54 protein-coding genes (2 of these 54 only partly in view) are annotated in these 56,003 nt (G+C 70.0%); 33 read left to right on the top strand and 21 right to left on the bottom strand.

All coding sequences use genetic code 11. The annotated features are described in order from the left end of the window. A protein-coding gene (locus tag ACIRRY_RS08565) for an MFS transporter (protein ID WP_403969315.1) crosses the window boundary here: on the bottom strand, positions 1–1,196 show its 5' portion. It extends 424 nt beyond the left edge of the window; only the first 1,196 of its 1,620 coding nucleotides appear in the window; it begins with the start codon at positions 1,194–1,196; the stop codon falls past the left edge of the window. Between the two features lie 83 nt (positions 1,197–1,279). On the opposite strand from ACIRRY_RS08565, the gene ACIRRY_RS08560 reads away from it, so the two are divergent. From ACIRRY_RS08560 to ACIRRY_RS08550, 3 genes are all read left to right on the top strand, one after another. Then, entirely contained in the window at positions 1,280–1,915 is a 636-nt protein-coding gene (locus ACIRRY_RS08560) for a TetR family transcriptional regulator (protein ID WP_403969313.1), read from the top strand. An 83-nt stretch (positions 1,916–1,998) separates the two neighbouring features. Beyond that, entirely contained in the window at positions 1,999–3,231 is a 1,233-nt protein-coding gene (locus tag ACIRRY_RS08555; RefSeq protein ID WP_403969310.1) for an alpha/beta hydrolase, read from the top strand. 57 nt (positions 3,232–3,288) lie between these two features. Continuing rightward, complete coding sequence (locus tag ACIRRY_RS08550; protein WP_403969307.1) at positions 3,289–4,137, top strand: DUF4429 domain-containing protein; 849 nt, start codon at positions 3,289–3,291, stop codon at positions 4,135–4,137. A gap of 82 nt (positions 4,138–4,219) precedes the next feature. Here ACIRRY_RS08550 and ACIRRY_RS08545 read toward each other — a convergent pair whose 3' ends face one another. Both ACIRRY_RS08545 and ACIRRY_RS08540 read right to left on the bottom strand, forming a co-directional pair. Next, the gene (locus ACIRRY_RS08545) at positions 4,220–5,236 is read right to left on the bottom strand and encodes an aldo/keto reductase (protein ID WP_403969305.1); all 1,017 of its coding nucleotides are present in this window, start codon (positions 5,234–5,236) and stop codon (positions 4,220–4,222) included. Further along, entirely contained in the window at positions 5,233–5,694 is a 462-nt protein-coding gene (locus tag ACIRRY_RS08540; protein WP_200690160.1) for a MerR family transcriptional regulator, read from the bottom strand. The genes ACIRRY_RS08545 and ACIRRY_RS08540 overlap by 4 nt, the downstream gene beginning before the upstream one ends. A 97-nt stretch (positions 5,695–5,791) precedes the next feature. Between ACIRRY_RS08540 and ACIRRY_RS08535 the strand changes: the two genes are divergently transcribed. Continuing rightward, complete coding sequence (locus tag ACIRRY_RS08535) at positions 5,792–6,259, top strand: GNAT family N-acetyltransferase (RefSeq protein WP_403969302.1); 468 nt, start codon at positions 5,792–5,794, stop codon at positions 6,257–6,259. 19 nt (positions 6,260–6,278) lie between these two features. After that, positions 6,279–7,103 carry a serine hydrolase domain-containing protein gene (locus ACIRRY_RS08530; RefSeq protein WP_403969299.1) on the top strand — a complete coding sequence of 275 codons (825 nt, stop codon included), beginning with the start codon at positions 6,279–6,281 and terminating at the stop codon, positions 7,101–7,103. Here the strand turns inward: ACIRRY_RS08530 and ACIRRY_RS08525 are convergent. Beyond that, positions 7,100–7,753 carry a pirin family protein gene (locus tag ACIRRY_RS08525; protein ID WP_403970859.1) on the bottom strand — a complete coding sequence of 218 codons (654 nt, stop codon included), beginning with the start codon at positions 7,751–7,753 and terminating at the stop codon, positions 7,100–7,102. The genes ACIRRY_RS08530 and ACIRRY_RS08525 overlap by 4 nt on opposite strands. A gap of 373 nt (positions 7,754–8,126) precedes the next feature. Here ACIRRY_RS08525 and fasR point away from each other — a divergent pair, with 373 nt between their 5' ends. The 5 genes from fasR to ACIRRY_RS08500 all read left to right on the top strand — a co-directional run bounded on the left by fasR (position 8,127) and on the right by ACIRRY_RS08500 (position 13,071). Beyond that, positions 8,127–9,332: a fatty acid biosynthesis transcriptional regulator FasR gene (gene fasR / locus ACIRRY_RS08520; protein ID WP_329248842.1), complete on the top strand. Its 1,206-nt coding sequence runs from the start codon at positions 8,127–8,129 to the stop codon at positions 9,330–9,332. An 89-nt stretch (positions 9,333–9,421) separates the two neighbouring features. Continuing rightward, positions 9,422–10,339: an ACP S-malonyltransferase gene (locus ACIRRY_RS08515; RefSeq protein WP_403969296.1), complete on the top strand. Its 918-nt coding sequence runs from the start codon at positions 9,422–9,424 to the stop codon at positions 10,337–10,339. Between the two features lie 17 nt (positions 10,340–10,356). Beyond that, positions 10,357–11,355 carry a ketoacyl-ACP synthase III gene (locus tag ACIRRY_RS08510; protein WP_403969293.1) on the top strand — a complete coding sequence of 333 codons (999 nt, stop codon included), beginning with the start codon at positions 10,357–10,359 and terminating at the stop codon, positions 11,353–11,355. An 80-nt stretch (positions 11,356–11,435) separates the two neighbouring features. Next, on the top strand, positions 11,436–11,684 hold the full coding sequence (locus ACIRRY_RS08505; protein ID WP_019067091.1) for an acyl carrier protein: 249 nt from the start codon (positions 11,436–11,438) through the stop codon (positions 11,682–11,684). Positions 11,685–11,799: 115 nt separating this feature from the next. Continuing rightward, positions 11,800–13,071, top strand: a complete 1,272-nt coding sequence (locus ACIRRY_RS08500; protein WP_403969290.1) for a beta-ketoacyl-[acyl-carrier-protein] synthase family protein — start codon at positions 11,800–11,802, stop codon at positions 13,069–13,071. A 72-nt stretch (positions 13,072–13,143) separates the two neighbouring features. On the opposite strand, the gene ACIRRY_RS08495 is transcribed toward ACIRRY_RS08500, so the two are convergent. After that, positions 13,144–13,638, bottom strand: coding sequence for a DUF3145 domain-containing protein (locus ACIRRY_RS08495; RefSeq protein ID WP_401948723.1), 495 nt, complete (start codon positions 13,636–13,638; stop codon positions 13,144–13,146). Between the two features lie 248 nt (positions 13,639–13,886). On the opposite strand from ACIRRY_RS08495, the gene ACIRRY_RS08490 reads away from it, so the two are divergent. Both ACIRRY_RS08490 and ACIRRY_RS08485 read left to right on the top strand, forming a co-directional pair. Next, positions 13,887–14,786: an SGNH/GDSL hydrolase family protein gene (locus tag ACIRRY_RS08490; RefSeq protein WP_403969287.1), complete on the top strand. Its 900-nt coding sequence runs from the start codon at positions 13,887–13,889 to the stop codon at positions 14,784–14,786. A 10-nt stretch (positions 14,787–14,796) separates the two neighbouring features. Beyond that, complete coding sequence (locus tag ACIRRY_RS08485; protein ID WP_403969284.1) at positions 14,797–15,777, top strand: aldose epimerase family protein; 981 nt, start codon at positions 14,797–14,799, stop codon at positions 15,775–15,777. A gap of 83 nt (positions 15,778–15,860) precedes the next feature. On the opposite strand, the gene ACIRRY_RS08480 is transcribed toward ACIRRY_RS08485, so the two are convergent. Then, positions 15,861–18,302: a beta-glucosidase H gene (locus ACIRRY_RS08480; RefSeq protein WP_403969281.1), complete on the bottom strand. Its 2,442-nt coding sequence runs from the start codon at positions 18,300–18,302 to the stop codon at positions 15,861–15,863. Between the two features lie 119 nt (positions 18,303–18,421). On the opposite strand from ACIRRY_RS08480, the gene ACIRRY_RS08475 reads away from it, so the two are divergent. Further along, the gene (locus tag ACIRRY_RS08475) at positions 18,422–19,006 is read left to right on the top strand and encodes a TetR/AcrR family transcriptional regulator (RefSeq protein WP_403969279.1); all 585 of its coding nucleotides are present in this window, start codon (positions 18,422–18,424) and stop codon (positions 19,004–19,006) included. Between the two features lie 75 nt (positions 19,007–19,081). Here the strand turns inward: ACIRRY_RS08475 and ACIRRY_RS08470 are convergent, their stop codons facing one another. The 4 genes from ACIRRY_RS08470 to ACIRRY_RS08455 form a co-directional block, all read right to left on the bottom strand. Then, positions 19,082–20,071 (bottom strand): CU044_5270 family protein, encoded by a 990-nt coding sequence (locus tag ACIRRY_RS08470; RefSeq protein ID WP_403969276.1) that lies wholly within the window; start codon positions 20,069–20,071, stop codon positions 19,082–19,084. After that, the gene (locus ACIRRY_RS08465) at positions 20,068–20,718 is read right to left on the bottom strand and encodes an RNA polymerase sigma factor (RefSeq protein ID WP_403969273.1); all 651 of its coding nucleotides are present in this window, start codon (positions 20,716–20,718) and stop codon (positions 20,068–20,070) included. Before ACIRRY_RS08465 ends, ACIRRY_RS08470 begins: the two co-directional genes overlap by 4 nt. A 96-nt stretch (positions 20,719–20,814) precedes the next feature. Further along, complete coding sequence (locus ACIRRY_RS08460) at positions 20,815–21,162, bottom strand: YrdB family protein (protein WP_403969271.1); 348 nt, start codon at positions 21,160–21,162, stop codon at positions 20,815–20,817. A gap of 25 nt (positions 21,163–21,187) precedes the next feature. Then, a complete protein-coding gene (locus tag ACIRRY_RS08455) occupies positions 21,188–21,577 on the bottom strand; it encodes a RidA family protein (RefSeq protein ID WP_403969268.1) in 390 nt (129 codons plus the stop codon). 49 nt (positions 21,578–21,626) lie between these two features. Here ACIRRY_RS08455 and ACIRRY_RS08450 point away from each other — a divergent pair, with 49 nt between their 5' ends. Then, a complete protein-coding gene (locus ACIRRY_RS08450; protein ID WP_403969265.1) occupies positions 21,627–22,574 on the top strand; it encodes a LysR family transcriptional regulator in 948 nt (315 codons plus the stop codon). Between the two features lie 171 nt (positions 22,575–22,745). After that, positions 22,746–24,008, top strand: coding sequence for a pyroglutamyl peptidase (locus ACIRRY_RS08445; protein ID WP_403969263.1), 1,263 nt, complete (start codon positions 22,746–22,748; stop codon positions 24,006–24,008). Here the strand turns inward: ACIRRY_RS08445 and ACIRRY_RS08440 are convergent. Beyond that, positions 23,994–24,815: an EI24 domain-containing protein gene (locus tag ACIRRY_RS08440; RefSeq protein WP_403969260.1), complete on the bottom strand. Its 822-nt coding sequence runs from the start codon at positions 24,813–24,815 to the stop codon at positions 23,994–23,996. The two genes, ACIRRY_RS08445 and ACIRRY_RS08440, sit on opposite strands and share 15 nt — an antisense overlap. A gap of 68 nt (positions 24,816–24,883) precedes the next feature. Continuing rightward, positions 24,884–25,753 carry a hypothetical protein gene (locus ACIRRY_RS08435; protein ID WP_403969257.1) on the bottom strand — a complete coding sequence of 290 codons (870 nt, stop codon included), beginning with the start codon at positions 25,751–25,753 and terminating at the stop codon, positions 24,884–24,886. Between the two features lie 424 nt (positions 25,754–26,177). On the opposite strand from ACIRRY_RS08435, the gene ACIRRY_RS08430 reads away from it, so the two are divergent. Then, positions 26,178–27,332 (top strand): serine hydrolase domain-containing protein, encoded by a 1,155-nt coding sequence (locus ACIRRY_RS08430; protein ID WP_403969254.1) that lies wholly within the window; start codon positions 26,178–26,180, stop codon positions 27,330–27,332. A gap of 59 nt (positions 27,333–27,391) precedes the next feature. On the opposite strand, the gene ACIRRY_RS08425 is transcribed toward ACIRRY_RS08430, so the two are convergent. Beyond that, the gene (locus ACIRRY_RS08425) at positions 27,392–28,390 is read right to left on the bottom strand and encodes an NADP-dependent oxidoreductase (RefSeq protein ID WP_403970857.1); all 999 of its coding nucleotides are present in this window, start codon (positions 28,388–28,390) and stop codon (positions 27,392–27,394) included. Between the two features lie 131 nt (positions 28,391–28,521). Here ACIRRY_RS08425 and ACIRRY_RS08420 point away from each other — a divergent pair, with 131 nt between their 5' ends. From ACIRRY_RS08420 to ACIRRY_RS08375, 10 genes are all read left to right on the top strand, one after another. Continuing rightward, positions 28,522–28,959, top strand: coding sequence for a MarR family winged helix-turn-helix transcriptional regulator (locus ACIRRY_RS08420; protein ID WP_403969251.1), 438 nt, complete (start codon positions 28,522–28,524; stop codon positions 28,957–28,959). A gap of 73 nt (positions 28,960–29,032) precedes the next feature. Next, positions 29,033–29,620, top strand: a complete 588-nt coding sequence (locus ACIRRY_RS08415) for a hypothetical protein (protein ID WP_403969249.1) — start codon at positions 29,033–29,035, stop codon at positions 29,618–29,620. Positions 29,621–30,060: 440 nt separating this feature from the next. Further along, positions 30,061–31,218 (top strand): mandelate racemase/muconate lactonizing enzyme family protein, encoded by a 1,158-nt coding sequence (locus ACIRRY_RS08410; RefSeq protein ID WP_403969246.1) that lies wholly within the window; start codon positions 30,061–30,063, stop codon positions 31,216–31,218. After that, positions 31,215–32,219 (top strand): zinc-binding dehydrogenase, encoded by a 1,005-nt coding sequence (locus ACIRRY_RS08405; protein WP_403969243.1) that lies wholly within the window; start codon positions 31,215–31,217, stop codon positions 32,217–32,219. Before ACIRRY_RS08410 ends, ACIRRY_RS08405 begins: the two co-directional genes overlap by 4 nt. 121 nt (positions 32,220–32,340) lie before the next feature. Then, positions 32,341–33,315, top strand: a complete 975-nt coding sequence (locus ACIRRY_RS08400) for a hypothetical protein (RefSeq protein ID WP_403969240.1) — start codon at positions 32,341–32,343, stop codon at positions 33,313–33,315. A 250-nt stretch (positions 33,316–33,565) separates the two neighbouring features. Beyond that, positions 33,566–34,675 carry a multiple monosaccharide ABC transporter substrate-binding protein gene (chvE, locus tag ACIRRY_RS08395; RefSeq protein WP_403969237.1) on the top strand — a complete coding sequence of 370 codons (1,110 nt, stop codon included), beginning with the start codon at positions 33,566–33,568 and terminating at the stop codon, positions 34,673–34,675. A gap of 46 nt (positions 34,676–34,721) precedes the next feature. Beyond that, on the top strand, positions 34,722–36,272 hold the full coding sequence (gene mmsA / locus ACIRRY_RS08390; RefSeq protein ID WP_403969234.1) for a multiple monosaccharide ABC transporter ATP-binding protein: 1,551 nt from the start codon (positions 34,722–34,724) through the stop codon (positions 36,270–36,272). After that, a complete protein-coding gene (mmsB, locus tag ACIRRY_RS08385; protein ID WP_403969231.1) occupies positions 36,269–37,513 on the top strand; it encodes a multiple monosaccharide ABC transporter permease in 1,245 nt (414 codons plus the stop codon). The genes mmsA and mmsB overlap by 4 nt, the downstream gene beginning before the upstream one ends. A 148-nt stretch (positions 37,514–37,661) precedes the next feature. Then, positions 37,662–38,816, top strand: a complete 1,155-nt coding sequence (locus tag ACIRRY_RS08380; RefSeq protein ID WP_403969228.1) for an aldose epimerase family protein — start codon at positions 37,662–37,664, stop codon at positions 38,814–38,816. A gap of 180 nt (positions 38,817–38,996) precedes the next feature. Further along, entirely contained in the window at positions 38,997–40,709 is a 1,713-nt protein-coding gene (locus ACIRRY_RS08375) for a pyridoxal phosphate-dependent aminotransferase (RefSeq protein WP_403969227.1), read from the top strand. Between the two features lie 54 nt (positions 40,710–40,763). Here the strand turns inward: ACIRRY_RS08375 and ACIRRY_RS08370 are convergent, their stop codons facing one another. The 3 genes from ACIRRY_RS08370 to ACIRRY_RS08360 all read right to left on the bottom strand — a co-directional run bounded on the left by ACIRRY_RS08370 (position 40,764) and on the right by ACIRRY_RS08360 (position 45,087). Continuing rightward, positions 40,764–42,371 (bottom strand): methyltransferase, encoded by a 1,608-nt coding sequence (locus ACIRRY_RS08370; protein WP_403969225.1) that lies wholly within the window; start codon positions 42,369–42,371, stop codon positions 40,764–40,766. Between the two features lie 54 nt (positions 42,372–42,425). After that, entirely contained in the window at positions 42,426–43,634 is a 1,209-nt protein-coding gene (locus ACIRRY_RS08365; protein WP_403969223.1) for a 4-hydroxybenzoate 3-monooxygenase, read from the bottom strand. 109 nt (positions 43,635–43,743) lie between these two features. Then, positions 43,744–45,087, bottom strand: coding sequence for a DUF3500 domain-containing protein (locus ACIRRY_RS08360; RefSeq protein ID WP_403969221.1), 1,344 nt, complete (start codon positions 45,085–45,087; stop codon positions 43,744–43,746). 184 nt (positions 45,088–45,271) lie between these two features. On the opposite strand from ACIRRY_RS08360, the gene ACIRRY_RS08355 reads away from it, so the two are divergent. Then, positions 45,272–46,246 carry a catalase gene (locus ACIRRY_RS08355; RefSeq protein WP_403969219.1) on the top strand — a complete coding sequence of 325 codons (975 nt, stop codon included), beginning with the start codon at positions 45,272–45,274 and terminating at the stop codon, positions 46,244–46,246. A gap of 58 nt (positions 46,247–46,304) precedes the next feature. On the opposite strand, the gene ACIRRY_RS08350 is transcribed toward ACIRRY_RS08355, so the two are convergent. Continuing rightward, on the bottom strand, positions 46,305–47,648 hold the full coding sequence (locus ACIRRY_RS08350) for an MFS transporter (RefSeq protein WP_403969217.1): 1,344 nt from the start codon (positions 47,646–47,648) through the stop codon (positions 46,305–46,307). Between the two features lie 55 nt (positions 47,649–47,703). Here ACIRRY_RS08350 and ACIRRY_RS08345 point away from each other — a divergent pair, with 55 nt between their 5' ends. The 3 genes from ACIRRY_RS08345 (at position 47,704) to ACIRRY_RS08335 (ending at position 49,474) form a co-directional block, all read left to right on the top strand. Next, entirely contained in the window at positions 47,704–48,462 is a 759-nt protein-coding gene (locus tag ACIRRY_RS08345; protein ID WP_403969215.1) for an AraC family transcriptional regulator, read from the top strand. 83 nt (positions 48,463–48,545) lie between these two features. Continuing rightward, positions 48,546–48,869 (top strand): hypothetical protein, encoded by a 324-nt coding sequence (locus tag ACIRRY_RS08340; protein ID WP_403969213.1) that lies wholly within the window; start codon positions 48,546–48,548, stop codon positions 48,867–48,869. 134 nt (positions 48,870–49,003) lie between these two features. Next, on the top strand, positions 49,004–49,474 hold the full coding sequence (locus ACIRRY_RS08335) for a hypothetical protein (protein ID WP_403969212.1): 471 nt from the start codon (positions 49,004–49,006) through the stop codon (positions 49,472–49,474). A gap of 97 nt (positions 49,475–49,571) precedes the next feature. On the opposite strand, the gene ACIRRY_RS08330 is transcribed toward ACIRRY_RS08335, so the two are convergent. Then, positions 49,572–50,564, bottom strand: a complete 993-nt coding sequence (locus tag ACIRRY_RS08330; RefSeq protein WP_403969210.1) for an ArsR/SmtB family transcription factor — start codon at positions 50,562–50,564, stop codon at positions 49,572–49,574. Positions 50,565–50,824: 260 nt separating this feature from the next. Here ACIRRY_RS08330 and ACIRRY_RS08325 point away from each other — a divergent pair, with 260 nt between their 5' ends. Next, the gene (locus ACIRRY_RS08325) at positions 50,825–51,607 is read left to right on the top strand and encodes an intradiol ring-cleavage dioxygenase (RefSeq protein WP_403969209.1); all 783 of its coding nucleotides are present in this window, start codon (positions 50,825–50,827) and stop codon (positions 51,605–51,607) included. A gap of 84 nt (positions 51,608–51,691) precedes the next feature. On the opposite strand, the gene ACIRRY_RS08320 is transcribed toward ACIRRY_RS08325, so the two are convergent. Further along, complete coding sequence (locus ACIRRY_RS08320; RefSeq protein ID WP_403969207.1) at positions 51,692–52,348, bottom strand: DUF4360 domain-containing protein; 657 nt, start codon at positions 52,346–52,348, stop codon at positions 51,692–51,694. A 268-nt stretch (positions 52,349–52,616) separates the two neighbouring features. Here ACIRRY_RS08320 and ACIRRY_RS08315 point away from each other — a divergent pair, with 268 nt between their 5' ends. After that, the gene (locus ACIRRY_RS08315; RefSeq protein ID WP_403969205.1) at positions 52,617–53,456 is read left to right on the top strand and encodes an intradiol ring-cleavage dioxygenase; all 840 of its coding nucleotides are present in this window, start codon (positions 52,617–52,619) and stop codon (positions 53,454–53,456) included. Between the two features lie 168 nt (positions 53,457–53,624). Here the strand turns inward: ACIRRY_RS08315 and ACIRRY_RS08310 are convergent, their stop codons facing one another. Next, positions 53,625–54,182, bottom strand: a complete 558-nt coding sequence (locus tag ACIRRY_RS08310; protein WP_403969203.1) for a TlpA family protein disulfide reductase — start codon at positions 54,180–54,182, stop codon at positions 53,625–53,627. Next, the gene (locus tag ACIRRY_RS08305) at positions 54,179–54,652 is read right to left on the bottom strand and encodes an RrF2 family transcriptional regulator (protein WP_403969201.1); all 474 of its coding nucleotides are present in this window, start codon (positions 54,650–54,652) and stop codon (positions 54,179–54,181) included. Before ACIRRY_RS08305 ends, ACIRRY_RS08310 begins: the two co-directional genes overlap by 4 nt. A gap of 118 nt (positions 54,653–54,770) precedes the next feature. On the opposite strand from ACIRRY_RS08305, the gene ACIRRY_RS08300 reads away from it, so the two are divergent. Continuing rightward, positions 54,771–56,003, top strand: the beginning of a protein-coding gene (locus ACIRRY_RS08300; RefSeq protein ID WP_403969199.1) for a beta-galactosidase. 1,743 nt of this gene lie beyond the right edge of the window; 1,233 of the gene's 2,976 nt are visible here — the first part of the coding sequence; it begins with the start codon at positions 54,771–54,773; the stop codon falls past the right edge of the window.

Here is a 56,003-nt window from a genome sequence, read left to right as displayed (position 1 = left end):
ACCATCACCGGGGCGAGGCCGAAGCCGAGCAGGGCGAACCAGATCGACATGATGGCGCTGCCGGTGTCCGAGGTGAGGGTGGACATGCCGTACATGGCGATCGCGGTGGCCGCCATGCCGCCGGCCAGCGGGATGCGCGGGCCGAGCTTGGTGATCGCCGCGCCGGCGAGCGGGGAGCCGACGATCATCATCCCGGTCAGTGGGAGGAGGTGGAGACCGGCGTCGATGGGGCTCATACCGTGCACGTTCTGCAAGTAGAAGGTGACGAAGAACAGGCCGCCCATGAAGGCGATCGCCATCAGGACCATCAGGACCACACCCGCGGACAGCGGGACCGAGCGGAACAGGCCCAGCGGGATGAGGGGTTCCTTCACCCGCTGCTCCCAGAAGGCGAACAGGGCGAAGCCCAGCACGGACACGGCGAGGAACGTCCAGGTCGTGGCGGAGCCCCAGCCCCAGGTCGGCGCCTTGATGAGGGCCCAGACGAGGCAGAACATCGCGCCGGAGAGCAGCGCGATGCCGAGCACGTCGAAGGAGCGCGGCGCGTTCTCGGCGCGGTGGTCGCGCAGGATCAGCAGGCCGAGGACCAGCGCGATGGCGCCGACCGGCACGTTGATGAAGAACACCGACTGCCAGTTGACGTGCTCGACGAGCACACCGCCGAGGATCGGGCCGCCCGCGGTGGACGCGCCGATGACCATGCCCCACAGGCCGATGGCCATGTTGAGCTTCTCGGCCGGGAAGGTGGCCCGCAGCAGGCCGAGCGCGGCCGGCATCAGCAGCGCGCCGAACAGCCCCTGGAGCACGCGGAAGGTGACCACGAACGCGATGCTGTGCGAGAGGCCGATCGCACCGGACGCGAGGGCGAAGCCGCTCACGCCGATCAGGAAGGTCTGGCGGTGGCCGAAGCGGTCACCGAGCTTGCCGGCGGTGATGAGGGAGACCGCGAGGGCGAGGAAGTACCCGTTGGTGATCCACTGGACGTCGGCGAAGCTGGCGCCGAGGTCCTTCTGGATGGCCGGGTTGGCGATGGCGACGATGGTGCCGTCGAGGGCCACCATCATGACGCCGACGGCGACGGTTATGAGGGTGAACCACGGGTGGCCGCGCAGCCCCGCGGAGGGCGTCGGGTCGGACGGGGCGGCTGCTGCCTTGTCCCCCGGCCCCGTCGCGCTGATGGTGGTCTGACTAGTCATACGTGCGAGGCTAATGTCAGCCGCTGACAGTTGACAAACAGGGTCAGATGTCGGCGGCTGTCAACAATTGCGAGGAGAACGGCATGGAGACGTTGCGCGAGCGCAAGAAGGCCCGCACGCGGGACGCGCTGCTGCACGCCGCCCTGGAGCTGTTCACCACCAAGGGCTACGAGCGGACCACCGTCGACGAGATCGCCGATGCCGTCGACGTCTCGCAGCGCACCTTCTTCCGCTACTTCGCGAGCAAGGAGGAGGCCGCGTTCTTCGTGCCCCGGCTCACCGAGACGCACTTCGTCGAGGCCGTCCGCGCCCGCCCGCCGCACGAGGCCCCGCTGGAGGCGCTGCGCCGGGCCGTGCTGGAGAGCTGGGACACCATCAACGAGGCGATCCAGCAGGTCGTACCGCTGGATCTGCACATGCGCACGTACCGGGTGATCGAGTCGACGCCCGCGCTGCTCGCCGCGCATCTGCGGCGCTCGCAGGAACTGGAGGAGGAGCTGGCGCAGATCGTGGCCCGGCGCGAGGGCCTCGCCGTGGACACGGACCCCCGGCCGCGGCTGGTCGTGGCCGTGTTCGGCGGGGTGATGCGGGTGGTGGAGCGGATGTGGATCGCGGGGGACGACCTCAGCATCGAGGCGATGCGGGAGCTGACCGCCGACTACCTCGACGGGGTGGGACCGGCGCTCGCGGGGAACTGGCGCACGACCCGCTCGTACTGAGTTTCTCGTCACGTCCCGCTGAAACGTGATCCCCGTCACTCGGTTAACGCGAGACCCTCTCGTTCTCCTAGTGTGTCCTCCCAGTGACTTCCTTCGACTCCTCCCCGACGCTGAACGCCTGGCGCGCACTGGCCGCGCTGGCCGTGGTGTTCGTGATGCTGGCGACCACCGGCTGGACCGCGGTCCGCAGCCACCCGGGGAAAACGGCGCTCCAGGCCTCCCTCTCCGCATGGGAGCACGGCCACATAAACGGGCGTGAGCTGCCCGACCCGGACGCGTCCCCGACCCGGCTGGCCCGCTTCTTCGCCTCGCTCACCGCACAGCAGCGCACGCGCCTCGCGCACCGCTACCCGCTCGCGGTCGGCAACATGAACGGCGCCCCGGTCTCGCTGCGCTACCGCGCCAACCGCGTCGCCCTCGACCAGGAGCGCAAGGTCGAGAAGAAGCGGATGCACGACAACCGGCTGACGCCGCTGGGACAGCAGGAGGCGGGCCGCCTCATGCACCGCTTCGAGGCGCTGATGACGGAGAACCGGCACATCCTGTCCTTCGACCCCGAGGGTTCGGGCCGGATCGCCGAGGTCTTCGGCGACCTGGACACCGCGCAGCGCGTGTCGATCATCGTCCCCGGCGTGGACACCGACCTGCTGACCTTCCAGAAGACCAACAAGGGGTACTCGGCACCGGTCGGCATGGCCCAGAACCTGTACGCGGCGGAGAACACGGCGAAGTCCGCGACGGACACGACCGGTACGCGTACGGCGGTCATCGCCTGGGCCGACTACACCTCCCCCGGCGGCCTCGGCATCGACTCGGCCACCGCGGGCCGCGCCGAGGCAGGCGCCGTACGGCTGAACGCACTGGTGCGGGCGCTGCCCGGGACCTCGCAGGTCGCCCTGTTCTGCCACAGCTACGGCTCGGTGGTGTGCGGGGTCGCCGCGCACGCGCTGCCCTCGCGGGTGACCGACATAGCGGTGGCCGGCAGCCCGGGCATGCGCACCTCGAAGGCCTCCCACCTGCACACGCTCGCCCGGGTGTGGGCGATGCGGGACGCCGACGACTGGATCCAGGACGTGCCGTACATGGAGCTCGGCGGCCTCGGCCACGGCGAGGACCCGGTGTCGAACGCGTTCGGCGCGCGGGTACTGGCCGCCAAGGACGCCGAGGGCCACACCGGGTACTTCGCGAACGGCACCGACAGCCTCGCCAACTTCGCCGACATCGGGGTTGGCGCGTACCGCTCGGTGACGTGCGCGCACGAGGGTGACACCTGCCGAGAGGGTTTGTCCGGCGCCTCGGCGGCCGGACGCGCGTAGAAACAGCAGGAAGTGCGGTCTGCGCGGGGATGGGACGGAGGAGCTGTGCCGCCTACGATGAGCCGCATGGGTGACGTACTGGCCGGATTTCATGCCGCCTGGGAGTTCGAGTCCGACTCCGTCCTCATTCGCTACGAACGCAGCATTCGAACACCCAAGCTATTCCAGGCGCTCGGTGAACGCCGGATCCCCTTCGAGGCGATCCAGGCGGTCACGCTCGCTCCCGGTCGGCGCGGCACGGTCGTACTCCGCGCGGAGCCCCGGCCCGGCGCCGACCCGCTGATGGAGGCGGCCGCGGGCCAGCTCAAGGAGAGCTGCGATCCCTACCGCCTCGTCCTGCCGGCCGAGCGCGAGACCCTCGCCGAGTACTACGCCGACGAGCTGCGTGGGCAGCTGAAACGGGACGCCGAACCCGCCGAGCGGTTTCTGGTGGCCGCGCCCGAGGTGCCGTTGCGGTTCAAGGCGTACGACGGGAAGGCGTCCTTCGACGGCAAGACGGTGTCGTTCCGCTGGTTCTGGACGGGCGCGTCGTCCGCGAAGTGGAAGGCCGGCGACCAGAGCTTCGCGATCGCCGGCCTCAACGGGGTCGAGTGGCGCTCTCCCGAGGTTTTCGAGGGGCATCTACGGCTGTTGCGGGGGGCCGCGCCGCCGGTGCCCGTCGATCAGGATCCGGCGGCTGTGGTGTTCGGGTTGGGGTACGGGCCTGTGCACGAGTCCCTGCCGTTCGCGGCGGCTGTGCTTGCGGCGGTTCGGTCTGCGCGGCCCGCTGCTGTGGTGCCGGCCGCTCGGCGTGACCCCGGGGACATCGCCGAGCGGATTCGGCATCTGGCGGAGTTGCATCAGGCGGGGCTGGTGACGGACGAGGAGTTCTCGGTGAAGAAGGCCGAGTTGTTGGCGGAGTTGTAGTGGGGACGGTCCGTGGTTTTTTGGCTGCGGGTCCGTCGTGGCCGGTCGCGCAGTTCCCCGCGCCCCTTTGGGGCGCGCTGCCCTACTCCCTGCTGGAAGAGGCGAACGTCATGTCCGCGTAGCGGTCGCCCGCCACCTTTCCGGCGATCGGTTCCAGCAAGGTCAGCTCGGTGTCCGTCAGGACGATCCCGGTGGCCGCCGTGTTCTCCTCCACCCGGCCGGGCTTCGTCGTGCCCGGGATGGGAATGACCGGGAGGCCGTGGACCTGGGCCCGCTGTTGGACCCACGCGAGGGCGATCTGGCCCAGGGAGGCTCCGTGCGCCTCGGCGACCGTCCGCACCGGCTCCAGGAGGGCGCCGTTGGCTGTCGCGTTCTCGCCGGTGAAGCGGGGCTGGGTTCGGCGGAAGTCGCTCTCCGTCAGGTCCTGTTCGGCGTTCGAGAAGGAACCGGTGAGGAAGCCGCGGCCGAGCGGTGAGTACGGTACGACCGCCACGCCCAGCTCGGCGGCGGCGCCCACCAGGCTGATCTCGACGTCACGGCTGAACAGCGACCACTCCGACTGCACGGCGGCGATCGGGTGCACGCCGTGCGCGGCCCGCAGCTCCGCGCCCGTGATCTCGCTCAGCCCGAGGTGCTTGACCTTGCCCTCGCGGACCAGTTCCGCCATCGCGCCGACGGTGTCCTCGATGGGGATGTCCGGGTCGCGGCGGTGCATGTAGTAGAGGTCGATCACGTCGAGGTCGAGCCGCTGGAGGCTGGCCTCGACGGCCTGGCGGATGTACGGGCGGTCGTTGCGGATGACCCGGCGGGTGGGCTCGCCCGGCGGGATCGACAGGGCGAACTTGGTGGCGACGACGACCTGGTCCCGGTGCGCCTTGAAGAACGGGGACAGGAACCGCTCGTTCTCCCCCATGCCGTACGCGTCAGCCGTGTCGTACAGGGTCACGCCCAGTTCCAGCGCGCGGTCCAGCGCGGCCTGCGACTGCTTCGCGTCGGCGGGGCCGTAGGCGAAGCTCATGCCCATGCAGCCGAGGCCCTGGACGCCGACCTCGGGGCCGGCCGCGCCGAGTCGTGCGGTCGGGATCGCGGTGTCGGTCATCCGGCTTTCTCCTTCTCGAAGGCGTGGGCGTCGCCGTAGAAGGCGATCTTCCGGTCGAGTACGGCGAGGGTGTCGTGCAGTTCGGCGATCCTGGCCAGGACGTCCCGGCGGGTCGCCTCCAGCAGGTCGAAGCGGTCGCCGTAGGTGTGGTCGCCCTCGCGGACCAGTTCGGCGTAGCGGACCATGTCGGCGACCGGCATGCCGGTCAGGCGGAGCTTGCCGACGAGGTCGAGCCAGTCGAGGTCGCGGTTGCTGTAGCGGCGCTGGCCGGTGTGCGAGCGGTCGATGTGCGGCATCAGCCCGATGCGCTCGTACCAGCGCAGGGTGTGTGCCGTCAGGCCGGTGAAGGCGACGACCTCGCTGATCGTGTAGCTGTCCGCGCCGTCCGGACGCCGCTCGCCCTGCGGCGGGCCCGCGCAGCTGTCGGTCCTGGTACCCGTGGTCTCCATCACCGTCATGGCCACCACGCTATGGCCTTGGAGTGCACTCCAAGCAAGCGGAACCGGTAAGAAATCCGCGGGACGCGCCGGGGGCGCGGTGGATAGCGTACGGATCATGAGTCTCGTACGACGGGCCACCCCCGGCGATGCCGCCGAACTGCTGCGACTGCGCCAGGTGATGATCGACGCGTTGCCCGATTCGGACCCCGGCACGGATTGGCAGGCGCAGTCCCTGCCGACGCTACGGGACCGGCTCGCCTCGGACGAGGACTTCGGGGCCTTCGTCGTCGAGCATCCGGAGCGGCCGGGGGCGCTGGCGGCGCTGGTGGTCGGGACGGTCGACTACCGGATCGGGAAGGCGGGGAACCCGCACGGGAGGTCCGGTTTCGTCTTCAGCGTGGCCACCGACCCGGACGCGCGACGGCGCGGGTACGCCCGCGCGTGCATGGACGAACTCCTCCAGTGGTTCCGCGAGCGCGGCGCCGGCCAGGTCCTCCTCACCGCCTCCCCCGACGCCGAGCCGCTCTACGCCTCCCTCGGCTTCACCCGCAAGCCGGACCCCATGATGGGGCTCACGCTCTGAACCACCTAGGCTCGACGGCATGTCCCTGCAGAGCCTCGCGCTGATCGAGAACTGGCCGGTGCCGACCGCCGCGGCGGGTGTCGTACGGGCCGACGGAACCGTCCTCGGCACCCACGGCCCGGCCGGCCACCGCTTCCCGCTCGCCTCGGTCACCAAGCCGCTCGCGGCGTACGCCACCCTCGTCGCGTACGAGGAGGGCGCGATCGAGCTGGACGAACCGGCGGGCCCGCCCGGCGCCACGGTCCGCCATCTCCTCGCCCACACCTCGGGGTTGGCGTTCGACGAGCACCGCGTGACGGCCCCGCCCGGCCAGCGCCGCCTCTACTCGAACGCGGGCTTCGAGCAACTCGGCGACCACCTCGCGAAGGCGACGGAGATCCCGTTCGCGGACTACCTGCACCAGGCGGTCCTCGCCCCCCTGGGCATGAACTCGACCTCGCTGCGAGGCTCCCCGGCGAAGGACGGCGTCTCGACGGTCACCGACCTCCTCCTCTTCGCCGCCGAACTCCAGGCCCCCCGCCTCCTCGACCCCCGCACGGTCGCCGAGGCGATGACGGTCCAATACCCCGGCACCAAGGGCGTGTTGCCCGGCTACGGCCACCAGAACCCCAACGACTGGGGCCTCGGCTTCGAGATCCGCGACTCCAAGTCCCCGCACTGGACGGGCAGTTCGTCCTCCCCGCGCACCTTCGGCCACTTCGGCCAGTCCGGTACGTTCCTGTGGATCGACCCGGTCGCGGGCGCGGGGTGCGTGGCCCTGACGGACCGGGCGTTCGGGGAGTGGGCGGTGGAGGCGTGGCCGCCCTTCACGGACGCGGTGCTCGCCGAACTTCCTACCCGCTAGAGCATCTCCCACATCAGCAGCTCAGCCCCGGTCGCCGCCGCCACGGCCAGATCCCGCGCGTCCGTGATCCGCGCAGCGTCCCCGGGCCCCAACTTCTCTCCCCCCACCCGCACTTCACCCCGCACCACATGCACATACACATGCACGGCATCCGGTACGGCGGTCCGCTCCCCCGGCGCGAGCCGCCGCACATGCAGCATCGCGCCCGCCTCCGGTACGGCGTAGGGCGTAGAGTCGGCGATGCCGTGCACGATCTCGTACGACGGTTCCCCGCCGGGTTCCAGCGGGGCGAGCCACATCTGCACGAAGCTCAACGGGCCGTCGCTGTCGTTGCGTTCGACGTGCCGGACACCGGCCGCGGAGCTGAGGCGCTGGACGTCACCGGGGCGGACCCTCGTCAGATGCCCTGTGGAGTCACGGTGGCTCAACTCCCCTTCCACGACCCAGGTGATGATCTCGGTGTGGCTGTGCGGGTGCTCGTCGAAACCGGCGCCGGGGGCGAGCCGTTCCTCGTTGCAGGCGATGATCGCCCCGAACCTGAGGTTGTCGGGGTCGTAGTGCGGCCCGAAGGAAAAGGCATGCCAGGACTCGATCCCGGCCTGCGGGTCACCCCCTGGGTAGCGCTCGGCGGAACGCCGTACGTCCATCACGAGGACCACGGTAGCTCTGCGGGGCACCGATCCGTTTCCCTACGGCGTCTAGGCCGACCGGGGTGGGCGGCTGGTGTACTTCTCGGCCTGCCGGGTGGAGCGGCTGGTGCGCTTCTCGGCCCACCGATTCGAGCGGCTGATGCACTTCTCGGCCCACCGAGTCGGGTCGTTGGCGCACCGATTGACCCACCGAGTCGGGTGGTGGGTGGGCACAGGCCCGGGGGTCTGGGGGCGGAGCCCCCAGGGACGGCGACCGAAACCCCGGCGCGGCCGCCCGGCACCGTAGAAGCCCGGCGCAGCCGCCCGGCACCGTAAAGCCCGGCGCAGCCACCCGCACCGCACACCTCCGCCCGGATAAGGCAGTCTTGTCCCCGTGCCCGAACCCGAAACCAGCAGACCCGCAGGCCCCGCACCCCGTGCCCACTCGCACCCGGCGACTCTGAAGCGGCTGGAGCAGTCGTCCGGGAGTCTTGCCGCCCAGGCCATCGCGCGCATGGACGAGACGCTGTCGTGGTACCGGGCGATGCCACCGGAGAACCGTTCCTGGATCGGACTGGTCGCACAGGCCGGTATCGCCGCCTTCACCGAGTGGTTCCGGCATCCGGACGCCCCGCAGGCCATCTCCACCGACGTGTTCGGGACCGCGCCCCGCGAACTGACCCGGGCCATCACGCTCCGCCAGACCGTCGAGATGGTGCGCACCACCATCGAGGTCATGGAGTCGGCGATCGACGAAGTGGCCGCCCCCGGCGACGAGTCCGTACTGCGCGAGGCGCTCCTCGTGTACGCCCGGGAGATCGCCTTCGCGACCGCCCAGGTGTACGCGCAGGCCGCCGAGGCGCGCGGCGCGTGGGACGCCCGGCTTGAGTCGCTCGTCGTGAACGCCGTGCTGAGCGGTGAGGCCGACGAGGGGGCGGTCAGCCGGGCCGCGGCGCTGGGGTGGAGTTCGCCCGAGCATGTCTGTGTGGTGCTGGGGACCGCGCCCGACGGCGACAGTGAACTGACCGTCGAGGCGATCCGGCGGGCCGCCCGGCACGCCAAACTCCAGGTGCTCACCGGCGTGCTCGGGGACCGGCTCGTCGTCATCGCCGGCGGCAGCGACAATCCGCTCGCCGTCGCCAAGTCGCTGATCGGCCCTTATGCGGCGGGTCCCGTGGTCGCGGGGCCGATCGTGCCCGACCTGCTGGCCGCGACCCGGTCCGCGCAGGCCGCCGCCGCCGGGCTCAAGGCGTGCTCCGCCTGGCAGGACGCGCCGCGCCCGGTACTGGCGGACGACCTCCTTCCGGAACGCGCGATGGCCGGTGACCCCAGTGCCCGGGACCAGTTGGTGGAGGAGATCTACAGACCGCTGGAGGAGGCCGGGTCCGCGCTCCTGGAGACACTCAGTGTCTATCTGGAGCAGGCGAGCAGCCTCGAAGGTGCCGCGCGGATGCTGTTCGTGCATCCCAACACCGTGCGCTACCGGCTTCGACGTGTGACTGACGTCACCGGCTGGTCGCCATCCGATGTACGGTCCGCGTTCACGCTGCGAATCGCGCTGATCCTGGGACGTCTGGCCGATGGAGATCCCCAGAACTAGCCTTTTGTCGGGGCTCCACAAAACCCCTTCCCGTTCTTCGTCCCTGTCCCCACGGGCGTCCGTGCCCGTCCCCAAGAGAGAGTGTGAGAGTGCTCGTACTCGTCGCTCCCGGCCAGGGCGCCCAGACGCCCGGCTTCCTGACCCCCTGGCTCGACCTCCCCGGTGTCGAGGACCGTCTGCGTGCCCTCTCGGCCGCCGCCGACCTCGATCTGGTGCACTACGGCACGGACGCCGACGCGGACGAGATCCGCGACACCTCGGTCGCCCAGCCGCTGCTCGTCGCCGCCGGACTGGTCTCCGCCGCCGCTCTCGGAGACGTGTCCCCGGGCGCCGTCGCCGGTCACAGCGTCGGCGAGTTCACCGCCGCCGTCCTCGCGGGCGTCCTGGACGACACGGCCGCCCTGACCCTCGTACGCAAGCGTGGTCTGGCGATGGCCGAGGCCGCCGCGATCACCGCGACCGGGATGTCGGCGCTGCTCGGCGGCGACCCGGACATCACGGCCGCGCACCTGGAGAAGCTGGGCCTGACCCCGGCGAACGTGAACGGCGCGGGCCAGATCGTGGCCGCCGGCACCCTGGAGCAGCTCGCCGCCCTGGAGGCCGACAAGCCCGAGGGCGTACGGCGGGTCGTGGCGCTGAAGGTGGCCGGCGCGTTCCACACGCGGCACATGGCCCCGGCGGTCGACGCGCTCGCCAAGGCCGCGCTGGAGCTGACGCCCGCCGACCCGAGGATCACGTACGTCTCGAACAAGGACGGCCAGGCCGTAGCCACCGGTGCCGAGGTGCTGGACCGGCTGGTCGGTCAGGTCGCCAACCCGGTCCGCTGGGACCTGTGCATGGAGACCTTCAAGGAGCTCGGCGTCACCGCGCTCCTGGAGGTGTCCCCCGGCGGCACCCTCACCGGCCTCGCCAAGCGCGCCCTGCCGGGCGTCAAGACGCTGGCCCTGAAGACCCCGGACGACCTCGACGCGGCCCGCGAGCTCATCGCCGAGCACGCCAACGCCTGAAGAAGGAGCCGTAGGAAATGTCGACGAAGATCAAGCCGAGCAAGGGCGCACCGTACGCGCGCATCCTCGGCGTGGGCGGCTACCGTCCGGTCCGGGTCGTCCCGAACGAGGTGATCCTGGAGACGATCGACTCGTCCGACGAGTGGATTCGCTCGCGTTCGGGCATCGAGACCCGGCACTGGGCGAACGACGAGGAGACCGTCGCCGCGATGTCCGTCGAGGCGTCGGGCAAGGCGATCGCGGACGCGGGGATCTCCGTCGAGCAGATCGGCGGCGTGATCGTGGCCACGGTCTCGCACTTCAAGCAGACCCCGGCCGTGGCGACGGAGATCGCGGACAAGCTGGGCACGAACAAGGCCGCCGCGTTCGACATCTCGGCCGGCTGCGCGGGCTTCGGCTACGGCCTCACCCTCGCCAAGGGCATGGTCGTCGAGGGCAGCGCCGAGTACGTGCTGGTCATCGGCGTGGAGCGGCTGTCCGACCTGACCGACCTGGAGGACCGCGCGACGGCCTTCCTGTTCGGTGACGGCGCGGGCGCGGTCGTGGTCGGCCCCTCGAAGGAGCCGGCGATCGGCCCGACCGTGTGGGGTTCGGAGGGCGACAAGTCCGACACCATCAAGCAGACCGTGCCGTGGACCGAGTACGACTCCACGGGCAAGTTCCCTGCGATCACGCAGGAGGGCCAGGCGGTGTTCCGCTGGGCCGTGTTCGAGATGGCGAAGGTCGCCCAGCAGGCGCTGGACGCGGCCGGGATCACCCCGGACGACCTGGATGTCTTCATTCCCCACCAGGCCAACGAGCGGATCATCGACTCGATGGTGAAGACGCTGAAACTGCCGGAGCACGTCACGGTCGCGCGTGACGTACGCACCACCGGCAACACCTCGGCCGCCTCGATTCCGCTCGCTATGGAGCGGCTTCTGGCGACCGGCGAGGCGAAGAGCGGCGACACCGCGCTCGTCATCGGCTTCGGGGCGGGTCTTGTGTACGCCGCGACGGTCGTTACCCTCCCCTAGGCACTCCGTGCCGGATCATCATCGGATCCGGACCGGAAGCAACGCCACACCCTCTGGATCACAAAGAAGGAGCGCCTGACATGGCCGCCACTCAGGAAGAGATCGTCGCCGGTCTCGCCGACATCGTGAACGAGATCGCCGGCATCCCGGTTGAGGACGTCCAGCTGGACAAGTCCTTCACCGACGACCTGGACGTCGACTCGCTGTCCATGGTCGAGGTCGTCGTCGCCGCCGAAGAGCGCTTCGACGTCAAGATCCCCGACGAGGACGTCAAGAACCTCAAGACGGTCGGCGACGCGACCGACTACATCCTCAAGAACCAGGGCTGAGCCACTTCGTAGGCCCGGACCACCCGGTCCGAGCCACCTCGTAGGCCCGGCTGCATGGCCCCGCCACCCGGCGGTGGCGCCGCTTAATCCTCGTACCGTTGGAGAGAGAATTCCCGTGAGCCCGACCAATCGCACCGTGGTCGTCACCGGTATCGGCGCAACCACACCGCTGGGTGGCGACGCAGCCTCGACCTGGGAGGGTCTGATCGCCGGCAAGTCCGGTGTGAAGCCCCTGGAGCAGGAGTGGGCCGCCGAGCAGGCGGTCCGTATCGCCGCGCCGGCCGCCGTGGACCCCTCCGAGGTCATCCCGCGTCCGCAGGCCCGCCGCCTGGACCGCTCGGCGCAGTTCGCGCTGATCGCGGCCAAGGAGGCCTGGGCGGACGCCGGTTTCACCGACAAGGCCGGTGAGGACACGTCCGTCGACCCCGACCGGCTCGGCACCGTCATCGCCTCCGGCATCGGCGGTGTGACGACCCTGCTCGACCAGTACGACGTGCTGAAGGAGAAGGGCGTCCGCCGCGTCTCCCCGCACACCGTCCCCATGCTGATGCCGAACGGCCCGTCCGCCAACGTGGGTCTGCTCGTCGGCGCCCGCGCGGGCGTCCACACGCCGGTCTCCGCGTGCGCCTCCGGCGCCGAGGCCATCGGCTACGCCATCGAGATGATCCGCACCGGCCGCGCCGACGTCGTGGTCGCGGGTGGCACGGAGGCGGCCATCCACCCGCTCCCCATCGCCGCGTTCGGCAACATGATGGCGATGTCCAAGAACAACGACGACCCGCAGGGCGCCTCGCGTCCCTACGACACCGGCCGTGACGGCTTCGTCCTCGGCGAGGGCGCCGGCGTCCTGGTCCTGGAGTCCGCCGAGCACGCCGCGAAGCGCGGTGCCCGGGTGTACGCCGAGGCGGTCGGGCAGGGCATCTCCGCCGACGGCCACGACATCGTGCAGCCGGAGCCGGAGGGGCGTGGCATCTCGCAGGCCCTGCGGAACCTGATGGACAACACCGACCTGGACGCGGCGGAGATCGTGCACGTGAACGCGCACGCGACGTCGACGCCGGCCGGTGACGTGGCCGAACTGAAGGCGCTGCGCAAGGTGTTCGGCGACGACGCGGACCACATGGCGGTCTCCGCGACCAAGTCGATGACCGGTCACCTGCTGGGTGGCGCGGGCGGCGTCGAGTCGGTCGCGACGGTCCTCGCCCTCTACAACCGGATCGCGCCGCCGACCATCAACGTCGAGAACCTCGACCCGGAGGCGGAGGCCAACGCGGACGTCGTCCGCGGCGAGGCGCGCAAGCTGCCGGTCGAGGGCCGGATCGCCGCCCTGAACGACTCGTTCGGGTTCGGTGGGCACAACGTGGTGCTGGCGTTCCGTACGGTCTGAGAATTTCCTGTACGACGCTGAAGGGCCCCCACCTGCTGGTGGGGGCCCTTCGCGTGTCCTCGGGTCCGGAACTCAGACCACCTGGTGCAGCCAGCGCACCGGAGCGCCCTCGCCCGCGTACCTGAACGGCTCCAACTCGTCGTCCCACGGCTTGCCGAGGAGCTTGGCGATGTCGGCTTCCAGGTTGGTCTCGCCCTGTTGGGAGCGGGTCAGGGCCGCGCGGAGGCGGTCCTCCGGGATCAGGATGTCGCCGTGGATGCCGGTGACGGCGTGGAAGATGCCGAGGTCGGGGGTGCAGCTGTAGCGCTCGCCCTCGGCGGTGGGGCAGGGCTCCGCGGTGACCTCGAAGCGGAGGAGGTGCCAACCGCGCAGCGCGGACGCCAGCTTGGAGGCGGTGCCGACCTCGGCCTGCCAGGAGAATTCGGAGCGCCATGTTCCGGGAGCCGCGGGCTGTCGGATCCAGTCGAGGCTGACGCGTGTGCCGAGCACCCCGGCGACGGCCCACTCGACGTGCGGGCACAGCGCGCGCGGCGCGGAGTGCACGTACAGAACTCCACGTGTCGTCACCGGGACCTCCGGACAGAGCGGGGCATCTTGCAGACTGGCGAACGGCGGCGGCAGGGCAGCCACGTTGAGGGCGAGGCTACCGTGCGGCGGCGCGCGGAGTGTGACGTACCGTCCGTCCCACTACCAGGAAACGCTGCCATTCACCCATGGGGACGCTTGTACGGGGGTGTGCCGTTGCATCGCACACGTGCGGGAACCATGGCGCGTTGTTATGGGTTGAGACCGTTATGGAGGGGATGGGTCTCAACATGCGAATCCGACGTCTTCGTTCACGGGCCGCGCTCGCCGTCGTAACGGCGGCCGTGCTGGGCGCGGCCGGCTGCGACGGAAGCGGGGGCACATCCTCCGGCACCCACAGCAAGAGCGGTACGGCGGCCAAGGCGAAGCCCGCGCCGCTGTGGGACCCCAGCCCGTCCTCGGTGGCGGCGGTCGGCGACTCCATCACCCGCGGTTTCGACGCCTGTACGGTCCTGTCGGACTGCCCGGAGGTGTCCTGGGCGACGGGCAGTTCGGCCTCCGTCGACAGTCTCGCCGTACGACTGCTGGGGAGGACGGGCGCGGCCGAGCGCAGTTGGAACTACGCGGAGACCGGGGCGCGGATGGCCGACCTGCCCGCGCAGATGCGTCAGGCGGCGGCCCGCAAGCCGCAGTTGGTCACGGTGATGGTGGGCGCCAACGACGCCTGCCGGGCCTCGACCTCGGCGATGACCTCCGTGGCCGACTTCCGCACCGGATTCGAGGAGTCGCTCAAGACGCTGCGCCGGTCACTGCCCAAGACGCAGGTCTACGTCGCGAGCGTGCCGAATCTCAAGCGGCTCTGGTCGCAGGGGCGGACGAACCCGCTGGGCAAGGAGATCTGGAAGCTGGGCATCTGCCCCTCGATGCTGGCCGACGCGGACGCCCTGGACTCGGCGGCGACCGAGCGGCGGGACACGGTGCAGGACCGGGTGGAGTCGTACAACAAGGTGCTGGAGCAGGTGTGCGCGACGGACGAGCGGTGCCGCTTCGACGGGGGCGCGGTCTACGACTACCGCTTCGGCACGGACCAGTTGAGCCACTGGGACTGGTTCCACCCCAGCACGGACGGCCAGGCGCGGCTCGCCGAGATCGCCTACCGCCGCGTCATCGCGCGCACGCCCGTGACCTAGGGTTTCCCTCATGAGCGAACTTTTCGGCACCCTTCCCGACGGCACGCCCGTGCACCGCTGGACCCTGGAGCGGGCCGGTGTGCGGGTGCGGGTGCTGTCGTACGGCGGGATCGTGCAGTCGGTGGAGGTTCCGGACCGGGCGGGGCACGCGGCGGACGTGGTGCTCGGGTTCGTGGATCTGGACGGCTATCTCGCGCACCCGGAGCCGTATCTCGGCGCTCTGGTCGGGCGGTACGCGAACCGGATCGCGGGCGGCCGTTTCCCGCTGGAGGGCGTCACTTACTCGTTGGCACAGAACAACGCGCCGAACTCGCTGCACGGCGGCGAGCGCGGTTTCGACAAGCGGGTGTGGGACGTCGAGCCGGTCGAGCACGGGCTGCGGCTCGGCCGGGTCAGCGCGCACGGCGAGGAGGGCTTCCCGGGGCGCCTGACCGTCTCGGCGACGTACACGCTGGACGCGTCGGGCGCGCTGAGCCTCGCCTACGAGGCGACGACGGACGCGCCGACCGTCGTGAACCTCACGAACCACAGCTACTTCGACCTGAGCGGCGCGGGCAGCTCCGGCGGCGCGGGCGGTCATGAACTGCGGCTCGCCGCCTCGCGGTTCACCCCCGTCGACGCCGACCTGATCCCGACCGGCACGCTCGACGACGTGGCGGGCACGCGCTTCGACTTCCGCGAGGCACGGAAGGTGGGCTCCGGCTACGACCACAACTTCGTCCTCGACAAGGGCCTGACCCCGGCCCCCGTCGAGATCGCCGAGCTGTACGACCCGGCGTCCGGGCGGGTGTTGACGATGGCGACGACCGAGCCCGGCATCCAGCTCTACACCGGTGAGCATCTGGGCGAGCCGTTCGCCCCGGGGGCCGGGATCGCCCTGGAGACCCAGCACTTCCCGGACTCCCCGAACCGCCCGGAGTTCCCGAGCACGGAGCTGCTCCCGGGCGAGATCTACCGCTCGGAGACGGTGTACGGCTTCTCGGCCCGCTGATCGTGATGACGCGGGCATGAATGAGCCCCGGTCCAGGGGTCAGGTCCCGGACCGGGGCTGTCTGAGGGGGACGGCGTCCCGGATCAGACGTTAATCGTCGTCGAGACCCTGCGGTCGGTGATCGAGCGTCCGGCCTGGATCTCGTACGAACCCTTTACAAATGCCCACGCGTTCGCCGTCTCATCCCATATCTCGAAAGATCTGCGCGGAAGTTCGACGAGTACGTCGACGCTCTCGCCGGGCCCGGCCTCGACCCCGGCGAATCCGGCCAGCCAGCGGGCCGGACGCTCCGGATCGGTGTCGGTATCGGTATCGGTATCGCTCGGGGCGAGATAGACCTGAACGACCTCACGACCGTGCCGCGCACCGGAGTTGGTGACCCGGACGGTGACAGCCGAACCGTCCGTCTTGATCTCGTCGTAGGTCCAGTCGGTGTAACCGAGGCCGTGCCCGAAGGGGTACGACGGGCTGCGGCCCTCCTTCTCCCAGGCGCGGTAGCCGATGAACACGCCCTCGGTGTACGGGAGTTCACCGTTGTCCGGGACGACCTGGGTGACCGGTGCGTCGGTCAGGGAGCCCCAGGTGGTGGGGAGCCGGCCGCCGGGTTCATGGGCGCCGGTGAGGACGTCGGCGAGGGCGGCGCCGCCCTCCTGGCCCGGGAACCAGCTGAGCAGCACGGCGGCGACCTTCTCGCGCCAGGGCAGTTCGACCGGGGAGCCGGAGTTGACGATCACGACGGTGTTCGGGTTGGCGGCGGCGACGGCGTGCACCAAGTCGTCCTGGCGGCCGGGCAGTTGCAGGTCCTTGCGGTCGTAGCCCTCCGACTCGACGCGCTCGGTGGTGGCGACCACGACGACGGCGGTGTCGGCGGCGCGGGCAGACTCGACGGCCTCGGCGATGAGTTCGTCCGGGTCGCGCTGCGGTTCCTGGTGGACGAGGGTGAAGCCGATGACCTTGAGGTCGCGGTTCTCGGAGAAGCTCACGACGTAGGTCAGGGACACCTCGACCGGGGTGCCTGCGGCGAGTTCGACGCGGGCTCGGGGTTCGGGGGCGCCGAAGAAGGAGCTGAACGGGTCGTCCTTGACCGGGCGTTGGACGTCGTCGTAGTACGTCGTGCCGTCGACGGTGAGGGTGAAGGCGCCGAGTCCCTTGATGCCGAAGGTGTGGTGGCCGGTGTCGCGCGGGGTGAAGGTGCCGGTGAGTTCGACGGTGCGGAGGGTGTCGTAGGTGACGCCCTCGGGGAGGTCCGCGCCCATCCACCGGAGTTGCCCGCTGGGCACGGAGGCGGTGCCGATGACGGCACCCTCGGCGTCCCGGCAGATCACGCGCAGTTCGAACCCCTTGTCGGCGGCGGCTAGTTCGGTGTTCGGGTCGGCGCCGACGGCGTAGGTCAGGGTGCCTTCGGGGAGGGCGGCGGTGAGGCCGTCGAGCGGGGAGACGACATGGGGCGGGAAGACGATGGCGGAGCCGCCGCCGAGGACGCGGGCGTCGCGGGCGGCGGCGCCGATGAGCGCCACGGTGCCGTTCGGCTTCAGCGGAAGGGCGTTGTCCTGGTTCCGCACGAGGACGAAGGAGCGGCGGGCGATCTCACGGGCGAGCGCCTCGCCGTCGACGGGGGCCGGGAGTCGGTCCCGCGCCACGACGGGCTCGGCGCCGTCCAGGATGCCGACGCGGGCGGCGAGCCGCAGCACGTTCCGTACGGCGGCGTCGACGGTGGCCTCGGCGACCTCGCCGGCCCGCACGGCCCGGGCGAGGGCCGCGCCGTAGACCGTCTTCGGGCCGGGCATGGCCACGTCGAGGCCGCCCTCGATGGCGCCGACCGTGGAGCGGGCGGCGGTCCAGTCGGAGACGTTGAAGCCGTCGAAGCCCCATTCGCCGCGCAGGATCCCGTTCACGAGGAGGCGGTGCTCGGTCATCGTGGTGCCGTTGACCGTGTTGTAGGCGGTCATGACGCCCCAGGGGCGGGCGTGCTCGACGATGAGCTCGAAGGGGGCCAAGTACAGCTCGCGCAGGGCGCGTTGGGAGATGAGGTTGTCGACGGTGAAGCGGTCGGTCTCGGCGTCGTTGGCGACGAAGTGCTTGACCGTGGTGCCGACTCCGCCCTCTTGTACGCCTGTTACGTATCCGACGCCGATCCGTCCGGTGAGGTAGGGGTCCTCGCTGTACGCCTCGAAGTGCCGTCCGCCGAGCGGGGAGCGGTGCAGGTTGACGGTCGGGGCGAGGAGCACGTGGACGCCCTTGCGGCGGGCCTCCTGGGCGAGCAACGTGCCCGCGCGGCGGGCGAGTTCGGGGTCCCAGGTGGCGGCGAGGGCGGTGGGGGACGGCAGGGCGACGGACGGGTCGTCGGCGGTCCAGCGCACGCCCCGGACGCCGATCGGACCGTCGGACATGACGAGGGACCGCAGGCCGATCTCCGGGAGCGCGGGCAGCGACCACATGTCCTGACCGGCGAGCAGTCGCGCCTTGGCGTCCAGGTCGAGCCTGCCGAGTGCCGCCTCGACGACTGCTTCACGGGGTCCCGCCATCGCGATGCCTCCTCGTTGAGTCCGTGGGGTGCCTCCAGGTGGTGCGCGCCTCCATCGTGCATCGATCGCCTGTTGAGCGGTAGGTTTCGTAACCTTGCTGTTATGTGAACTGTCGCGGGGTGTCGTACGGTGACGCCATGAACGCCACGAACGCCAGGACCCGGCGCGAGGAGCGGCGCGCCGAGATCGTGCGGGCGGCGCTGGAGGTGATCGCCGAGCGCGGCTACCGGGGCGCGAGCCTGGCGGCGGTGGCCGAGCGGGTCGGGCTGACCCAGCAGGGCCTGCTGCACTACTTCCCCACGAAGGACGCGCTGCTCGTCGCCGTCCTGGAGGAACGGGACCAGTGGGACGCCGTACCGAACAGCCGCTGGCGGGTCGACCTGCTGGCCTCCCTGGTCGAGTACAACGCGATGCGGCCCGCGATCATCCAGACCTTCTCCGCGCTCCTCGGCGAGAGCGTCACGGAGGGGCATCCGGCACGGGACTACTTCACCGAGCGGTACGCCCGGGTGCGGGCGAACATGGCGGGGGTGCTGCGCGCCGAGTACGGCGACCGCCTGCCGAACGGGCTGACACCCGAGCGGGCGGCTCCGCTGCTGGTCGCGGTGATGGACGGATTGCAGTACCAGTGGCTGCTGGATCCGGAGTCGGTGGACATGCCGGGGGCGTTCCGGGACTTCCTGGCGTTGCTGGGCGAGGGGTGAGGATCTGCCGGCCATGACGCGCGAGACGCGCGAGAGGGGCGCCCGCCGCAACGGACGCCCCTCCGGCCGGCTCGGTCAGGATGCGGCGTTCGGCACCTCACCCGCCTTGTCCGCGACGCCAACTCCCAGGAGCGCGGCGTCGGTTGTGCCGAGGTAGTGGAGGCTCGACGCGTCGAAGACCCAGGCGTAGTTCTTCGGGGCACCGGCGAAGGCGAGGCCTACGCCGTTCCGTCCGGCGGCGTCCTTGACGTGGTCCACGACGTGTACGCCCGGGAGTTGGGCGAGGGCGCGGTAGATCGCGGCGCTGAGGTCGGGCAGCAGGGTGGCGTCGCCGATGATGGCGCCGAGGTTCTCGACGACGACTTCCGTACGGCGGGCGGGCTTCACGTTCCCGGCGTCGGCGGAGAGCTTCTTCAGCAGGGCGTCGGGGTCGGTGGGCAGGGCCTGGAGCTGCTGGAAGGTGAGGTATCCGGCGCCGCTCATGGTCATGGTCATCTTCTTGGCGGGGTCGGCGATCGCGACGCCCGTCCGCAGCCCTTCCGCCTTTCCGTCCACCGCGTCCCACTGCTCCTGCCGGACGGCTCCCGCGTACGCCTTCACCGTGCCGGTCCCCTTGTGCTGCGCGAGCTCTTCGACGGTGCTGAAGTCGACGCCCAACTCGGCCGCCGATCCTTGGGACTTGGTGTAGACGAACTGGTCGCCGCGGGCCGTGACGACCGGGCGGGAGGCCGCGGCCAGGGCGATGCGGTCCAGCAACTGGGTGGCCTTCCGGTGGTCGGCGGCGGCGGAGGTGCCGGGCTTGCCGTCCTGTCCGTTGCCGACCGCGACCACGCCCAGGCCGACGACGGCGGCGAGGGCGAGCGGCGCGGCGACGAGCACGAAGCGTCGGCGCGCGGGGCGCCCGGGTGCGGTGGCCGTCGTATCGAACTGCTCGTGGGCGGTGTCGTGTTCGCGGGTGATGTGCTGCATCAGGTGTTCCCTCAGTACGCGGTGGCGGTCCCGCGAGAGCACCGGACGGCCCGGGGCGGGCAGCAACTCGGCCAGTTCCTGGGGGTCGGTGTTCATCGCTTCTCCTGCGTGGACTTGTGGGTGGACCGAGCCGCCTGGTGGCGGCTACCCGGTGACTGTCCGACCGGGGCCGGGCGTTGCGTTCCCTGTCTGACTTCGCGTTCGAGTTCGCGCTCGGTGAGCTTGCGCAGGCGTTTGCGTGCGCGCGAGAGCCGGGAGCGTACGGTGCCGACGGCGACACCCAGGGCCTCGGCGGCCGTGGCCGCGTCCAGCCCCTCCCACACGCAGAGCGTGAACACCTCGCGCTCCCCGCGCCGCATCAGGCTCAACGCCCTTTGCGCGGCGGCCAGTTCCGCGCTGTCGGCGAGGCGCTGCGTCACCTCGTCGGCGAAGTCCGGCACCGGATCGGGAGGCGGAATCCTGGAGAGCGCGGCCTGGTGTCTTCGCGCGGCCCGCGCCGTGTTGCGCGCGACGTTCGTCGCGATGCCCAGCAGCCACGGCCGCAGACCGTCCTCCCCCGGCAGCACCCGCTCACGCAGCCGCCACGCCTCCAGGAAGGTCAGCGACACGATGTCGTCGGCGACGACCCAGTTGCCGGTCATCCGCACGGCATGCCGGTGGACCACCGAGGCGTGCTCGTCGAAAAGGTGCCTGAACGCGTCCGGGTCGCCGTCCCGCACACGGGCGCGCAGTGAATTCTCCACACCCGTCCCTGTCCGCGGCGCGGCCAGCGCTGCGATGATTCACCTCACACAACCGGGCGCAGCCCATGGCCTGTTACCGCTACTGCTACCGCTCAGCTACTGCCGCCAGAGGACAGCGAGCGTCTTGCTCACCACGCACACGAGGGCGAGGACGAGAGCCCAGTCGTAGGCCCCGGCGAGCCCCAGCGCGACGACCCCGGCACCGAACCACACCACCTCGAACCCGACCCGGCCGGCGCCCCGCACCTTGTACTTGGCCTTCGGCGAACCGCACAACCCCCACAGCACGGCGAGCACCGCGGGCCCACCGAGCCCGAGCAGCCAGGTCAGCGGCGTGGCGAGGTCCCGCGTGAACCCCCAGTAGCCGACGGCCACGAGGACGCCGAGCTCGATGGCGAAGAGGACGCCGAGGTTCGCTGCTTTCGCTGTCTGCGTTGCCGTCATGGGCGGCAGTATCACCCGCCGGGGGTCACTCCGTCCCACGCACCGCGGCCACGACCTCCACCTCGATCAGCGCCTCCGGCCGGAACAGTCGCGGCACCTCGAAGGTCATGCTGGTGGGTGGGGTGCCGGTGAGGAACTGCCTTCGTACGGTGCCGTATTCGTCAAGCCTGCTGATGTCGGTCAGGTAGGTGCGGATGTTGATGACGTCGGCGAGGGTCGCGCCGTGGGCCTTGAGGAGGGCGGCGATGGTTTCGAAGACGCCTCGGCTCTGCTCGGCGAGGGTCGCGCCCTCGGCGATCTGGCCGGAGAGGAACAACAGGGCGCTCCCGTCGGCGTGTTGGACGCGGGCGACCTGTGAGTAGTACGGGCTCAGGGGCTGGGGCGCGGCGGCGGGGTTGTCCAGGGTGATGCGCATGGCGTCGACGCCAGGTCCGGCCCCGGAGTGCGACAAGCGAATGTCTAGCATGGCCGACATGCCCTCCCCGCATGGCAGTTCGTCGGACGACACCGCTCCCGACCTCTCCACCGTCTGGTTGCGGGTGTTCCTGGAGGTCGCCCGGCACGGGTCGTTCACCGTGGCCGCACGGGTGTTGGGGTGGACGCAGTCGGCGGTGTCGCGGCAGATCTCCTCGCTGGAGGCCGCGCTCGGTGGGGCGCCGTTGTTCGACCGGTTGCCGAGAGGGGTGCGGCTCACGGAGGCGGGGCGGGTGTTCGTGCCGCACGCCGAGGCCGTCGTCGAGGAACTGCGCGGAGCCGGGCGGGAGTTGGCGGCACTGCGTGAACTGGCGGGTGGGCGGGTGCGGTTCGGCGCGTTCGCCAGCGCCGACGCGGCGTTCATGCCGCGCGCCCTCGCGACGTTCCGGGACCGGCATCCGGCCGTACGACTGTCCCGCGAGGAGGGCCTCACCCCACGCCTGCTGGACCGGCTTGCCTCCGGGCATCTCGACCTGGCGATCGTCTCCACGACGGGTCGGGCCTCGCTCGACGCCTACGAACTCCACCATCTCCTCGACGAGTCGCTGTACGTCGCCGTGCCGGCCGGTCACCCCCTCGCCGGTCAGGGACCGGTCCGTCTCGCCCAACTCGCCGACGCCGACTGGATATCCGGCAGCGCCCGCCCCGAGGGCACCCTCCTCGACGCGGCCCTGCGGCAGGGCTTCCGCCCGCGTATCGCCCATGTCGTCGCCGAGTGGACCGCGAAGGAGGGCTACGTCGCCGCGGGCCTCGGCGTGACCCTGGTCCCGGCCCTCGCCGCCGACTCCGTACGACCGGACATCGCGCTGCTGCCGGTACTCGACGAGGGGGCACCGGCGCGGGCGGTGTACGCGGCGACGGTGCGGGGGCGGTCGTTGTCGGCGACGGGGACGGCGTTCGTGGGGGTGTTGCGGGAGGTGGCGGCGCGGAAGTCCTAGATCCGCCGCACAGCCGACCGCACAGCCGACCGAGCCTCCTACCCCAACCCAGCCATCGACCGCGCAGACGGCCGTACGGACGATGGCGTACCTCCCGCCCGTCGGGCGATACTGCGGCCGTCCGGTACCCGCCAGTCACGCTCCCCACAGCGACGGAAGGTCCCAACCGCCTTGAAATCCATACGTGTTCGCATCGGTCTCCTCGGACTCACCCTGCTGGCGGGGCTCTCGACCCCCGCGACCGCCTCCGCGGCGACCAGTGACTCCGCCACCGCCACGCCGACCGTCGAGGAGCAACGGCTCGAAAAGGCCGTTCCGCAGGAGATTCTCAAGCGGTCCGGATTCGACGTCGTGGCACCGGAGTTCGGCCGGGCGCTGGCAGCCGCGCACAGTTACGCGCAGGCCCGGCGGGTCGTCGTACGCGAAGGGACCGCGTTGTGGCGGCGGGCGGTCGACCGGGCGCAGGGGCGAGGGCCGGCCGGTGGGGATCTCAGCCGGGACGACGATCGGCCGTTGTACTGGGCGCGGTTGGGGATGACTCGGGAAGTTCGGGGCTGGGAGCCCGAGTTCGGGGTCACTGGCACTCAACGGGCCGCGCTGCTCTCCGAGTTGGAGCGGACGTCGCGAGGGCAGAGCAGCATCCGGTATCCGCAGGAGAAGGGGCTCAAGCGGATCCTGGTGACCGGCTTCGACCCGTTCACGCTGGACCAGGACATCCGGATCTCCAATCCGTCGGGGGCCACCGCGCTCGCCCTCGACGGCACGGTGATCCAGACCGCGGGCGGTCCGGCGCGGATCGAGACGGCCATGTTCCCGGTGCGGTGGGCCGACTTCGCGGAAGGGACCGTGGAGTCGGCGCTGCGGCCGTATCTGCCGAAGGTGGATCTGTTCACAACGGTGAGTCAGGGGCGGGTCGGCCGGTTCGACGTCGAGCGGACCAACGGGGCCTGGCGGGGCGGATATCCCGACAATGACAACGTGTCGCGGACGGAGACGATCCCCGTCGCCGACCCGGCCTCGCAGCCCCAGTGGACGTCGACGACCTTGCCGTACAAGGCGATTGTGGCGGCCACCACCGGGCGTTTCCCGGTCTACGACCACACCGACGTGACGGAGATTCCGGCGGGCGGCACCACGCCCGTCGTGCGGCCGGACGGGCCGACCGAGGGGTCCACGGCCCGGTCCGGGGGCGGCGGCAACTACCTCTCCAACGAGATCGCCTACCGGGCGACGCTCCTGCGCGACCGGCTCGGCCTGCACGACTCACTCCCCGGCGGTCATATCCACACGCCGGTACTGCGGTTCGGGACGGGCAACACGGACCCGGCGACAGGCACGATCACCGATCCGGAGTTCATACAGAACAGGGTGGACATCATCGCGCAGGTCAAGGCGATGGTGACAGTGGCGATGGACGCCTCACTCGTCCACTGACTCGGGCCCGCCCGGCGCACCCTCCCGCTCGGTGTCCTCCTCGGTCTCCTCGGTCTCCTCGGTCTCCTCCCCCAACAGGTCCCGCGCCATCATCGTCGCCCCCGCCACCGCCCCCGGCATCAGGAACACCGCGACGAACGGGACCAGGAAGGAGAGGCCGAGGGGGGTGCCGAAGCCCCAGATCAGCGTCTTGCGGGAGCGGAGGAGGGTGAGGCGGTCGCGGAGGTCGACGCCTCGGCGCTGGAGGGCCACGGCCGTCAGCTCCTCGGTGAGGAAGAAGCCCGTGACGAAGAACCCGATCACCGGGATGACCGTCTGCCCGATGAACGGGAGGAAGCCCAGGGCGAAGAGGAGGACGCCCCACAGCAGCGCGCGGACGAGGACGCGGAGGCTGTCGCGGGCGGAGATCCACAGTTCGCGCCAGAGGGGGAGGCCCGATTCGGGGGCCGTGCCGTCCGGGGAGACGTCCCGGTCGACCTTCTCGGAGAGGGTCTCGTAGAAGGGCTGCCCTATGAGCAGCGTGGCGGCGGTGAAGGTCAACACCGAGAGCAGCAGGGCGAGTACGAACAGGACCGCCGTGAGGAAGCCGCGGAACAGGCCCTGCCACGGGCTCGACCAGTCGTCGGCGAAGGGCGTCGTCCAGGTGACGAGGTCATCGCCCCACAGGGCCAGTGCCACCAGCACCGCCACGTACAGGACCAGCGTGATCAGTCCGGGGATCAGCCCGAAGCCGTACTGGCGCCCGTGCCGGGCCATCCAGCGCTGGCCCTTCAGGAGATAGCCGAATCCCGTCCCAAGATCACGCATGGGGCGAACTTTACGGTGCGCCTCACGCACGGTCGACATCTGTTACGGACCCGTGTTCGATACGGCGGTCAGACGCTCACCTCGGACACGGCAACCACGACTCCCCGGTCGGCGGCCGGCGCCATCGCCGCCGTCACCCTTACCGCGGTCGCCCGGGCCACCCGGCCCGTGCGGGAGGTCGCCGCGAGAAGAACCGGCTGGAGGGATTCCAGGGCGGAGACCAGGAGTTCCTCGCCCGCGACCAGCATCGGGCCGGTCGCCCTCGTGGTCGCCGCCGCGGCCTCCGTGAGATCGGCGAGGGGCGGAAGGGCCGCGCGGACGACGCCCACGCCCGCCACCGCGGCCCGTTGCGCGAGGGCCACCTGGAACGGCAGCAGCGGAGCCAGCGCGGCCGTCAACGCCTCGGCGATGCGCCGGAGTTCGGGCGACGCGTCGGCCAGGGCGTCGGCTAGCGCCCTGATCAGCGGGGTGAGGGCGAGCACCGTGCCCGCGACCACGCCCGCCGCCGCGGGCAGCAGCGGGGAGGCCGCCTCGATCAAGTCGCCGAGTGCCGTGGTGAATTCCTCGACCGCCGGTTCCACCGCGTCCAGGACGGGCAGCAGGCTGTCGCCGAGGACGGTGAGGAGCGCCTGCGCCGGTACGCTCACCGGGTGCACGGCCAGCGGCGCGCCGGTCGTGCCGAGCCGGGTCAGGGTGTCGACGATGCGGTAGAACGCCTCCTGGGCCTGCGGCGACGCGCTCGCCTCGGCCAGTTCGGCGGTGGTCTCGCGCAGCACCCGCAGCGCCTCCGCCCCCGAACCGTCGCGTGGATCAAGGGTGTTGATCGCGATCCTGGTGATGTTCCCGGCCGTGTCCAGGAGTTGGCCGGTGATGTCGGTGGTGCTGCGTGCCATGCGCAGCATCTCGTCCCTGCTGGGGAGCGAAGGGATCGTTGCCATGGGAACTCCTCGCCGTGCGCGGTCGTGCGCAGTAGTGCCCTGTGCTCAGCATGCCCCTTCCGTGGCTCCGCGAATGCGCCATCCGGGGCATCGGCGCACCGACAACTTCCTGTTCACCGTTGAGTCGAACAGGTGCGGCCCGCCGTACCGATCTCTGGAACCAAAGAGGAGGTACGCGTGCGCACCATTGCCAGAGCCGTCCCCCCGAGACCCGTTCTGATCACCGACGTCGCCCTGACCACCGACGCCGGTCCACTCCTGCTCCAGCCTCCCGGCCACCGAATGTCGCCGCGCACACACCATTGGAGCCGGCACGGCGGCGCGACCCTCCGTGGGGGAACTCCCGCAGGTCGGACAGGCGTTGTTCACCTTGGCACACACACGTGACGGCACACGCGAGCAGCGGATCAGTGGAGGAGAGCAGATGACCCAGGAGATCCACGGCACCGTAGCCGACGGCTTCGAGCCGGTGCGGGAGGAGTTCGCCGCGTTCGTGGCGACGGAACGCCCGGACTACGAGGGCCAGTTGTGTGCATACGTACATGGCCGACGGGTCGTCGATCTCTGGGCCGGGCCACCCGGCGGCGACGGCGACTCCCTCCATGGCGTGTTCTCGTCCACGAAGGGCGCCGCGCATCTCGTGGTGGCGCTGCTCGTGCAGGACGGCACGCTGGAGCTGGACCGCAAAGTGACGTACTACTGGCCGGAGTTCGCCTCCGAGGGCAAGGGTGCGCTGACGCTGCGCGAACTGCTGGCGCACCGGGCGGGTCTGGTCGGCACGGACAGCGGCTTCAGGCCCGACGAGCTGACCGACGACCGCGCGGTCGCCGAACGCCTCGCCGACCAGCGCCCGTTCTGGCGCCCGGGCACGGCCTTCGGCTATCACGCCCTGGTGATCGGCGCGTTGACCGGCGAGATCGTCCGGCGGGCCACGGGCCGTTCGCTCCAGGACGTGTACGAGGAGAGAGTGCGCGCGCCGTACGGCCTGGACTTCTTCCTCGGCCTGCCGACGGCACACGAGCCCCGATTCCGTACCGTCCAGCCCTGGTTGCCGACCCCGGAGCAGGAGGCGGAGCGCGCCGCACAGCCGCCCGCGCCGCACAGCCTCGCCGCGATCGCCTACAACGAACACGCGGCCCAGCCGACCGATCTGCCGTCGCTGCCGAACGAGCGGGCGATCCGGGCGAAGGGTCCGGCGTCGTTCGGTGGGGTGTCGTCGGCACGCGGCCTGGCCGGCCTGTACGCGGCGGCGATCAGCGCGGTCGAGGACCGGGCACCCCTGCTCAAGCCGGACACGGTGGCGGAGTTCGGCCAGCTGCACTCCGTCGGCTACGACGTGGTGGCCGGCGTACACAAGGCGTACGGCCTGGGATTCCAGGCGACCTCAGCCGCCTGGTACCCCTTCCTGGGCGCCGGCACGATCGGCCACAGCGGCGCGGCGGGCTCCCAGGCCTTCGCCGACCCCCGCAGCGGTCTGGCCTACGGCTACACCAGGCGTCGCTTCACCTACCCCGGCGGAGCGGCCCCCGAGAACACCCGCCTGGTACAAGCCCTCCACAGGTCGACCCTGGCCAACTGACTCAAGAGCATGGGCCCCCACCACCGGTGAGGGCCCACCAACTCCACCAGCGTCTCACCTCAAAGCTTGACGATCATCTTCCCCGTGTTGTCGCCCCGCAACTGCCCGAGGAACGCCTCCAGGTTGTTCTCGATCCCCTCGACGACGGTCTCCCGGTACTTCAGCTCACCGGAAGCCACCCACGCGCCGACCTCGCGCACGAACTCCGGCTGGAGGTCGTAGTGGTCGCCGACGAGGAACCCCTCGATCCGCCCCCGGGTCTGGATGAGACGCCCCAGGTTCTTCGGCCCGGCGACCGGCTCGGTGCTGTTGTAGACCGAGATCATGCCGCAAATGGCAATGCGCCCACGCTCGTTGAGCGACCCGATCGCCGCTTCCAGGTGGTCGCCGCCGACGTTGTCGAAGTAGACGTCGACACCGTCCGGGGCGGCATCGCGGAGCTGCCGGCTGACCGGCCCGTTCTTGTAGTTGAAGGCCGCGTCGAACCCGTACTCCTCGACGAGCAGCTTGACCTTCTCGTCGGATCCGGCGGAGCCGATGACCCGGGAGGCGCCCTTGAGCTTGGCGATCTGCCCGACCTGGCTGCCGACGGCACCCGCGGCGCCGGAGACGAAGACCGAGTCGCCCTCCTTGAAGGAGGCGGTGCGCAGCAGGCCGGCGTAGGCGGTGAGGCCGGTCATGCCGAGGACGCCGAGGTAGGTGGAGAGCGGGGCGAGGTCGGGGGCGACCTTGACGGCGCCCTTGGCGTCGATGGTCGCGTACTCGCGCCAGCCGCCGAAGTGCAGCACGTGGTCGCCGGCCGCGAAGCCCTCGGCGTTCGACTCGACGATCTCGCCGACCGCGCCGCCCTGCATGACCTTGCCGAGCTCGAAGGGGGCCGTGTACGACTTGGCGGCGCTCATGCGGCCGCGCATGTACGGGTCGACGGACAGGTACTTGTTCCGCACCAGCACCTGCCCCTCGCCCGGGGTCCGGGTCTCGGTCTCCACCAGGGCGAAGTCCTCGGGCTTCGGCCAGCCGACGGGACGGCTGAGCAGGTGCCATTCGCGGTTGATCATCACAAGTGCCTTTCCTGGTGCGGGGTCGTGCGGGGTCGTGCGGGGTTTCATGGTGCCAAATGCTTCAGTACCTGAAACAACAATGCTCCTGAATATTTCATGATGTCAAGTAACGGGGTACGCTTCAGCGCATGGCCACACCCGAAAAGACGCGCCGCCTCGACCCCGTGACCATGGAGGTCGTCGAGCTGATCGGCGATGTCGTGTCGCGGTTCTACGCGGACTACGAGGAGGCGGCGGCCGACCACACGCTGACCGGGGCGCAGGCCAGGCTGATCAGCCTGCTGTCCCTGGAGCCGCTGCCGATGCGCAAGCTGGCGCGCAAGCTGAAGTGCGAGCCGTCGAACGTGACGGGCATCGTGGACCGGCTGGAGGCGCGCGGCCTGGTGGAGCGGCGCCCCGACCCCGCCGACCGCCGCGTGAAGCTGGCGGCGGCCACGGACGAGGGCCGCCGGGTGGCCCGCAGTCTGCGCGAGTCACTCCGCTTCGCCCGCGAGCCGCTCGCCGGGCTGTCGGACGAGGAGCGGCTGGCGTTGCGGGGGTTGTTGCAGCGGATGCTGGCGGACTGAGCGACTCGGCACCACCACAAGACCAGGTGACTCACAGGACCCGGCGGCTCAGGAACACCACCAAAGAATCTGCTTGCACGTCTCGGACGGTGACGGTGTCGGGCTCGGGGCCGAGGTCGTCGGGTCCGACGTGGGGGCGTCCGTCGAGCCGGTCGAGGTCGTGGCCGTAGAGGAAGAGGACGTGTTCACGCCCGTGCCCGTGCTCGCCGAGCGGCCCGACCTGCCGAGGTTCTTGTCGTCGCCGTCGGGGGACTTCGACGCCGAGGGAGAGGCCGACGAGGACGCCGAGGGATCCGGTGATGTCGTGCCCGTGCCCGTGCTCGTGCCGGTGCCGACGGTCTTCGTGACGTCCAGCGGCTCCGCCGTCCTGCTCGCCTCAGCGTCCGCCCCGCCCTCCGCGGACGCGCCCGGCGACGCGGACCTCGGGATCGAGAACGGCGCGTCCGTGCCCAGCTCCGCCAGACTCAGGCCGCCCGCCGCCAGTAGGAAACCGGCCGTTATAAGGAGCACCCGGCGACGGCGCCGGCGGTGTGCCGCGGCCTTGCGATCGCGACGGCTCGCGCTCGCCGTACCGTCCGGGCTCTCGACGTCGTCACCGATGTCGCCGTCCGCGTCCACCCGGCCGCGCCCCCCGTTCCGCCGCCGCGCGGCACGCCCCTGAGGCTCGCCGCTCCCGGCGTCCTCCCCAGGTTCGTCCTCGTGTACGTCGGCGGGCGCGGCGGCAGGCGGATGCGGGTGCGCGTCGACTCCGCTCAGGTCGGCGTGAGTCGGCTCGGCTGGTGTGCCGCACCCCGGGCACGCGAGGGCGCCGTTCAGGTGTCGGCCGCAGGGGTGGCAGTAGTCCATGTCGCGGGAAGACTAGGTTCCTCACAGGTAACGTTCCTAGTCACGCCTGTGAAAGTTGTGTAGGGACGTGGCGGGAAACGACAAGAATCGACACGAACCGACACGGCCGTTCGGTACGCCGGTCGCATCGCTTGCCGAAACCGTTACGCGTTCGACCCATTGACACCCCCGCCCCGCCGTCCTTACTGTCTGCCCAGCATTTCGAACGTGAGCCGATATTTCGAACAGCACCGAAGAGCACAGGGGGCAGCTGCCGTGCGCATCACGGGAATCAGTACGCACGTGGTCGGGACGCCATGGCGCAATCTGACGTACGTCCAAGTGCACACCGACGAGGGCGTCACCGGCGTCGGCGAGACCCGGATGCTGGGCCACACCGATGCGCTCATCGGTTACCTGCGTGAGGCCGAGGCAAACCACATTGTCGGCTCCGACCCGTTCGCCTTGGAAGACCTCGTACGCCGGATGAAGTACGGCGACTACGGCCGTGCGGGCGAAATCGTCATGTCCGGCATCGCCGTGATCGAGATGGCCTGCTGGGACATCAAGGGCAAGGCCCTCGGCGTGCCCGTGTGGCAGTTGCTCGGCGGCAAGGTCACCGACAAGGTGAAGGCGTACGCGAACGGCTGGTACACCACCGAGCGGACCCCGGAGGCCTATCACAAGGCCGCGCAGGGGGTCGTCGAGCGGGGCTACAAGGCCCTGAAGATCGACCCGTTCGGCACCGGGCACTTCGAACTCGACCACGAGCAGACCCTGTACGCCGTCTCCCTCATCGAGGCCGTGCGCGACGCGATCGGTCCTGACGCCGAGCTGATGCTGGAGATGCACGGCCGGTTCTCGCCGTCGACCGCGGTACGGCTCGCCCGTGAACTCGCGCCGTTCAAGCCCGCGTGGCTGGAGGAGCCGGTCCCGCCGGAGAACCTGAAGGCGCTGGAGAAGGTCGCCGCCAAGGTGGACATGCCGATCGCCACGGGTGAGCGCATCCACGACCGGATCGAGTTCCGCGAGCTGTTCGAGAGCCAGGCCGTCGACATCATCCAGCCCGATGTCGGCCACATCGGCGGCATTTGGGAGACCCGCAAGCTCGCGGCGACCGCCGAGGCGCACTACGTCCTCGTCGCCCCGCACAACGTCGGCGGGCCGGTGCTCACCGCCGCCTCGCTCCAAGTCGGCTTCTCCACGCCGAACTTCAAGATCCTGGAACACTTCAACGACTTCGCGGACGCCGACATCAAGAAGGTCGTCAAGGGCGCCCCGCAGGTGATCGACGGCTACTTCCACCTCTCCGACGCGCCCGGTCTCGGCGTCGAGCTGGACACCGACGCGGCGGCCGAATTCCCGCAGCAGCAGGCCCGGTTCGACCTCTGGGCGGACGGCTGGGAGCAGCGCAAGCCGAAGGGCTCGAAGTGAGCACGGCGGTCGTCATCGCGGCACCGGGCGAGCACCGGCTGACCGCGCACGAGCCGCGCCGGCCGGACGCGGGTGAGGCGCTGGTACGCGTCCACGCGGTCGGCATCTGCGGCAGCGACCGCGAGGTGTACCAGGGCAACAGGCCCGAGGGGTACGTCCGTTACCCCCTCACCCCGGGCCACGAGTGGTCCGGCACGGTGGAGGCGGTCGGTGCCGGGGTGCCGTCGACTCTGGTCGGCCGCAAGGTCGTTGGCGAGGGCTTCCGCAACTGCCAGGTCTGCGACCGCTGTCACGCGGGTGAGACAACGTTGTGCTCGGCGGGCTACGAGGAGACCGGGTTCACCCAGCCCGGCGCGATGGCCGCCACCCTCACCCTCCCGGCCCGGTTGCTCCATGTCCTCCCGGACGAGGCCGACTTGACGGCGGCGGCGCTGCTGGAACCGGCGGCCTGCATCGCTGCGGCGGCGCTCAAGGCGAACCCGCGGCCGGGTGAGCGGGTCGCCGTGGTCGGCACCGGAACGCTCGGCATGTTCGCGATCCAGTTCCTCAAGGCGCACTCCCCCGCCGAACTCCTGGTGGTGGGATCGCGCCCGGACCGCGCGGCCCTCTCGGAACAGTTCGGCGCCACGGACTTCCGTACCAAGAACGAACCCCTCCCGGACGACTTCGACGTGGTGATCGAGACCGCCGGCTCGGCGGACGCGGCCCGTACGGCCACCGCGCTGCTGAGACGCGGTGGCCGCCTGGTCCTCACCGGCATCCCGGCGCCGGGCGCGGAGGGTCTCGACCCGACCGATCTCGTCGTACGGCAACTGGAGGTGCACACCGTCTTCGGAGCAGCGCCGGACGCCTGGGCGCACACGGTGCGGGTGTTCGGGGCCGGGTTGCTCGATCCGCTTTCCCTGGTCACCCATGAGCTGCCGCTCGCCGAGTTCCCGCAGGCCATCGAGCTGGTGGGGTCCGGCGATCCCAAGGTCGGCAAGGTGCTGCTGCGGCCGTAGGAAACCCAAGCCGTACGTCGGCACGGGGTGTCCTGACCACCCCGTGCCGGCGTACCACCACCGTCTTTCCGTACCCCGAGCCGCGAACCTCGTCCGAAATACCGAACGCGAAGGACAGTAAGTGACCGACACCGCCACGGCAGCCCGCCGGCCCGGGGAGCAGGCGCTCTCCGCGCTCGGCCTGGGTGCGCCCGCCCTCGATCCGGCCGACGCCTCCGCCCACACGTTCCCCGGCGGCGGTCGCTGGCGCACCGAGATCCCCTCCTGCGAGGGGCCCGAGGCGCTGGCGGTCATCCTCAAGGAGTCCTCGCGCCTCGATGTGCCGATCCACCGGATCAGCCAGGGCAGTGGCGTGTGGATGCTGACCGACGCCGAGATCACCGAGATGGTCGAGGCGTCCGGTGAACGTGACATCGAGCTCTGCCTGTTCACCGGTCCGCGCGGGACCTGGGACATCGGTGGCTCCGTACGGTCCGACTCGCGTGGCGGAGGTCTGCGCGCCCGGGGTCATGACGCGGTCGCCGGATGTGTCGAAGACGCCGTGCGGGCAACGGAGTTGGGGGTCAAGTGTCTGCTCGTCGCCGACGAGGGGGTGCTGTGGACGCTGCACCGGGCGCGGGTGGCGGGGATCATCCCGGCCGACACGACGCTCAAGGTCTCGGCGCTGATCGGTCCGGTCAACCCGGCGGCGTACGCGGTGTACGAGCAGTTGGGTGCCGACTCGTTGAACGTGCCCAGTGATCTGACGCTGGATCACCTCACCGAGATCCGGCGGGTGTCGGCGGCTCCGATGGACATGTACATCGAGGCGCCGGACGACCTGGGTGGCTACATCCGGATGTACGAGGTCGCGGAGCTGATCCGCCGCGGCGCCCCGCTCTACCTGAAGTTCGGCCTCTCCAAGGCCCCCGGCATCTACCCGTGGGGCACCCACCTCCGCGACGTCACCCTCGACACGGCCCGCGAGCGGGTCCGCCGGGGCCGACTCGCCCTCGACCTCCTCGCCCGCCACGGCGCGGACGGCGACATGGCTCCGCTGGGGTCCAGGTTGCCGGGCGCTCTCAACCGCTTCCCCGCAGAGAGTGCCACGAACTGACCGTTGGGGGCTGCGGGTGCGTGGGGGCTGGTCACGCAGTTCCCCGTGCCCCTGATAAACGCAGCCCCAGTTACCAAGGCACCCCGCATCATCCACACCTCTTCAACACCGCCCCGCTTCCCAGGGGCGCGAGGAACTGCGCGACCAGCCCCCACCGGGGCCGCACCGCACAACACAACCGGCACCACCCCGAACCACCCCCAAGCACTCGCTGCACCTCTCAACGACGAGAAGAATGAGGCCAGTTCACATGCGCATCCGCAGAAGCGCCCTCCCCCTGATAGCCGGCGCCGCCACCCTCGCGCTGACCCTGTCCGCGTGCGGCCAGAGCGGCTCGGGCGGCAGCAAGGAGAAGGAGAGCAGCGCCAAGGGCGGCACGATCGGCATCGCGATGCCGACGAAGTCCTCCGCGCGCTGGATCTCCGACGGCAACAACATGGTCAAGGACCTCAAGACCAAGGGCTACAAGACCAAGCTGGTGTACGGCGAGGACGACCCGGACACCCAGGTCTCCCAGATCGAGAACATGATCACCCAGGGCGTCAAGGGCCTGATCATCGCGGCGATCGACAACAAGTCCCTGAACAACGTGCTCCAGGAGGCCGCGGACGCGAAGATCCCGGTCATCGCCTACGACCGCCTCATCCTCGGCACGAAGAACGTCGACTACTACGCGTCCTTCGACAACACCAAGGTCGGTGTCCTCCAGGCCACCTACATCGCCAAGAAGCTCGGTCTGGACGCCGGCAAGAAGGGCCCGTTCAACATCGAGCTGTTCGCCGGCTCGAACGACGACAACAACACCAAGTACTTCTTCAACGGCGCGATGAGCGTGCTCCAGCCGTACATCGACCAGAAGGTACTGGTCGTCAAGTCCGGTCAGACCGCGCTGAACAAGGTGACCACCCTGCGCTGGGACGGCACCAAGGCGCAGAACCGCATGGAGGACATCCTCACCGGCTCCTACAAGAGCGGCCGGGTCGACGCGGTGCTCTCGCCCTACGACGGCATCTCCATCGGCATCCTGTCCGCCCTGAAGTCGGACGGCTACGGCTCCGCCAGCAAGCCGCTGCCGGTCATCACCGGCCAGGACGCCGAGCTGGCCTCGGTGAAGTCGATCATCGCCGGCGAGCAGACGCAGACCGTCTACAAGGACACCCGCGAGCTCGCCAAGGTCGCGGACACCATGATCGACGACGTCCTCAACAAGAAGACGCCGCAGACCAACGACACCAAGACCTACGACAACGGCACCAAGGTCGTCCCCGCCTACCTGCTCCAGCCGGTGAGCGTCGACAAGACGAACTACGAGGACGTGCTGGTCAAGGGCGGGTACTACACGGACGCCCAACTCAAGTAAGCACGCGCCCAGTTACCCGACTCCACACTGATTGGTAGGCACGACCATGGCGGGACCCGTCCTGGAAATGCGCTCGATCGTCAAGACCTTTCCCGGTGTCAAAGCGCTCTCGGACGTCACACTGACGGTCCGTCAGGGCGAGGTCCACGCCATCTGCGGTGAGAACGGCGCCGGAAAGTCCACCTTGATGAAGGTGCTCTCCGGCGTCCATCCGCACGGCAGTTACTCGGGCGACATCCTCTTCGAAGGGGAGGAGTGCCGCTTCCGCGACATCCGGGCCAGCGAGCAGCGCGGCATCGTCATCATCCACCAGGAACTGGCGCTGGTGCCGTTCCTCTCCATCGCCGAGAACATCTTCCTCGGCAACGAGCACGCCACGCGCGGACTCATCAACTGGAACGAGACCCTGCGGCACGGCACCGAACTGCTGCGCCGGGTGGGCCTGAGCGACCACCCGGAGACCCGGGTCGCCGACATCGGCGTGGGCAAGCAGCAGCTCGTGGAGATCGCGAAGGCACTGTCGAAGAAGGTGAAGCTGCTCATCCTGGACGAGCCGACGGCGGCGCTGAACGACGAGGACAGCGGCAAACTCCTGGATCTGATCCTGGAGTTGAAGAAGCAGGGCATCACCTCGATCATCATCTCCCACAAGCTCAACGAGATCCGCAGGGTCGCCGACTCGGTGACGATCCTGCGCGACGGCCGCTCCATCGAGACCCTCGACGTGAAGGCGCCGGAGACGACCGAGGAGCGGATCATCTCCGGCATGGTCGGCCGCGACCTCGACCACCGCTTCCCCGAACGCACCCCGTACGAGGGCGAGTCCGAGGCGGCGCCCGCGCTGGAGATCCGCGACTGGACCGTGTTCCACCCGATCGACCAGCAGCGCAAGGTAGTTGACGATGTGTCAATAAATGTGCGCAGGGGCGAGATCGTCGGCATCGCCGGACTCATGGGCGCCGGCCGCACCGAACTCGCGATGAGCGTCTTCGGACGCTCCTACGGCCGCTACGCCGGCGGCACGGTCCTCAAGGACGGCCAGGAGATCCGCACGAAGTCGGTCGCGGAGGCCGTCGGCCACGGCATCGCCTATGTCACGGAGGACCGTAAGCACTACGGCCTCAACCTCATCGACACGATCAACCGGAACATCTCGCTGGCCGCCCTGAACAAGGTCGCCAAGCGCGGTGTGGTCGACGAGCAGGAGGAGCGGCAGGTCGCCGAGCGGTTCCGCAAGTCCATGAACATCAAGGCGCCGACCGTCTTCGAGCCGGTCGGCAAGCTGTCCGGCGGCAACCAGCAGAAGGTCGTCCTCAGCAAGTGGATCTTCGCGGGTCCCGAGGTGCTGATCCTGGACGAGCCCACGCGCGGCATCGACGTGGGCGCCAAGTACGAGATCTACACGGTGATCGACCAACTCGCCGCCGAGGGCAAGGCGGTGGTCTTCATCTCCTCCGAACTGCCGGAGCTGCTCGGCATGTGCGACCGCATCTACACGATGGCGGCGGGCCGGCTGACCGGTGAGGTGCCCCGGGCCGAGGCCACGCAGGAAGTGCTGATGCGCCAGATGACGAAGGACAAAGAGGTAACGCGATGAGCACGGACGTCACCGACAAGATCCCGGCCGCGGCACCGCCGGGCAAGGACGGATCGGGCGCGGGCGGCGGCCTGTTGCAGCTGATGCTGGACGGCCTGCGGCGCAACATGCGGCAGTACGGCATGCTGATCGCCCTCGGTCTGATCGTGATCCTCTTCGAGGTCTGGACCGGCGGGGACCTGCTGCTGCCGCGCAACGTCTCCAACCTGGTGCTGCAGAACAGCTACATCCTGATCCTCGCGATCGGCATGATGCTGGTCATCATCGCCGGGCACATCGACCTGTCGGTCGGTTCGCTGACGGCGTTCGTGGGCGCCTTCGCGGCGGTCCTGATGGTCAATCACCATGTGGCGTGGCCGGTCGCGTTGGTGCTGTGCCTGCTGATGGGCGCCGTGGCGGGCTCGGTACAGGGCCTGTTGATCGCCTACGCGGGCATACCGTCGTTCATCGTCACCCTCGCCGGCATGCTGCTCTTCCGCGGCCTCACGGAGATCCTCCTCCAGGGCCAGACACTGGGCCCCTTCCCGGGCGGCCTGCAGAAGATCGGCAACGGCTTCCTGCCCGCGGTCGGCCCGAACACCAACTACCACAACATCACGCTGCTGTTGGGCCTCGTGATGATCGCCGCGGTGGTGTGGCAGGAGGTGCGCGACCGGCGCCGGCAGCAGGAGTTCTCGCTCGACGTGGCGCCCACGAAGCTGTTCCTGCTCAAGCTGGTCGCGATCGTCGCGGCGATCCTCTGGCTCACCATGCTGCTCGCCAGCTACGACGGCGCGCCGATCATCCTGATCATCCTCGGTGTCCTGGTGGCCGGTTACGGCTACGTGATGCGCAACACCGTCTTCGGCCGCCACATCTACGCGATCGGCGGCAATCTGCCGGCCGCGAAGCTGTCCGGCGTCAAGGACAAGCGCGTCACCTTCCAGGTGTTCCTGAACATGGGCGTGCTCGCGGCCCTGGCGGGTCTGGTGGTCACCTCCCGCCTCAACGCGGCCTCGCCGAAGGCGGGCGACGGCTTCGAACTGGAGGCCATCGCCTCCTCGTTCATCGGTGGCGCGTCCATGAGCGGCGGTGTCGGCACCGTCCTCGGCGCCATCATCGGCGGTCTCGTCCTCGGCGTGCTGAACAACGGCATGAACCTCCTCAGTGTCGGCACCGACTGGCAACAGGTCATCAAGGGCCTCGCCCTGCTGACCGCGGTCGGCTTCGACGTGTGGAACAAACGCAAGTCCGGTTCGTAACGGAAGCTCCACTGGTCGATCGGGATTGGCTGCGGGTCCGTTGTGGCTGGTCGCGCACACGCGGCGGTAGCCGCATATCGACACAGCCCCGCGCCCCTTGGGCGCGGGGCCCAGTGGAGCCCCCTTCAACGCACAAGGGAGCCGCTCTATGGAACTGAACAGACGCACGGTCATTGCAGGAGCCGCGGCAGCCGGTATCGCCGCGAGCGCACTCGGTACGGGTACGGCGCAGGCGGCCTCGGGAGGCAGAAAGCCCGTGAAGGAACTCTTCGGCACCCTCGCCGACGGCAGCAAGGTCTACCGCTGGTCCCTGGAGAACGGCGGCACCCGGCTCAAGGTGCTGTCGTGGGGCGGAGTCGTCCAGTCCCTGGAACTCCCGGACCGGCACGGCAAGTACGCCAACGTGTCCCTCGGCTTCGACAACATCGCCGATTACGTGGCGAAGACCCCGTACTTCGGCGCGCTGATCGGCCGCTACGGCAACCGCATCGCCAAGGGCCAGTTCACCCTGGACGGCAAGAGCTACCAGCTGTCCGTCAACGACGGGGTCAACAGCCTGCACGGCGGCACCCAGGGCTTCGACAAGCACATCTGGGACGTGGAGGGCTTCACCTCCGGCTCCGACGTCGGCCTGCACCTGCACTACACGAGCATCGACGGCGAGATGGGCTACCCCGGCACCCTCAAGGTGAAGGTGACGTACACGCTCAACAAGCACGGCGACTGGCGCATCGACTACGAGGCCACCACCGACAAGGCCACGGTCCTCAACCTGACCAGCCACGTCTACTGGAACCTCGCCGGCGAGGGCAGCGGCACCATCGAGAACCACCAACTCACGATCCCCGCCGCCCGCTACACGCCCACCGACTCGGGGCTGATCCCCACGGGCGAACTCGCCAAGGTCTCCGGCACCCCCTTCGACTTCCGCAAGACCAAGCCGATCGGGCGCGACATCCGGGCCGGCCACGTCCAGCAGGTGCAGGCCAAGGGCTTCGACCACAACTGGGCCCTCGACAAGGGCATCACCGCGAAGCCCGAGCACGCCGCGACCCTGCACGACCCGCACTCCGGCCGCACCCTGAAGATCGCCACCGACCAGCCGGGGCTGCAGTTCTACACCGGCAACTTCCTCGACGGCACCCTGACCGGCACCGGCGGCCACACCTACCGCCAGGGCGACGCCCTGTGCCTGGAGACCCAGCACTTCCCGGACTCGCCGAACCACGCGAACTTCCCGACGACAGTGTTGCGACCTGGTCAGACGTACAAGACGTCGACGATCCACACGTTCAGCGCGTGAAGCCTCACAGCTGACGCCTGGTTCGGACCCGGGGTTCCCGAACTCACACCATTTTCTCATCCGTTGAACAGCGCCACACCCGCCTCCGTATTGATGGGTGGCCCGTGCTCCCCCGCGCGGGCCACCCAAGACGACGGGCCCGGTCGTCCCCGCCGGGCCCGCCTTCATACGGAGGTTCCATTGGCCGACTCCAACGTCACCTCGCTGTTCCGCAGTACGGCGGCGCACAGCCCGTCGATGGCAGCGCTGGCGCGTGAGAGCGACGGCACCGGCCCGGTGGACTTCTGTATCCCGTGCAACCCGTACTTCCCCACCCCCGCCATGTTCGACGAGATGGCGGCGCGGTTGCGCGAGATCATCACGTACTACCCGAGCAGCGCCGACACCATCACGGCCGAGCTCTGCAATCTGCTCCAACTCCCGCCGAGCTGCGTCGCGATGGGCAACGGTTCCACCGAACTGATCACCTGGATCGACCACTTGATGGTCCGCGAGTCCCTCGCCATCCCCGTCCCCACCTTCGGCCGCTGGACCGACCAGCCCATGGAGACCGGCAAGCGGGTCGACATGTTCCCGCTCCAGGAGTCCAACGGCTTCGTCCTGGACCTCACGCAGTACGCCGAGTTCATCCGCAAGCGCAACACCAAGGTCGCGGTCATCTGCAACCCGAACAACCCCGACGGCGGCTTCCTGCACAAGCAGGCGCTCGTCCAGTTCATGGACGCGATGGCCGACCTGGACCTCGTCATCATCGACGAGTCGTTCCTGGAGTTCGCCGACGCGGAGGTCGAACCCAGCGTCGTACAAGAGGCGATGCTCCGCCCCAACGTGGTCGTCCTGCGCAGCCTCGGCAAGAACTTCGGCCTGCACGGCATACGGTTCGGCTACCTCGTCGCCAACCCCGCCCTCGCCGGCCGCATACGCTCCATGCTCCCCAAGTGGAACCTCAACGCCTTTGCCGAGCATGTGGTGTTCATCCTCAAGGAGCACGGCGCGGAGTACGCGCAGAGCCTCCAGCAGGTGCGCCGCGACCGGCTCGACATGGCGAGCCACCTCTCCGCGCTGCCCGGTCTGACGGTCTATCCGTCGCAGGGCAACTTCCTCTTCGTACGCCTCCCCGTGGGCGCCGAGGGCACCGTGGTCCGGGACCGGATGCTCACCGAGCACCGCATCCTGGTCCGTGAGTGCGGCAACAAGATCGGTTCGTCCAGCCGCTTCCTGCGGCTCGTGGTGCGCCCCCAGACGGACGTGCGTCGCCTGGTGTCCGGTCTGGAACAGGTGCTCTACGGGACCAGGAGGGGAGCCGCCGTACCCGAGCTGGGTACAGGGACCAACTACAGCTCGGGTACGGCGGCCGTGGACCGCCTCGTCGGGGCGACGAACGGGGCGGGGATGCAGAACCTCGCCGCGCAGGCGCTCCTCGGCACCGGGACCTCCGGGGTGGGCATGCCGATGCAGGTGCCGATGCCCGCGGCGGCTCAGATGCCGATGCAGCCTCAGCCGGTGCCCATGCAGGTTCCCCAGCCGCAGCCCCAACAGCCTCAGCCGCAGTTCCAGCCGATGCCGATGACTGCGATGGTCGACCAGTCCAACGGGGTGGGGATGCCGATGCAGGCGGTTGCGCAGATGCCGCAGCAGATGGCGCAGATGCCTCAGCAGGCGCCTCCGCAGATGGTTCAACAGCAGCAGCCCTACGGCGTGCCGGCGCCCGCGCCCATGCCTCCGCAGGGGCCGACGCCGACCGGTGTGCCTGCGCGTAATGGGCTTACGGCCGCGCAGGTACGGGGCGCCACCAGTCCCAACGGAATGCAGAATCTTGCGCCCGCGCCGGCGACTGGGTGGCCCAATGCTCAGAGTTGGCCCAATGCTGCGGGGATGGGGCAGGCCGGATAGGTTTCGTTGCCGGGTGCGGGTGCGTGGGGGCTTGTCGCGCAGTTCCCCGCGCCCCTAAAGGGAGTTGGCCCTGACGGCGTTGAGGAGCGAGGCTCCCAGCGGTAGCGGGTGGCAGTCCTGCACCTCGAAGCCCGCCTCCGCCAGCAAGCGGCCGTAGTGCTGCTCGCTCCGCTCCCTTCCTCCCACGTTGCACAGCATGTGGACGTCCCATGCCACCGCTGTCGGGGTGGGCAACAGGCGTTCCACTACGAGGAGTTGGGTGCCGGGGCGCATGGCCTCGGCGCACCTGCGGAGGATCGTCAGGCAGCGGTCGTCGTCCCAGTCGTGGAGGACTCGGGAGAGGAGATAGACGTCTCCGCCCTCCGGTACGGACTGGGTGAAGTCGCCGGCGACGAAGGAACAGCGGTCGGGGAGTTGGGTGCGGGCCGCTTCCAGGGCGCCGGGGCGTTCGAAGAGGACGCCCTCCAAGTGGGCGTGGGTCCGCAGGAGTCGGGCGAGGAGCGCGCCGTTTCCGCCGCCCACGTCGACCACGCGCCGTACGGCCGAGAAGTCGATCAGGGTCGGTACCGGTGTGAACATCTCGGCGCTCGCCGCCATCGCCCGGTGGAACAGGCTTCCCAGTTCCGGGTGTTGGGCGAAATACGCGAAGTGGTGCTGGCCGTGGCGGTGGGCGAAGGCCTCCTCGCCGGTGCGTACGGCGTGGGTCAGGCCGGTGAAGGAGTCGTAGAACGGGCCGCCGTAGAGCTGTGCCAGGGGGTGGAGGGAGAACTCCGTTCCGGTGCGCAGGGGTTGGCCGGTGGCGGTGAGGTGGTAGGTGCCGTCGGCGGAGGTCAGCAGGCCCAGCGACGTGAGGTAGCGGAGCAGGCGGCGTAGCGCGTCGGGGTGGGTGGCGGTGAGGTTGGCCAGGGTGTCGGCGTCGAGGCCCGGGTGGTCTGCCAGGTGGTCGGCGATGTTCAACTCGGCCATCGTGGCGACCGCTTGGGTGGCCCAGGCGCCGGTCATCACGCCGAGCAGCGCGGCCGTGGGGTCGGGCAGCGGGTCGTGGCGGCCGGGGAGGCGGAGTTCGAAGCGGCGGTGGGTGGTGGTGCGGTGATAGAGGACGGTGACGTTCTCGTGGCCGTTGTAGCCGCCGCCGTCGGGGACCGCGCCGCCGCGTTCCTGGAGGAGGAGCCGTAGCCCGGCGGGGACGACCGGGCCGGGGGCGGTGACCGCGAAGGCGTGGTGCGACTCGTGTTCCGCCTCGCGTTCGTCGGCGGCCACGGCCTCCAGCGCCGAGTCGGGGGCCACGGGCAGCGCGAAGATCTCCACGCTGCGGGTGCCGACCGCCACGTGCACGATGCCCACCGGGATGTCGGCGAGCGCCGGGCCGTAGCGGCGGGTGAGGCGGTCGCGGACGACCACGCTCGGGGTGATGTCGCCCGGTTCGAGGCCGAGGCGGCGGAGTTCCTCGCAGAGGCCGTCGAGAGAGTCGGGGAAGACGAGGACGGCGGTGTGGTCGAAGACCAAGTGCCGTGCCACGTCCGACCGTTCGGCGGAGGTCAGGCCCGGGAGCAGTTCGGCGAGGACGTCGTCCGTGTCGTGTGCTTCGACGTAGACCGCCGCGCGCTGAATGCGGGCTACGTCGGCTTCGGCGAGGCGCGCCTGTACGACGGGGAAGTTCATGAGGGGGTTCCCGGTGATCGTGGGTGGGGACGGCAGGCGGGAGACGGGACGGGCTCAGATGCCGGTGTAGTTCTCGGCGAAGAAGTCCTGGTGCGCGCGGGAGGTGCGCAGGCTGTCGAGGCGGGCGTACTGGAGCGCGCGCCCGTAGCGGGCGCGGGCGTCGACGATGTGCTCGGTGTCCTCGGCGGTCGGGCCGTGCAGCAGGCCGCTCATCCAGTGCGAGAACTCGTGGGCCCGCCAGACGCGGGGCAGACAGTCGGCGGCGTACCGGGCGAGGTCGCTCTCGTCGTCGCGAGCCAGCGCCGACGCCAGTGCGCGGGCGAGGCGTTCGGCCTGGAGTACGGCGAGATTGGCGCCCTTCGCGGCGGAGGGGCTGATGAGTCCGGCCGCGTCGCCCGCCAGCCAGAGGCGTCCGGCGCCGGGGCTGTCCAGCACGTCGGAGCGCAGCTCGACGGCCGTCTTCTCCAGCACGGGTCCGTCCTTGAGCACGCCGAACTCGTCCGTGCGGAACCGGCTCGCCAGCTCGGTCCAGATCCGGTCCGTGCTCCAGTCGGCGGGATCGGTGCCGGGCGGGCACTGGAGGTAGTAGCGGGTGACGGTCGCCGTACGGGCCATGTGGCCGGCGAATCCCCGTTCGTGCAGGGCGTATCCGACGGCTTCGAGGCTGGGCGGGGCCTCGACCAGTACCGCGAGCCAGCTCACGCCGTGGTCCCAGCGGGCGGTGCGGGTGCCGTGTGCGGCCATGGTCGCGCGGGCGACTCCCCGGTGTCCGTCGCACCCGGCGACATAACGCCCGGCCACCTCCGCACCGTCGGCGACCCGGACCCGGCCGTCCTCGGTGATCTCCTCGACCTCGGTGTCGAAGCGGACGTCGCCGCCGCGCCGGAGGTACTCGGCGAGCAGGTCCCGCACCAACTCCTGCTGGGGGTAGACGGTATGGACCTCGCCGCGCCCCAACGCGCCGTAGTCGAGGGTGAATTCACCCCGCTCGCTACGGAAGAGACAGGTCTGGTGGGTCCATCCCCGGGCCGACAGCCCGTCCGCGAGCCCGTGTCGGGTGAGGACGCGCACGGAGTGGGCGGCCAGGAATCCGGCTCTGGCCCGCCCCTCCACCGCCTCGCGTCCGCGCCGTTCCAGGATGACGCAGTCGATGCCGCGGTCCAGCAGCAGGTTCCCCAGGACGAGCCCCGCCGGGCCTGCCCCGACGATCACCACCCCGGTCCGCGTCTCGGTCCGCGCCCCGGAGTCGAATCGTTTCCCCACAAACACCCCTGATCTTGCTTTTTCGGCCAAGGGGTTTCATATCAGCAAGACCGCGGTGATGAGGAATCCATAACGACTAAATAGCGCTTAAGGCCCAATCAGGCATATGTCAGTGGTCGTTGTCCAGGTGCAGCTTCAGCAGGTCCACGCCGTAGTCGCCGCCGTTGGGGGTGCGGATGATGGTGTGAATGTGCTGCTGGGTGGGGGTGCCGTTAGGCCCGCCCATTCCCCCCTTGGTTCCATACGCGAGCGGCGACTGGGCGTCGTACTCGATGAGCACGACCGGGCTGTGCGCGCGGTAGTAGAAGGCGGAGGAGTCCTTGGTCTCGCCGATCCAGTAGAAGTAGGTGGCGTCGAGGTGGTCCTCGACCTCGGCCATCCTCACCTCGGCGTGGCCGTCGTTCATGTTGCCGACGTAGACGCGCACGAGGTCGAGGAGGTGCTGCCGCTGCGCGCTGCTGAACTCCTTTGCCACGAGCCCCTGATAGGCGAGCTTGGCGTTGTCCTGGCCGGCGCCCGCCTTCATGTTGTCGCCGGCCTTCTTGTCGCTGGAGATCACCTTGGCGCGCTGGGCGGCGGTGAGCGAGCGCAGCAGGGTGAGACCGGCCGTGGTCTCGGGCTTGAAGAGGGTGATCTTCTCGCCCTTGTAGGTGGCGGAGGTCGGTTCGGAGCCCATGAAGGTCGGGGTCATCACGACCTGGTCGCCGAGCACGAAGAAGTTGATGGCCACGTGGTGGCCCTCGTACTGGAAGCCCCACGGCTCGGTGGTCGACGGCGTCCCCATGAAGGTGAAGAAGTACGCGCCCTCGGTGAGCGTGTCCCGGTTCCCGCCGCTGTAGTCGCCGAGGAAGGCGTTCAGCTTCATGATGTTGCGGGTCTGGGTGAGCCCGTCGGCGGAGAGCGCGGCGCCGAGCAGCGCGTAGCCCAACTCCCGCTTCTTGGCGGTGACATCGCCCATCCGCACACCCTTGCGCTGGTACCCGTCGAAGTTGCTCCAGGCCAGCCACTCGTCGTTGTCGACGTCGAAGGTGCAGGACTTGCGTTCCTTGGCGCTGAGCCCGTCGAGGAAGGCCTGCGCGGCCTTGACGATCCCGTCCGTCGAGACGTCCGTGGAGTGGATCGAGTACAGCTCGTCGGTGACCTTGCCGTCGGTGGTCAGCCCCTTGAAGTCGGCGTACTTGACCTCGCTCTGCCCGGGACCCATGCCGCTGCCCCCTCCCCCGGGCCAGCCGGACGGCATCACGCCGGTGGGCATACCGCTGCCGCCGGGGCCGCCTGAAGGGGCGCCGTTCGGGGCGCCGGAGGACGAGGACGCGGTGGCCGTGTCGGAGGCGTCCGACGAGCAGCCGGTCATGGTCGCCACGGCGGCGACTCCGCCGGCGAGCAGCGCCTTGTTCATGAACCAGCGGCGGCTGCGGTCGGCTTCGGGGGTGCGGGGGCGGTGTCCGTGCATACCGGCCAACCTCCCGCACCAACCTGAGCGGAACCTGAAGCCCCGTCCAGCGGCCTGACCAGCGCCAACCACCTCATCAGCAGCCTGTGAGCACGGTGAGCGCGTCCGAACCGGCCTGGTTCACGGATGCGATGATGCCGCCATGCCACCGTCACCGCAGGAATCCTCGGTTACCGAAGACGGAATGACCGCGGCTCAGGCCGTCGACCGGATCGAAGCCGCCGCGCATCCACGCCCGCACGATCGCCGTCTGCACGCACGCGGGGCCGTCTACGACGCGCGGTTCGTACCCACCGGCCAGATCAGCACATGGACGACGGCCACCTGTCTGACCGCCGAGGCCGACGCGGTGATCCGGTTCTCGAACGGCTCGGGCAACTTCGCCGCCGACGACCGGGCGCGGGGCGTACGGGGGATGGCGGTCAAGTTCCTTGAGGGGGACGGCAGTAGCGAGGACGCCAAGGCCGTCATGGATCTGGTCGCCGCGAACTTCCGGGTCTTCCCGAGCCACAATCCCGAGGGGTTCGTCGAGCCCATCGAGGCGCTCAGGAAGGCCGGCACGGAGGGCGGGTTCGCGGACCGGGCGAAGCGTAAGCTCGCGGCGGCCGGGAAGTTCGCCACCGTCCTGGCCCAACACCCGGAAAGCCGGGGCGCGTTGAAGTCCTTCGCGGGACAGCGGGCGCCGGTGAGTTTCGCGACCACGCGCTACGACGGGCTGCACGCCTTCGTGCTGGTCGACGAGTCGGGCGTACGCCGTCCCTTCCGCTACCGCCTCGTGCCCCAGCTCGGCGAGGTCGAGATCGATCCCGCGTACGCGGAGACGCCGGCCCCGGACTTCCTCATCGGTGAGTTGGACGCGCGGCTCGGCACCGGGCCGGTCACCTTCACCGTGGTGTGCCAGTTCACGGAGCCGGGCGACCCGACCCACGACCCCTCGCAGGCGTGGCCGGAACACCGCCCCCTCATCCCGGCCGGCCATCTGCACGTCACGGCCCGCTCCCCGCGCGAGGACCACTGGCAGCACCAGGTCTTCGACCCCACCCGCCTGGCCCCCGGCGTAGCGGCGTCCGACGACAGGATGCTGTCCTTCCGCCGCCACGCCTACTCCGTCTCGGCGGAACGCCGACTCGCTCCCTGGACGATCGATTCCCGGCACTGAGCTGGTCACGCCGGCGATGATGCAGGCTGTGCTCGGCTTCCCCTCCGAGGCGCCAGTTCTATGGTTGGTGTGCGGCTTCGGGACGCGTCGGTGGGGATGGCGGCTGTGCCGAGGTGACGGTGTAGCGCCAGAACGGTCGGACGAGCAGTGCGCCGGCGATGACGACGATCACGCAGAGCAGCGAACTGCCTGTCCACGCGACGCCGAGACCGGTGGCGGAGGCCATGGCGCCGGCGCGTAGGTCTCCGAGGCGCGGACCGCCGGCGACGACGACGGTGAAGACGCCTTGCAGTCGGCCGCGCATGGCGTCCGGTGCGTAGGTCTGCAGAATCGTCTCGCGGTAGACCGCGCTGACGAGGTCCGCCGCTCCGGCAGCGGCCAGCAGGGCCGCGGCCGCGAGGAGGTGGTGGACGGTGCCCGCGAGGGCGATGGCCGCCGCCCAGGCGGTGACGGCGATGGCCAGCGCCCGGCCTTGGCGGCGCACTCGTCCGATCCATCCGCTGAACAGCCCCGCCGCGACCGACCCGATGGCGATGGCCGAGTACAGCAGTCCCACTCCTCCGCCGAAGCGCAGCTGTGCCGCTTCCGGGAACAGGGCCGTCGGCATGGCCAACGTCATCGCCGCGATGTCGACCGCGAAGGACATCCAGAGCACGGGGGCGGCGGCGATGAACCGCAGCCCGTCGAAGACCGAGCGCAGCCCGCCGGTCCGGGCCCCCGAACCGGTCGGCAGGATCGGGGGCAGGCCGACGGCCGAGTACAGCAGGACGGAGAACAGCACGGCGTCGGCGCCGTAGGCCCAGCAGTAGCCGTTCGGCAGCGAGATCAGGAGGCCCGCCACAAGCGGGCCGGCGACCTGCCCGACATTGCCGGCGGTGAAGTACAGCGTGTTCGCGGCGGGTACCAACGGGGTGGGAACGATGCGGGGAATGATCGCGCCCCGGGCGGCGGACGACACGGCGAAGGCGCCGGCCTGGACGGCGACGAGAGCGAGGATGAGGGGCACCGAGCGCAGGTCGGCGAGCGCCTGGAACAGCAGGGCGAGTGTGATCACCCAGGTGAGGCAGGCCGACGCCAGGTAGAGCGTACGGCGGTCGAACCGGTCGGCGATGGCGCCGCCGTACAGGCCGAAGACCACGAGCGGGACGAGGCCGGCCAGTCCCGTCAGCCCCACGGACAGCGACGACCGCGTCAGCGCGTACACCTGTACCGGGATGGTGACGCCGGTGACCATGGTCCCGATGTACGCCGCGCCCTGCCCGATCAGCAGGCGGCGGAAGACGGGGTGCGCCAGCGGGCGGGTGTCGAGGGCGACACCGCGCAGACCGGAGGCCAGCCGGGTTCTCAGCGGCGGCGGGGCGGCGGGAGGAAGATCACGCGGGGTGTCGGACGTCGTGGACATGGTCATCACGCTGTCAGGACCGCACGGTGCGCCGCTTCCGTTATTCTGCCGTCGTATGTCGGAAAACGGTCAGGCGGAGAAGGCGGCGGAACCCAGGGACAGCACCCATGCCCACCTCGCGGGTGACGTCATCGGCCGTCACCAGCATGGCTATCACCAGCTTCTCTACGTCAGCGCCGGTGTGCTGGCGGTGCAGACGGGCGAGGCTTCCTGGGTGGCGTCCAGCGCGCGTGCCGTGTGGCTTCCGGCGGGCATCTGGCATCAGCACCGGGTCCACGGGCACAGTTCCGTACACACGCTCGGCTTCGCCGCCCACGACATCCTGCTGAGGTCCGAGACGCCGGTCGTCGTGGCCGTGGACGCGCTGGTACGCGAACTGATCATCGCGTGCAGTGAACCCGCCCTCCCGCAGCAGGAGGCACGCCACCTGCGCGCCGTCCTGCGGGACCGGCTGCGGCGAGCCCCCGTGGAGCCGTTGACGCTGCCCGTCCCCGGCAACTCCCTGCTGCGGCAGGCGTGCGCGCTGGTGACCGACGATCTGCGGCAGCCGCGGACCGCCGCCTGGCTCGCGCGGAGCATCGGCGTGAGCGAGCGCACCCTGGCCCGGCTGTTCAGGAGCGAGTTCGGCATGACCTATCCGCAGTGGAGGACCAACGTCCGGGTGTTTCAGGCCATGGTGCTGCTGGCGGAAGGAGCAAGTGTCAGCGAAACGGGACGACAGTGCGGATGGGCCACGACCAGTGCGTTCATCGACACGTTCAGCCGCACCATGGGCCAGACACCGGGAACCTATCGCGTCGCACCCGGTGGGTGAATTCCCGAGCCAGGCTGCGTGAGCCACAGGCCGGCTCGACCTCGAACAGCATCGAGGACGCACCCCCGGTCATCGCCCGCGTCATGCAGCGAATCCTCGCGACAGCCGCCGCGGTCCGGCACAACGATCACACCGGACAGCCCGTCCTGCGCTCCCTGACCGACCATGAGCACCGACCCCTTGGAATCGATCATCCAGGCCGGGCCTCCCCCGCGCGGGCCGACCGGCGTGAAGACGCCGAGCCGGTCCTCGATCGCCTGGGCCGCGTCCAGTCCCGCCTCGTCTGGAGCCCGGCCCGGTCGGCCGGCACCGCCCTGGGGCACGCGGCCGTCCTCATCGGCCGCCTCACCCCGCGCGAGGCACACGACGTCCTCCATTCACACCTGGCGGGCCTCGGGGCCCCTTGATTGCGTATCCGTCGAATGTCCCGTCCGCCCGGTGCCGCCCGCCCCACGATGGGGCGCGAGGCGAACGGCCGTTCGCCTCGCGGAGCGGAACCAGGACACGGAGGACGGCAATGTACTTACTCCGGACACAACCGATGACCAGAAAGCTGGCGGGACTCGTCGCGGGGGCGGGTCTGGTGCTCACCATGTTGCTGGGCGCGGCACCGGCGCACGCGGCGCAGACGCCCGACTCGGCTTCCCCCGCGGTCAGTTCCACCGCGCAGTACACGCCGGCGAGTGCGCTGGCGAACTCCCCGGGCATCTCACCGGCCGCCGAACGCATTCGGTACGTCGACACCGACACCTACGACTGCCCGTACGAGCGGCTGTGTGCCCGCGTGTGGGACCCGAACGTCGGCAGGTACAAGGTGTTCGACCTGTACACCTGCCGCACCTACTCGCTGTCCTACTGGGAGGGCGCCGGCGGCTTCTACAACAACCAGACCACCGGCACGGTGGCCCGCTTCTACAACGGGAGCGGCGTGGACGTCCACGACTCGACCGCGTACAGCGTCGCCCCCGCGGGCTGGAACTGGTCCCCGATCTGGAAGATCAAGAACTGCTGACCCACGGCACCGCGCACCTCACGTCACCGCAGGACACCGCGCCCGCCGCACGGCCGTACCCCGGCCCGCGGCGGGCGCCCATGCCGCACCCCCCTCCTCACACCCCCCAGTTCCCGTTCAGCAACGCCTCCCCCAACCCCGTGCGCCGATGCAGCATCCGATGCCCGTCCCGGAACGAGCCGACCAGGCCCGCCTCCCGCAGCACCGTGGCATGGCGGCTGGCGTTGGCCGGTGAGAGATGGAGGGCGGCGGCGATGCCACTGGTCGACATCGGGCGGCCGAGCAACTCCAGCACGCGGGCCCGGGTGGGGCCCAGCAGCCGGTGCAGGCCGGGTGCGCAGCCGGGCTCGGCCACCGTGAGGCAGCCCGGCGCGAGTGCGAGCGGATACACCAGGACGGGCGAGAGTTCGCGGGCGGTGAGCGCGACGGGCTGCCGGACGCAGAAGAAGGACGGGATCAGGGTCAGCGGGCGGCCGTTCAGCTCCAGGCCCCGGTCGAAGGGGTAGCCGCACTCGACCCGGCCGTCCCGCCAGGCCAGCAGGTCCGGCTGGTAGCTGCCCAGCAGCCCTTCCGCCCCCGCCGCCAGCGCCGAGTCGGCACGTCTGGCCAGATCCGTGCCGACGGCCCGGTCGATGACCGTCCGGTACGGCGCCACGGCCACCTCGTGATAGGCGCGCACCGCCGTCCCCAGCCGACGCAGTGTCTCGCTCCCGCCCTCCGCGAGCCGTCGGGCGGCCGAGGGCATCGGCCGGTCCGGGTAGAGCCGGGCGAGTTCGTACCGTAGGCGGCTGCGGGGAGTGGAGAGGACCGCGTCCAGTCCGGTGTCCGGGTCGGAGGTGCCGCGGCCGGGGGTGAGGAAGTCCGGGAAGTAGGAGGCGCACGGGTTCACCTCGATCAGCGCCCGGGTCGTCCGGATCAGCCCCGCTCGCCCGAGGTCCTCGCGCACCTGTCTGCGCCAGGGGTCGAAGACCAGGGCCGCGTGCCGGTTCTGGAGCAGGTGGAGGCTGAGGACCACCTCCCACATGAAGTCGCTGCCCGTCGCCACCCGCAGCCGACTGAGGTCGTCCGTACCGAAGTCGATACGCAGCATGTCCCCACGCTCCCCGTGATACGTCCGCCCCCAGGACATACCGTCGGGGCAGACGGGCGGGTGAGGGCGGACGGTTCCGGAGGCGACAGGAGTTGTCCGAATAACTGCGGCACCGACGCGCCGCCGCACACGGCCCGGACCGCCCCCCTCGCCCCGGATACGCTCCCCCCAACTCGCCTGGCTCGCAATTAACTTGACGGACCGTCACTTTGCCGTTCGCACAGGCGGGCAACAGCTTGCGTTTCTAAGGTGCCGTGTCCATGACAGACTCCACGAAAGACCCGACCGGAGCCACCCCCACATCGGTCGGACGCCGTACCGTCCTGATCGCCACCGGCACCACGGCCGCCGTACTGGCCGTGGGCGCCGCCGCCCACTCCCCCACGAGCACCAGCACCGCGGACGCGACCCCCGCCGCCGCGGCGGCGGTCTGCACCCTCACCACCGAGATGACCGAAGGCCCCTACTACCTCGACGGCGCCCTGGTCCGCACCGACGTCACCGAGGGCAAGGCCGGCATCCCGCTCAAACTCGCCCTCACGGTCGTGAACAACAGCACCTGCGCCGTCATCCCGAACGCGCTCGTCGAGATCTGGCACAGCGACGCGCTCGGCGAGTACTCCGGCTACGTCGGCAACAACGGCCACAGCGAACCGGACGACGGCACCTTCCTGCGCGGCGGTGTCCTCACCAACGCGAGCGGACTCGCCAACATCACGACGATCTACCCCGGTTGGTACCGAGGCCGCTGCATCCATATCCATGTGAAGGTCCACACCGGCGTCACCCTCACCTCGGACGGCTCGTTCACCGGCGGCAGCGAACTCCACACAGGCCAGCTCTTCATCGACGAGACCATCACCACGGCCGTCGCCAAGCTCTCCCCGTACTCGACCAACACGGTCACCCGCACCACCCTCGCGCAGGACTCGGTCTACGACGACGGCGGCGCCGCGTCCGGCCTCATGACCCTGACGGCGCTGGGGAGTTCGACCTCGTCCGGCTACACGGGCACCCTCACGCTCGGCGTCCGGCAGAGCTGAGCCGACACTCCCCACGAACGAAAGGGGTGGCCCGCGGTGCGACACGGGCCACCCCTTCCTCATCTCACTTCATCCCACCTCAGGTCACGAGCCCGGGCAGTGCTGCCACGCCATGTGGTAGATCGTGCTGATGTCGCCGTCCGTCGAGTCCATCGTCATGAAGCTGACGGCGCTGGACGACGAGGAGCCGGCGGCGACCCGAAGCTCCGTGTTGATGTTGAAGTTGCGCTGAACTCCACAGGGCGCCCAGACCAGTTGGGCCCAGTCCGTGCTGTCGGTGGCCTGCCAGTTGTCGTCGTAGGGGCCACTGAAGGGGTGGTTCTTGGAGACGGTCGCCGACGAACCCTGGAAGTAGTACGAGGCCTTCTGCGCGCCGCTCGCGCCGCGCTGGAGCGAGGCGAAGCCCCGGTAGTCGGCGCTCGCGATGGCGTACGTGAAGCCCGACGGGACATGCACGACCAGGTTGAGCTGGCAGTTCTTGCGGAACGCCGTGGGGTCGGAGTTGCCGCCGACCTGGGCGAGATAGGCGCTGTAGGTCACCGTGAAGGCGGTGTTGTCCTCGGAGACGGCGACCGCGGTGGTGCCCTGCGGGCAGCCGGAGCCGTTCACCGTGGCGACGTTGATGACGATCTTGTCCGGGGGCGGGTCGTCGAACACGGGTGAGGACGAGTGCTGCGCGGACGGCAGCGCGGTGGCGAGCAGTGCGGCGACCGCACCACTCAGGAGGAGCCCACCAGGCATGGTTTCTCCTTGGGGTTGGGGGGTGGCTGCGCCCCAAGTCTTTGAAGAACCAATGAAGTTCCTGTGAAGACCGACGGCGCGCTCGCATCGTAGGAAGCCGCACAGGAAACGGTCAGGGTGAACTCAAGCCATTCACAGACGCGTCTTTCACACTCTCTCCACAGTGTGTGAACTCTGTTGAAATAAAGGCCTGTTGACCGATCCGTCCCCAGGTGCTTCACAGCCGCACATCAAGGAATCCTTCAGGTTCGACCGTAACTTCCCTGCCATGACGGGAAACACGGAGAACGGCCCCCAGCTCGATCAACAGCCCGCCCGGCATCGCCGGGCCAAGGGCGTCCAGCGTCGCCGGATCCTGGTCGGTGGCGGCACCGTGGCCCTGGCGGGCGGCCTCGCGGCGGCCGGCCTCGCCTCGGCCGACACACCGAGTACCAGCACCGGGACCTCGACGACCACGGTCACCACCGACGCGTCCGCCTCGGCCACGAGCGGCGTCTGCACCCTCACCGCCGAGGTCACCGAAGGCCCGTACTCGCTCGACGGCGCGCTGATCCGCGAGGACATCCGGGAGACCAAGGAGGGCGTCGAGGTCCAGTACACCTTCACCGTCGTCGACCAGGACAACGACTGCGCGCCGCTCGCCGACGCCCTCGTCGAGCTCTGGCACTGCGACGCGCTCGGCGAGTACTCCGGGTACGTCGGCAAGAACGGCCACACCGAGGACGACGACGGCACGTTCCTGCGCGGCGGCCGGATGACCGACTCCAACGGTCAGGCCACGCTCATCTCCATCTGGCCGGGGCACTACGTCTCCCGCGCCGTCCACGTCCATATGCGGGTGCACACGGACGTGACGCTCGCCGACGGCACGTACACCGGCGGCACGGTCGTCCACACCGGCCAGTTGTTCTTCGACTCGGACCTCAACGAGGAGGTACAGGCCAGTTCGCCGTACTCGGACAACACCACCGCCGAGACGGTCCTCGCCGACGACTCGATCTACGACGACAACGGCGCCGCGTCCGGCCTGCTCACCCTGACCGCGCTCGGCACGAGCGTCTCCGACGGCTACACGGCCACCCTGACCGTGGGCGTCGGCACGAGTTGATCTGGAGGCAGATGAATCGGACGTACTGACCGGCTGCCGCCCCCCGGCGGACTCGGACTCGGTCCGCGCCCCCACCGCCCTCTCCCGGCGATCGGCGCGGACCGAGTACGCCCGGGCGGCAGCCCATGTCCCGCACGGGACGACCAACACCGGCGTACTACGTCAGTACTACGTCGGCAGCAGCGGCTCGACGATCTTCGCGAGCTGGTTGCGCGTCACCGCGCCCATCCTCGTCGCCGCCACCTTCCCCGCCCGGTCGATGACGATCGTGTAAGGCAGCGCCTGCGTGTTCACCAGGCCGCGCGGCAGCCGCAGCGCCTGCTTCGCCGCGGGATCGTGCAGCGACGGATAGGCGAGATGGTGGTCCTTCTGGAAGGCGAGCCCGGCGGAGCGGTTCCCGTCGTTGTCGAGCCCCAGCACCTGAAGCCCGCGCCCGCCCCAGGTCTCCTGCACCAGCCGCAACTCGGGCGCCTCCGCCCGGCACGGGCCGCACCAGGACGCCCAGGCGTTGATCACCACCACTTTGCCGCGATACCCGGACAGCCGGATCGCGTGCCCGTCCAACGACGTCCCCGCCAGATCCGCGACGGCCGGCCGCCTGCCCTCCGCGAAGGTCCGGGTGAGCGGATCCCCCGGGGTCGCGGTACTGGCCGGTGCCGGGGAGGAACAGCCGGCGAGCACCGCGCAGACGGCCACCGCCGCCGCGCCGGTACGTCGAGTCGTCACGGGTTCTCCCAGGCCGCCGGTTCCGCCGCCAACCGCCGTACCGGATCCGGCAGTTCGTCCGCCGCGATGTCCGCGAGCGTGACGCCCTCCAGGATCTTACGGACGTTGGCGCGCAGGGCGATCCACAGGGGGAGGAGGGGTTCGGCGGAGCCGGTGTAGGCGAGGCCGGTGGGGCGTTCGCCGCGGACCGAGACGATCGGGCCGTCCACCGCGCGGATGACGTCCGCGACGGTGATCTCGGTCGCGGCACGGGCCAGCCGGTAGCCGCCACCCCCGCCGCGCCGGCTGTCGACGATCCCGGCGCGCCGGAGGTCGCCGAGAATTCCCTCCAGAAATTTGTGCGGGATGTCCTGCGCGGTGGCGATGGTCTCGGCCTTCACGGGGCCGTCCGCCGCAGGGGCGTCGGCACCCCGTACGGCGAGCTCCAGTACCGCCCGTACCGCGTAATCCGCCCGTGCCGAGATCCTCATGCGTCCATTGTGGGCCGTTCCGCCATAGAGAATGACCCCGCACGACGGCCTCCCGGGACGACCACGGAAAATGGCTTCGCACGTGCCGCCGACGGACCGCACCCGAAAGGAGCTTCCAGTGGAGCTGAGCAGGCGTACCTTCAGCACTCTCGCGGGCACGGCCGCGCTCGGACTCGCGCTGGGCGGTGGCAGCGCCGGTTCCCCGGACGCCTACGCCGCGCACGTCGTACCGACCGGCCCGCCGCCCGCCCCGCCGACCGCGGACGGGCAGCCGCACACGATCGGCTACGACCGCCACTCCCTGATCGTCGACGGCAGACGCCTGGTCCTGTGGTCGGGCGAGATGCACCCCTTCCGGCTGCCGAGCCCGTCCCTGTGGCGCGACGTCCTGCAGAAGATGCGCGCCTTCGGCTACAACGCGGTGAGCATCTACGTCGCGTGGAACTACCACTCCCCCGCCCAGGGCCACTACGACTTCACGGGCGTCCGCGACCTCGACCTGTTCCTGCGCACGGCCGCCGAGACCGGGCTGTACGTCATCCTGCGCCCGGGCCCGTACATCAACGCCGAGGTCGACGCGGGCGGCTTCCCCGGCTGGCTGACCGCCACCAAGGGCACGGCCAGGACGGCCGATCCGACGTACCTCTCGCACGTCGACGAGTGGCTGACGCAGGTCAACTCCATCGTCTCCAAGCACCTGTTCACCCAGGGCACGGGCACGGTCCTGCTCTACCAGATCGAGAACGAGTACGACGCCCAGACCACCCAGCCGACCGGCGCCGCCTACATGTCCCACCTGTACACGAAGGTGCGCGCCGACGGCATCGACGTCCCCCTGTTCCACAACGACAAGGGCCGCAACGGCTATTGGACCCCGGGGTCCTTCGACATCGGCGCCGACACGGGCGGTTGGCTGTACGGCTTCGACGGGTATCCCTCGCCGTCCCAACTGCCGCCGGACTGGGGGTACTTCGGGATCGGCGGGGCGAAGGGCGGAGCGACCGCGAGCCCCAAGACCCCTGGTTTCGTGCCGGAGTTCGGCGGCGGCTGGTTCGATCCGTGGGGCGGGTCGTGGTTCGAGGGCAAGGGGTACGCGGAGTCGCGCCGGACACGTGACGCGGCGTACGAGCGGCGCTTCTATCTCACCAACCTCGCCAACGGACTCACCCTGCACAACGTCTACATGACCTTCGGCGGCACCTCGTGGGGCTGGCTCCCGGCGCCGGTCGTCTACACGTCGTACGACTACGGCGCCGCCTTCGACGAGGGCCGCAGCGCGACGGCGAAGCTCGTGCCGATGCACCAGCTCGGCCACCTGCTGCGGACCGTGCCCGACTTCGCCAAGCTGGAC

The sequence above is a fragment of the Streptomyces sp. NPDC101776 genome, from assembly GCF_044766845.1.
Lineage (GTDB): Bacteria > Actinomycetota > Actinomycetes > Streptomycetales > Streptomycetaceae > Streptomyces.
This window is presented reverse-complemented; position numbering and strand designations above follow the sequence as displayed.

What these genes read in the sequence shown, in the direction of transcription:
- ACIRRY_RS08440 (WP_403969260.1), bottom strand. Translation starts at nt 24,815, where the DNA reads ATGCGTGATCTTGGGACGGGATTCGGCTATCTCCTGAAGGGCCAGCGC.
- ACIRRY_RS08455 (WP_403969268.1), bottom strand. Translation starts at nt 21,577, where the DNA reads ATGCGCATCACCCTGGACAACCCCGCCGCCGCGCCCCAGCCCCTGAGC.
- ACIRRY_RS08485 (WP_403969284.1), top strand. Translation starts at nt 14,797, where the DNA reads ATGAGCGAACTTTTCGGCACCCTTCCCGACGGCACGCCCGTGCACCGC.
- ACIRRY_RS08550 (WP_403969307.1), top strand. Translation starts at nt 3,289, where the DNA reads ATGAGCCGCATGGGTGACGTACTGGCCGGATTTCATGCCGCCTGGGAG.
- ACIRRY_RS08490 (WP_403969287.1), top strand. Translation starts at nt 13,887, where the DNA reads ATGCGAATCCGACGTCTTCGTTCACGGGCCGCGCTCGCCGTCGTAACG.
- ACIRRY_RS08460 (WP_403969271.1), bottom strand. Translation starts at nt 21,162, where the DNA reads ATGACGGCAACGCAGACAGCGAAAGCAGCGAACCTCGGCGTCCTCTTC.
- ACIRRY_RS08530 (WP_403969299.1), top strand. Translation starts at nt 6,279, where the DNA reads ATGTCCCTGCAGAGCCTCGCGCTGATCGAGAACTGGCCGGTGCCGACC.
- mmsB (WP_403969231.1), top strand. Translation starts at nt 36,269, where the DNA reads ATGAGCACGGACGTCACCGACAAGATCCCGGCCGCGGCACCGCCGGGC.
- ACIRRY_RS08380 (WP_403969228.1), top strand. Translation starts at nt 37,662, where the DNA reads ATGGAACTGAACAGACGCACGGTCATTGCAGGAGCCGCGGCAGCCGGT.
- ACIRRY_RS08480 (WP_403969281.1), bottom strand. Translation starts at nt 18,302, where the DNA reads ATGGCGGGACCCCGTGAAGCAGTCGTCGAGGCGGCACTCGGCAGGCTC.
- ACIRRY_RS08505 (WP_019067091.1), top strand. Translation starts at nt 11,436, where the DNA reads ATGGCCGCCACTCAGGAAGAGATCGTCGCCGGTCTCGCCGACATCGTG.
- ACIRRY_RS08540 (WP_200690160.1), bottom strand. Translation starts at nt 5,694, where the DNA reads ATGACGGTGATGGAGACCACGGGTACCAGGACCGACAGCTGCGCGGGC.
- ACIRRY_RS08420 (WP_403969251.1), top strand. Translation starts at nt 28,522, where the DNA reads ATGGCCACACCCGAAAAGACGCGCCGCCTCGACCCCGTGACCATGGAG.
- chvE (WP_403969237.1), top strand. Translation starts at nt 33,566, where the DNA reads ATGCGCATCCGCAGAAGCGCCCTCCCCCTGATAGCCGGCGCCGCCACC.
- ACIRRY_RS08545 (WP_403969305.1), bottom strand. Translation starts at nt 5,236, where the DNA reads ATGACCGACACCGCGATCCCGACCGCACGACTCGGCGCGGCCGGCCCC.
- ACIRRY_RS08320 (WP_403969207.1), bottom strand. Translation starts at nt 52,348, where the DNA reads ATGCCTGGTGGGCTCCTCCTGAGTGGTGCGGTCGCCGCACTGCTCGCC.
- ACIRRY_RS08305 (WP_403969201.1), bottom strand. Translation starts at nt 54,652, where the DNA reads ATGAGGATCTCGGCACGGGCGGATTACGCGGTACGGGCGGTACTGGAG.
- ACIRRY_RS08355 (WP_403969219.1), top strand. Translation starts at nt 45,272, where the DNA reads ATGACCGCGGCTCAGGCCGTCGACCGGATCGAAGCCGCCGCGCATCCA.
- ACIRRY_RS08360 (WP_403969221.1), bottom strand. Translation starts at nt 45,087, where the DNA reads ATGCACGGACACCGCCCCCGCACCCCCGAAGCCGACCGCAGCCGCCGC.
- ACIRRY_RS08330 (WP_403969210.1), bottom strand. Translation starts at nt 50,564, where the DNA reads ATGCTGCGTATCGACTTCGGTACGGACGACCTCAGTCGGCTGCGGGTG.
- ACIRRY_RS08425 (WP_403970857.1), bottom strand. Translation starts at nt 28,390, where the DNA reads ATGATCAACCGCGAATGGCACCTGCTCAGCCGTCCCGTCGGCTGGCCG.
- ACIRRY_RS08340 (WP_403969213.1), top strand. Translation starts at nt 48,546, where the DNA reads ATGCAGCGAATCCTCGCGACAGCCGCCGCGGTCCGGCACAACGATCAC.
- ACIRRY_RS08315 (WP_403969205.1), top strand. Translation starts at nt 52,617, where the DNA reads ATGACGGGAAACACGGAGAACGGCCCCCAGCTCGATCAACAGCCCGCC.
- ACIRRY_RS08345 (WP_403969215.1), top strand. Translation starts at nt 47,704, where the DNA reads ATGTCGGAAAACGGTCAGGCGGAGAAGGCGGCGGAACCCAGGGACAGC.
- ACIRRY_RS08430 (WP_403969254.1), top strand. Translation starts at nt 26,178, where the DNA reads ATGACCCAGGAGATCCACGGCACCGTAGCCGACGGCTTCGAGCCGGTG.
- ACIRRY_RS08450 (WP_403969265.1), top strand. Translation starts at nt 21,627, where the DNA reads ATGGCCGACATGCCCTCCCCGCATGGCAGTTCGTCGGACGACACCGCT.
- ACIRRY_RS08325 (WP_403969209.1), top strand. Translation starts at nt 50,825, where the DNA reads ATGACAGACTCCACGAAAGACCCGACCGGAGCCACCCCCACATCGGTC.
- ACIRRY_RS08535 (WP_403969302.1), top strand. Translation starts at nt 5,792, where the DNA reads ATGAGTCTCGTACGACGGGCCACCCCCGGCGATGCCGCCGAACTGCTG.
- ACIRRY_RS08370 (WP_403969225.1), bottom strand. Translation starts at nt 42,371, where the DNA reads ATGAACTTCCCCGTCGTACAGGCGCGCCTCGCCGAAGCCGACGTAGCC.
- ACIRRY_RS08435 (WP_403969257.1), bottom strand. Translation starts at nt 25,753, where the DNA reads ATGGCAACGATCCCTTCGCTCCCCAGCAGGGACGAGATGCTGCGCATG.
- ACIRRY_RS08350 (WP_403969217.1), bottom strand. Translation starts at nt 47,648, where the DNA reads ATGTCCACGACGTCCGACACCCCGCGTGATCTTCCTCCCGCCGCCCCG.
- mmsA (WP_403969234.1), top strand. Translation starts at nt 34,722, where the DNA reads ATGGCGGGACCCGTCCTGGAAATGCGCTCGATCGTCAAGACCTTTCCC.
- ACIRRY_RS08560 (WP_403969313.1), top strand. Translation starts at nt 1,280, where the DNA reads ATGGAGACGTTGCGCGAGCGCAAGAAGGCCCGCACGCGGGACGCGCTG.
- ACIRRY_RS08510 (WP_403969293.1), top strand. Translation starts at nt 10,357, where the DNA reads ATGTCGACGAAGATCAAGCCGAGCAAGGGCGCACCGTACGCGCGCATC.
- ACIRRY_RS08335 (WP_403969212.1), top strand. Translation starts at nt 49,004, where the DNA reads ATGACCAGAAAGCTGGCGGGACTCGTCGCGGGGGCGGGTCTGGTGCTC.
- ACIRRY_RS08470 (WP_403969276.1), bottom strand. Translation starts at nt 20,071, where the DNA reads ATGAACACCGACCCCCAGGAACTGGCCGAGTTGCTGCCCGCCCCGGGC.